Genomic DNA, 54712 nt, shown 5'->3' with positions numbered 1-54712 from the left:
CGTCCTGGTGCTGGACGAGCCGACCAACCACCTGGACGTCCGGCACCAGGTCGAACTCCTCGCCCTGCTCCGGGAACAGCGCCGCACCACCCTGGTCGCCCTGCACGACCTCAACGCCGCGGCCTCGGTCTGCGACCGGCTGCACGTGCTGCACCGCGGCGCCCTGGTGGCCTCCGGGGCGCCGCGCGAGGTGCTGACCTCGGAGCTGCTGGCGGAGGTCTTCGGGGTGCGGGCTGCGGTGGTCGAACACCCGCTCACCGGCGATCCGTTGATCGCCTTCGACCACCGCAGCCCGGCCGGCGTGGCTGCCGGCGCGGAGGCCGACGCTGAGGCCGCCGCCGTGGGGCGGTAGCCCGCCCGACGGCGGTCCTCTGCCCGGCCCTATGCCTGGGTCTCGGCGTGGTTTTCGCAGTGGCTTTCGCAGTGGCTTTCGTAGTGGCTCGGCCGGCCGTCGCGCAGCACCAGCCGGCCGAGTCTGCGCGCCTCCTCGCTGCGCAGCAACTCCCATTCGCCGTCCGGGCGGTGGAGCACCGAGGAGTGCCACGGCGTGGTCCAGACGTCGGCCGCCTCCAGCAGCCGGATGCCGAACTTGGGCACGCCGGCGGGCTGCGGGTGGATGGAGAGCCGTACGGCCCTCGGGTGCTGCTCGGCGATCAACTCGCCCCAGGCGCGGCTGCGCTGGATCACGCCGTACGCGCGGCGGCGGCACTCCCGCTGCAGGGCGGAGCGGGTGCCGGGGAAGCCGACGGTGTCCTCGGTGAGGAAGCGGGTGATCCCGCGGTAGAGCAGCAGGGTCTCCTCCTCGGTCAGCACCTGCTCGCGCAACTCCTCGACGGTGGGGGCGTACTGCTCGTGCACCCGGGCGCGCTTCTCGTCGTACGGGAGGTCGCCGAGGACGGCCCGCAGGTCGAAGGTGGCGAGGTGGTGGAGGCCCTCGCGGGCGATCATCGCGGTCAACTCGTCGGAGTAGGCGTCGATGTGGTCGTCCGGGACGTTGATCAGGTCGCCGAAGATGTGCCCGTCGGAGCAGATCAGGATCCGCGCCCCGGGCTCGTGGAGGCGGCCTATCTCGGCGCAGAGCCGGTCGAGGAAGGTGAGCGACAGCCGCTCGCCCTCGTCGGGCAGGTGGCCGAGCACCTTCGCCGGGTTGGGCGACTTGCACGGGAAGCCGGGCAGGGTGAACACGATCGGTTCACCGGCGGCGATGAACTCCGCCAACTGGGCGAGCTGGAGCGGGAAGTGCTCCGGCCGCGCGTCGAACTCCGGGTCGGAGGCGCGGCGGTGCGGCAGCAGCAGGCCGAGGATGCGGACGGCGAGCCGCTCGGCCGAGGGGCGGTCCTCGGTGCCGGTCCCCTCGCCGGTGCCGTCAGTGGTGGTGCCGGTAGCGGTGGCGGCGTGGGCCGGAGTGGTGACGGTGCCGACGGGCGGCATGGTGGGTCCTCCACGGAAGGTGGTGTCGTACGGGCTGCAGGCAGGCGGAGCCGGGCTGCCTCCCGGAGGGGCGGCGCCGCGGGCGCTTCCGGGGTCAGTGGCGCCGGTCGTAGGCGACCGGCAGCCGGTTGACCCCGCGTGCCAGGACGGCGGGGACCCAGACGAGGTCCGCCAGGCCGTCCCCGGGGGCCTCGGCCGGGCGCAGGCCGGGCAGGCGGGTGAGCAGGGTGCCGATGGCGATCCGGAGTTCGGCCCGGGCCAGTGCGGCGCCGGGGCAGTAGTGGATGCCGTGGCCGAAGGCGAGGTGGGCGTTCGGGGAGCGGTCGAGGTCGAGGCGGTCAGCCTCGGGGAACTGCTCCTCGTCGCGGTTGGCGGCGCAGAGCGAGACGATCACCGAGTCGCCGGCCGGAACGGTGGTGCCGAACAGGTCACTGTCCTCGGCGAAGAACCGCCAGGTGGTGAGCTCGAACGCGGCGTCGTGGCGCAGCAGTTCCTCCACCGCCCGGGAGAGCAGGCCGGGCTCGTCGATCCCGTCGCGCAGGCGGTCGAGCTGCTCGGGGTGGCGCAGCAGGGTGATCAGCATGGTGGTGATCTGGTTGGTGACCGGCTCCTGCCCGGCGACCAGCAGCTGGAACACCATCGAGTCGAGCTCCTCGCGGCTCAACTCGCCCGCGTCGTGGGCGGCGACGAGCCGGCCGAGCAGGTCCTCGGACTCCGACCAGCCGGGGGCCCGGCAGTCGGTGCGCTTGCGGGCGACGACGTCGGCGATGTACGTCTGCAGGCCGCGCAGCCGTGCCTCGTACGCCGGGCGGCCCGGGTCCTGCGGGCCGACGGGCTGGACCACCTTGCCCCAGTCGCGGTCGAACCGGGCCGCCAACTCGGGCGGCAGGCCGATGACTTCGGCGAGCACCCGGAAGGGGTAGTGGGCGGCGAAGCCGGCCACCAGGTCGGCGCCGCCGGTCTCGGGCAGCTCGTCCACCAGCGCGTCGGCGAGTTCTCTCAGCCGCGGACGCATGGACTCCACCCGGCGCGGGGCGAAGGCGTCCAGGACGAGCCGGCGCATCGAGGTGTGCTTGGGCGGGTCCTGGTGGAGCAGGTGGACCTGGAGCTGCGAGTGCTGCGGTTCGGGCATGATCGACGCGAGTCGGCGCCAATTGTCGTTGCCCAGCGTGTGGTTCTTGCCGAGGCGCGGGTCGTTGAGGGCCGCGTGGGCGGCCTGGTAGCCGGTGACCAGCCAGGCGTGGATGCCGCTCGGGAACTCCACCCGGTGCACCGGCCCGGCCTCGCGCATCCGCCGGTACAGCGGGTACGGGTCGCTCTTGTACGCCGGACCGTACAGCGGGACGGGGGAGGGGAGGCGGTCGTACCCGTACGGGCAGCGCGGGGTGTCGGTGGCGGCCGGGTCGGGCAGCGTGTCGGTCATCTGGGGTGGTCCTCCGGTGCGTGTGCGGGCGCGGTGTGGGTGTGACTGCGGGTGCGTGTGCGGGCGCGGTGTTGGTGCGGGCGGTCAGGTCCGGGGGCCGCGGTACAGGGCGAGCAGGGCGACGGCGGTCGCCGCGACCAGGGCGGCCAGGGCGATCCCGGCCCGGGTCCCGGTGGTGGCGCGGTCGCCGGCCAGCGCGGCGGCGGTGGCCAGGGCCGGGCCGAGGGCGAAGCCGAGACTGCGGGCGAGCTGGACGGCGGAACCGGCGGTGGCCAGCTTCCCGGGAGGGGAGGCGGTCATCACCAGGGCCTGGGTGGGGCCGCCGTTGAGGCCCATCCCGGCGCCGGCGAGGGCGAGCCGCGCGGCGATGTCCACGGCGGACCAGTCGGTGTCCAGCGGGACGAGCAGGGCCAGGCCGAGGGTGGTGACGGTAGCGCCGGTGAGTGCGGTCGGGCGGGCGCCCCAGCGGTCGGCCAGCCGCCCGCCGACCCGCCCGGCCAGCACCATGCCGAGCGGGAACGCCAGCATGGTCAGCGCGGTGGCCGTCGCGCTCTCGCCCCGGGGGCCGCGCAGGTGCTGGACGAGCAGGTACTGGCAGGCCGAGAAGCCGGCGGCGAGCGCCAGCACCGAGGCGTTGACCCCGGCGGTGCCGGCGGCCCGCAGCACCTCGGCCACCGGCCGCCCGCCGGGGCGGCGCAGCCACAGCAGCACCAGCGGGGCGGCGGGCAGCGCCAGCAGCAGCCACTGCGGCGCGTCGGGGGCCAGGGTGAGCCCCAGCAGGACGGCGGCCACGGCGCCGCCGATCAGCGTGGCGTCGCCGAGGGATCCCCGCTCGGGCACGCGCAGCCCGCCGCGCCGCGGGGCGTGCCGCCGCACGATCAGCACGGCGGCCAGGCAGACCGGCAGCTTGACCAGGAAGATCGCCCGCCAGCCGAGGTGGTCCAGCAGCAGGCCGCCGACGACCGGGCCGGTCACGGCGCCGAGCGGGCCGAGGGTGGCGGGCACGCTCATCGCCCGGCCGCGCAGCTCGGGCCGTACGGACGTCGCGGCGAGCACCGGCATCAGGACGAAGAGCACGGCCCCGAAGGCGCCCTGCAGCAGCCGGGCCGCGATCAGCCAGCCCGCCCAGGGGGCGGCGGCGGCCAGCACGCTGCAGCCGGCGAAGCAGCCGACCGCGAGCAGCAGGGCGGACCGGGTGCCGACCTGGTCCAGCCACCGCCCGGCGGGCAGGAGGAGGGCGACGAGGGGGAGTTGGTAGCCGAGGACGGCCCACTGGGCGACCCCGGGGGAGACGTGCAGGCCGCCCGCGATGTCGGTGAGCGCGAGGTTGACCACGTTCATGTCGAGCATCGCGACGAACGAGAGCAGGCCCGCGGCCACGACCAGGCTCCAGCGGTCGACCGCTTCCGGCTGACGGTCCGTCAGTGCCGCTTCGGCCGCAGGCTGTTGCGCTGCCATGGAGCCCCTCCGTTCCCGTGCTGCTGTACCGGACACCGCCTCGGCGGCGGCGTCCGGTACAGCAGTCGGAGGCGCGCGGGCTCCGGTTCCGAACACTTGGGGGATTTTTTCGGCCGCTCAGCAGGCGGTCGCGAGCTCCCCGGCCTCCGCCGCCCGCAGGCGCGCTATCAGCTCCTCCCGCGCCCGGGCGACGCGGGAGCGGACGGTGCCGACGGGGCAGCCGGCGACCTCGGCCGCCTCGGCGTAGCTCAGGCCGACCACCTGGGTCAGCACGAACGCCTCGCGCCGCTGGGCTGGCACCCGGTCGAGCAGGTCGTCGAGGGCGACACCGTCCTCGAACCCGGCCTCCGGTACGCGGCCCTGCCGCTCCGCCGCCTCCTGCCAGTCCGGCAGCGCCGCGCAGCGCGGCCGGGCGGCGGCCATCCGGTACCGGTCGATCACCGTGCGCCGGGCGATCGACAGCAGCCAGGTGCGGGCCGAGGAGCGTCCCGCGAACGCGGGCAGGCCGCGCAGTGCGCGCAGGAAGGTCTCCTGCGCCAGGTCGTCGGCGGACTGCACGTCGGTCAGGTGGGCGACGAAGCGCCAGACGTCCCGCTGGGTGGCCCGGACGAAGGCTTCGACGTCCGCTGCACGGCCCGAGCGGGCGGTCAGCGCGAGCGCGGTGAGCTGCTCGTCATCCACGGCGGCCTCCGACCCGGCCGGTCCCGCCGCGGTGGCTGTGCGAGACGATGGTCACATGAGATGCGCGCAGTTCCGGACCGCTCTGTCCGCCCGGCTCGACGGCGAACCCAGCGGTCTGCCGGACACCCGGCTGGACAAGCACGTCGCGCGCTGCACCGGCTGCCGGGAGTGGCTGGCCCGGGCGGAGCGGCTGAGCGGCCAGGTACGGGCGGCCGCCGCCGACGGGCCGTCGGCCGAGTGGTCGGCCCGACTGTTGACCGGGCTGTCGGCCCAGCCGTCGACCGGGCTGTCGACCGGGCTGGAGGGCCGCGGCCCGGAGGGCGGGCAGGAGGGCGGGTAGAAGGCCGGGCAGGAGGCCGGGCAGGAGGCCGGGCAGGAGGGCGGCCCGCAGGCCGCGCAGCGGTAGGACGATGGCGCCGGCCCGAGCCGGTGCGCCGTCGTGGTCAGGCATGGAAAGTCCCGAGGGGAAGGCGGGGGGACGTCACCGCGCAGGGCGGCGCCGTCGGCGTCCGTGGGCGGCCGCGCGGCTCGACGCACCTCCCGGGCAAACCGGGGAGGCGCGGCGGCGGACGCGGGCCCGCGCCCTGGCGGCACGGCGGCGCAACGCACGGCCGTACGGCAGGGCGACCTGCCCGTCGCGGGGGTTCCGGCGGCCGGTGGCGGCCGGGGAGGTGCGCGGCGGGCGCGTCAGCAGGCGAGGGCGAACGCCGGCGGTCCGCGCCGGACCACGGCATGCGTGAGCAGCACCGACCGGGGCGGCCGGGCCCGGCCGTCGGCGGGCCGCGGCGGGGTCGGGGCCCGGTAGCCGAAGGGGCGCGCGAAGAGCGCCAGGAGCGGGAGCAGCAGCGCCCCGGTGACGACGGTGCCGAGGGCGCCGAGCAGTTCGAAGAGCCGGACCAGCGCCGCGTCACCGCGCCAGAGCAGCAGGGCGCAGGCCAGCGCGGCCAGCACGTGGGCGGCGGCCATCCCCGGCGACATGCCGTGGGACATGCCATGCGACATGCCGCTCGACATGTCGTGAGCCATGCCCTGCGACATCCCGTCCGACATCCCGTCCGGCATCCCGTGCGACATGCCGGGCATCCCCGCCATCCCGGGCAGGCCCCCGTCCATGGCCATGCCGTCGGCGGAAGACGACATCCCCGCCGTGCCGTGGTGCATCCCGGTCATCGGGCGCAGGCCGGCGGCCGCCGGTGGGGCGTCCGGGTCGATGCCCGCCATCCGGGCCAGCTCGACCGGCGAGAGCCCGCCGGGCGCGCGGTCCGGGTTGCAGAGCAGCAGGGCCGTCCAGTCCGTGGTGGCGAGCCGGCCGAGGCCGCCGCCTCCCCGGGCGAGCGCCCCGGCCTGTTCGAACAGCAGGTGCAGCGCCGTCTGCGCCGCGACCATCCAGGTGGTGATCGCGCCGAGCCCGCGCCGCTTCCCGGCGAGCAGCCAGGTCAGTCCGAGGACCGCCCCGAACGCGCCGGCCAGCACCGTCGGCGAGACCCCGGGGCCGGCCATGGCGACGTGCGCCGTGGCGGCCAGCGCCACGCACAGCGCGGCGAAGACCACGGCGCGCAGCTGGCGGATCCGGTCGGTCATCACGATGGCACTCATCGTCGCATCCGCCCTGCCCGGCCCGTACCGCACCCTCCGGTATCGGCTGGTTCCGACCCGTGAGACCATGCCCGGCCGTTCGCCCGAAGGCCGGGCCGGCCGCTGCCTCCTCCGTGCGCCTCCCCGGGCGCCGCCCCGAACAGCTGCTCGTACGACCATCGGTGCGGCTTGACAAGCCGTCACCATCTGCTCACTGAATGTGGACACGCCGGTGCGTTCCGTACGTGCCGGGACGATGTCGTCCAGCAGCAGGTCCAATAGCAGGGAGGCCCGGCCTTGGAGACGCCGACGGAAACCACGCAGTCCCCGGTCGACTCCGCCGACCCCGCCGCCCCGGCAGGGCTCGCCGACCCGGTGGCGCCCGCCGACCTCGCCGACCCCGGCTTCTGGCGGCTGCCCGCCCCCGCCCGCGCCGCCGCCTTCGCCGAGCTGCGCCGCCGCCCCGGCCCGGTGTACTTCGGCGACCGCGCCACCGGAAGGGGCTTCCACGCCCTGGTCCGCCACGCCCACGTGGCCGAGGCCAGCCGAACCCCCGCCGTCTTCCTCAGCGGCCCCGGCGTCACCACCCCCGCCCCGGCCCGCTGGGTCCGGCTGGTCTTCGGCGACTCGATGGTGAACCTGGACGACCCCCGCCACGCCCAGCTGCGCCGGATCGTCTCGCGGGCCTTCACCCCGCGGCTGCTCGGCCGGGTCGAGGAGGACGTCCACCGGATCAGCGCCGCCCTGGTCGACCGGGTCGAGCGGGAGCGCCCGGAGGACTTCGTGGCCGCCGTCGCCGCCGAACTCCCGTTCCAGGTGATCTGCACCATGATGGGCATTCCCGAGCAGCCGCGCCGCGCCATCCTCGACCTGGTCAACCGCACGTCCGCGGACATCGGCGTGGCGCGCTCGCTGCGCGACCGGCTCCGGTCGCCCGGGCGCGGGCTGCGGGCGCTCGCCCGGATGCAGGGCATCGTGGCCGGGATCGGCCGGGAACGCCGCCGCCGGCCTGCGGAGGACCTGATCTCCGCGCTGGTCACCGCCGACGTCGACGGCCGTCGGCTCACCGGCCGCGAACTCGGCGCCTTCTTCACCCTGCTGCTGGTCGCCGGGGTCGAGACCACCCGCAACGCGCTCGCCCACGGCCTGCACCTGCTGACCGTCCACCCCGAGCAGCGCGCCCTGCTCCTCTCCGACCCGGACGGCCGGCTCGGCGGCGCGGTCGACGAGATCGTCCGCCACGCCACGCCGATCATCCAGTTCCACCGGACCCTCGCCGTCGACCACGAGCTCGGCGGCCCCGGCGGGCCGCTGCTGCGCGCGGGGGAGAAGGTCGCGCTGTTCTACGGTTCGGCCAACCGCGACGAGACGGTCTTCCCCGACCCGGACAACTTCGACATCACCCGCTCGTCCAACCCGCACCTCGGCTACGGCGGCGGAGGCCCGCACTACTGCCTCGGCGCGCACCTGGCGCGGCAGGAGATGACGGCGCTGTTCCGCGAGCTGTTCACCCGCCTGCCCGAGGCACGCTCGGTCGGCGAGCCGGAGCTCGTCCCGTCCAGCTTCGACCACCGGGTCCGCTCGCTGCGCTTCACCTTCTGAGCGCCCTGGGCCTCCTGAGTGCCGTGAGGCTCCTAGGGACGTGACCTACTCCGTGGGCTCCCACACCGCGTGGTCGTGCGCGAACAGCACCCGGCGCGGGCCGTACTCCGCGACCCGGTCGAGCCAGGCCCGGTAGCCGGGCAGCGGCGCCGCCACGCCCTCGCGTGCCGCCCGCCGGGCGAGCACCGCCTGCCCGTACTCGGAGGCGAAGTCGTACGCCTGACCGGCCAGCAGCACCGGGCCGCCGCTCGGACCGCTGCCCGGGCGGTCGACCAGCAGCGACTGGTGGCCCCCGGTGTGTCCGGGGGTCGGCAGCACCCGGACACCGGGCCAGACCTCCGTCTCGCCGTCGAGCTCGCGGTAGTGGGCGCCGGGGAAGTCGACCAGCGCGTCGATGGTGTAGCCGCCGCCCCGCGCGGTGGCCAGCTCGCCCGCCTGGACCAGGACGGGCGTGCCGGCGAACAGCGGGTTCCCGCCGCAGTGGTCGAAGTGCAGGTGGCAGTTGACCACCAGGTCGATGTCGGAGACGGAGACCCCGGCCGTGGCGAGTGCCTCCGGCAGCGGCCGGCGGACCGGCCGGTAGTGCGCCTCGGTCTCCGGCTCGCCGCCGCCGATGCCGGTGTCGAACAGCAGCAGCCCCTCCGGGCGCCGGACCAGGTACGCCAGCACCGGTTCCACGCGCGGCTCCGGGCCGCCCACCTCGGAGGCCGGCCGGACGAAGTACCCCAGGTCGAGCCGGCGGATCACGTGCATTCATCCCCCCGTGTCGTGGTGCGTCGCGCAGCCCCGTACGCGTGGCCTCAGCGGCCCCCCGGTTCGCACCCTACCCGCCGACCCGGCAGCCCCCGATCGGCCGTCACCCGCTCCATCGTCAGGACTGGCCGCCGCCCTGCGTGCCGTCCCCGCCGCCCTGCCCGTGCTGTGCCTCACCGGTGCTGGTGGCGGGCGTCACGGCGAGCGCCTGAGAAGGGGAGCACAATGCCGGGCATGACCGATCGTCCGCTGCCCGAAGGATCCGTCCGTCCCGTGAGCGCCGGGGGTGAACCCGCCGGGGGCGAACCCGCGACGGGTGTACCTGCCCGGGGTGAACCCGCCGACCGCGCCACCGCCGATGTCTGGGCGGCCCTCGGCGGGCCGGCCGACCTGCTGGAGCAGGTGAGCTTCCACGGCCCGCGCGACCTCCTGCCCTCCGGCCTGCCGGTGCGGCGCCTCGCCCGGGCCACCGTGGCCGTCTGCTCGCTCGCCGCCGCCGAGCTGGCCGCCCTGCGCACCGGTGGCCCCGTCCCCGCCGTCCGGGTGGACGAGGGCGCGGTCGCCACCGCCTTCGTCAGCGAGCGGCACCTGACGATCGACGGCCGTGCGCCCGTCAACTTCGCCCCGCACTCCGGCTTCTGGCGCACCGCCGACGGCTGGGTGCGCACCCACGCCAACTACCCGCACCACCGCACCCGGCTGCTCGCCGCCCTCGGCCTCGCCGCGGACGCCGGGCCCGAGCAGCTCGCCGAGACGCTCGGCATGCTGTCGGCCGAGCAGGTCCAGGAGCGCGCGTACGCGGCAGGGGCGCTCGCGGTGGCCGTCGCGCCGGTGCGTACGACCGTGCACCCCCTGGTGGAGCAGTGGGAGGTCGACGTCGTCGGCGGTGAGGCAGAGGGCTCCGCCGCCGATGCCGCCGATGCCGCCGATGCCGCCGCACGTCCGCTCGGTGCGGCCCCGGTGGACCGGCCCGCCGCCGGGGTCCGGGTCCTCGACCTCACCCGGGTCATCGCCGGCCCCGTCGCCACCCGCACCCTCGCCCTGCTCGGCGCCGACGTCCTGCGCATCGACTCGCCCAGGCTGCCCGAGGCCGAGGATTCCCACGCCGACACCGGCTTCGGCAAGCGCTCCACCCGCCTCGACCTCGCCGAGCCCGCCGACCGCGCCGTCTTCGAGGACCTGCTGGCCACCGCCGACGTCGTCGTCAGCGGCTACCGCCCCGGCGCCCTCGACGCCTACGGCCTCGCCCCCGACGCGCTGTTCGCCCGCCGCCCCGACCTGGTCGTGGCCCAGCTCTGCGCCTGGGGCTGGACCGGCCCGTGGGCCGGGCGACGCGGCTTCGACAGCCTGGTGCAGGCCGGCGTCGGCATCGCCGCCCACGAGACGGGCCCCGACGGCCGCCCCGGTGTCCTGCCCGCCCAGGCCCTCGACCACGGCACCGGCTACCTCGCCGCCGCCGCCGTCCTGCGCGCCCTCACCGACCAGCGCACCCGCCGCCCCGGCGGCCGCCACCTGCGCTTCTCCCTCGCCGGCACGGCCGCCTGGCTGCTGCACGGCATCGAACCGGAGAAGCCGGCCGAGGTCTCGTCCGAGGCCCACGAGCCGGTGCCCCACGAGCCGGTGCCCCACGAGCCGGTGCCCCACGACCCGTCGAGGTGGCTCGCCGGGACGGACTCCGCGTACGGGCGGCTGCGCCACGCCCTGCCGCCGGTCGGGTACGAGGGCGCGCCCGCCGACTGGTCGCGCCCGCCCGGGCGTTGGGGGACGGACGCGCCGGTCTGGCTCTGACCCCGGGCCGGGAGGGGGCGCGGGGACGGGAGGATGCCGACCCGACCTCGGTGCTGTCGGTGGGGTCCGGCATCATCGGGGCCATGACCACCGCACACGCCACCGACTACACCTGGTTCGAACAGCGCTACCCCGTCCTGGGTGAGGCCTACTGCCTCACCCAGGTCCAGGGGATCTCCGCCGAGGAGCTGCTGCGCCGCTTCGACGCCCTGCCCGGCCGCGAGGTCACCGGGCTGGTCGCGGTGGTCGAGGCCTGGGAGACCTTCGACGACGGTGAGGACGAGGAAGCCGAGGCCCTGCTCGGCGAGGACGACGACCGGCTGCTCGTCGCCGTCACCGAACTGGACGGCTGGGCCCTGGCGGTCGAGGCCTTCGGCTACCTCGGCAGCCTGCACGAGCTGATCCCCGGCCTCGCGGACGGCACCCGGCTGGTCTCGCACTACCGGGGCGCCATGGGCGAGGACCACTTCAACTGGTGGGAGCACAGCGACTGCCGGCTCCAGTTCGAGCCGCTCTTCGCCGACCAGCGACACGGTTCGGACGCCGAGGCCCCGGGCACCGTCGAGCTGATGGCGGCTTGCGGCTTCCAGCTCGACGGGGAGCGGTACGAGCTGCACACCGAGGCCGCGTTCGCACTGGCCGAGCGGCTGACCGAGGTCCGGCTCACCCCGGAGCGGCTGGAGGCCGCCACCTTCCGACTGGGCTACGCGCCGCGGCCGTGACGCCGGCGGCGGCCTCCGGCCGGAACCGCGGTCAGACCCCCGACGGGATCTGTTCGGCGCGACTTCGCACCTGGATCGCCGTCACGATCTCGACCAGGCCCAGGATCACCAGCCAGCAGCCGGCCAGTACGGTCAGCGCGGCGATCGACCCGACCGGCCAGACCAGGAGCAGCACACCGGCCAGCGTGTTGGCCACGCCCGCGAAGGCCTGCCAGCCGCGAGCCGGCATCAGGGGGTCGGAGATCGCGGCGGCGAGCTGGGTGATGCCGCGGAAGAGCCAGCCGATCCCGATCCAGAGCGCGAGCAGCACCAGCGACCGCACCGCGCTGCGGAAGCAGAGCAGCCCCAGCAGTACGCAGATCGCGCCGCTGATGAAGGCCAGCACCCGTAGCGCGGTGGTGGCGTGGGTGCCGAAGGCGGCGACCAGCTGCACGATGCCGATCACCAGCAGGTAGAGGCCGAACAGCACGCCCACCACCAGCAGCGTCTCCCGGGGCCAGACGAAGACCACGATCCCGAGGGCGAGCGAGGCGAGTCCGGCGACCAGCAGGATCTGCCAGGCGGCCTTGGCGAGCATGCCGAGCGGTCCCTGGACCGGGGAACCGTCGGGGGTGATGATCGGAGAGACCACGGTGGCGTACTCCTCGGGCTGTCGTGGGCGGGCTGTCGTCGGTGGGCTGTCGTGGGCGGGCTGTCGTGGGCGGTCAGGGAACGAGCCCCAGCCTCTCCGCGCCGTCGCCGGACCGCGTGCCGGATACCGCCGTTCGAGGGATTCGCCGCAGTCGCCGGAACGACATCCTCCGGACACTCGCCGTCGATATCATCCGGCGGTATGACTTCTGAAGGGTGGGGGACCCCTCCGGTCGAGCCGATCAGCCAGCACTACATCGTCTGCGGGGGCAACGCGCTGGCGCACCGACTGATCCTGGAACTCGTGGAGCACTACGAGGTCCCGGTCGTCGTCCTGGTCGCCGACCGGACCCGCGACCACGCGCCGCAGATCGAGCAACTCGCCGGTGTGGCGGCCGTCGTGGAGTACGCCAGCATCACCGACGAGGCCCTACGGGCGGTGTCCATCGGCACCGCCCGCGGCCTCGCCCTGGTCGAGGGCAGCGACCAGGAGAACATCCACGCCGCGCTCAGCGCCCAGAACCACAACCCCGACATCCGCATCGTCTTCCGGATGTTCAACCAGCGGCTCGGCGAGAACATCGAACGGCTGCTCAGGAACGGCGCCGCACTCTCCGGCTCCGCCACCGCCGCCCCGGCCTTCGCGGCCGCCGCGCTCGGGCGGCCGAACTCGGTCGAGGTCGACGGGCGTTACCTGCACATCGCCTTCGACGACGCGATCACCTCCGACCGGGTCTGTGTGGTCGCCGACCAGATCGACCGGCAGGACCTCAGCAAGATCCGGCTGCTGCCCGAGCAGCAGGGCGACTCGGCCGAATTCGTCCGGCTCGCCCGTGAGTTCGGCGACGACGGGCCGATCCGGCCCAGGGGCGCGCGGCGCGACTCCGAAGCCGCGGTCGAGCCCGAGCCCGAGCCCGAGCCCGAGCCCGAGCCCGAACCGGAACCGAAGCCGGAACCGGGCGGCACCGCCGCGCTGCAGGCGCTGCGGATCGAGCCGCGGGAGCCGATCGGCTGGCGGCGGCGGTTGCGTTGGCGGCTGCTCGACACCATGCGCTTCTTCACCAGCGCCCGGATGCGGATGGTGCTGCTCACCGCCCTCGCCGCCGTGCTGATGGCCTTCGGCGTGCTCTGGTACCTCAACCGGAACTTCGGCTGGACCGTCTACATCTCGCTGCTCGACCTCGCCGGGGCCGCCCAGCCGGACCAGCTCTCCGACATCGCCGCCGGGACGGGCACCGGCGGTCTCTGGCAGCGGGTCGCCCAGGTGGTGATCACCATCTGCGGGATCACCTTCGCGCCGGTCGCCACCGCCATCGCGGTCGAGGTACTGGCCTCGGGGCGGCGCGGGCAGCCGCGCAACCCCGGCGCGGGCACCCGGGACCACGTGATCGTCGTCGGGCTCGGCAACGTCGGCACCAGGGTCGCCACCCAACTGCACGACCTGGGCGTGCCGGTGGTCTGTATGGAGCGGGACCCGCAGGCGCGCGGCATCGCCGCCGTCCGGGCGCTCGGGATCCCGGTGGTGATGGGCGACGGCCCGTTCGAGGAGCAGCTGCGCCGGGCCCGGCTGAAGCACAGTCGGGCGCTGGTCGCGGTCAGCGGCGACGACGCCACCAACCTGGAGGCCGCGCTGGAGGCGCGGCACGGCAATCCCGAGGTCCGGGTGGTGGTGCGGTTGTTCGACGACGACTTCGCCGGGCACTTCTACAAGACGCTGGACAACGCGGCCTCGCGGTCGGTCTCCTACCTGGCCGCGCCCGCCTTCGCGGCGGCGCTGATGGGGCGGGAGGTGCGCGGGACGCTGTCGGTGTTCCGGCACGCGCTGCTGATCGCCGAGTTGCCGGTGGACGACGGCAGCGGGCTGATCGGCCTGAACCGGCACGACCTGGAGGACCCGGGCGGTGTCCGGGTCATCGCCGTCCGCTTCGCCCGCAGCGCGCAGTTGCAGTGGAACTTCCCCGACCGCACCCGGCGGCTCGCCCCGGGCGACCGGATCGTGGTCGCCGCCACCCGCAGCGGGCTGGCCCGGCTGAACACGGCGGCGGTGGAGGAGGAGTGAGCCGACGGGGCGAGGGTGGGAGCGGGGGGTGGGGCGGGTGACCGGTGACAAAAAACAGCTGACAGATTTCATCATCTGAAAGCTGTCAGCTGTCAGTTGTCATCCGTTGCCCGGTACGCGTTACTCCGGCGCTGGTGCCGGCGCCCGTTCGGGCCCGGCAGCGGTTCCCGTCAGCGGTTGGTGAAGGACGGCGGGCGCTTCTCGGCGAAGGCGGCCATGCCCTCCTTCTGGTCCGCCGTGGCGAAGGTCGCGTGGAAGAGGCGGCGCTCGAAGCGGACGCCCTCGGCCAGGGTGGTCTCGAAGGACCGGTTGACGCTCTCCTTGAGCGTGATCGCCGCCGGGGTGGACATCGCCGCGACGGTCTCGGCGGTGGCCAGGGCCTCCGCGAGCAGCTGGTCGGCGGGGACGATCCGGGAGACCAGGCCGGCCCGCTCGGCCTCCTCGGCGCCCATCATCCGGCCGGTCAGGCACAGCTCCATCGCCTTCGCCTTGCCGACCGCCCGGGTCAGCCGCTGCGAGCCGCCGATGCCGGGGATGACGCCGAGCTTGATCTCCGGCTGGCCGAACTTCGCGGTGTCCGCCGCCAGCAGGATGTCGCACATCATCGCCAGCTCGCAGCCGCCGCCCAGGGCGAACCCGGCGACCGCCGCCACCACCGGCTTGCGCAGCGCGCCGAACCGGTCCCACGGGCCCAGCCAGTCGTCCAGGTACACGTCCGGGAACCGGTTGCCCTGCATCTCCTTGATGTCGGCGCCGGCCGCGAAGGCCTTCTCCGAGCCGGTGACCACCAGACAGCCGATCTCCGGGTCCCGGTCGAAGGCGGTGGCGGCCGCGACCACCTCGTTCATCAGCTGGGTGTTCAGCGCGTTGAGCGCCTTGGGCCGGTTGAGCGTGATCAGCCCCACCCGGCCCTTGCGCTCGACCAGGATCGTCTCGTAGGTCTCGGTCTCGGTCATCGCCGTCGACTCCCATTCCGCTGCTCGGCGCCGCGCGGGCGCGCCCTGACCACCCAACGATCTACGACGCGCCCCGCCTCGCGCCAGTCTTGACATGCGAGACGCCGGTCACGAGGTCAGGCCGGGCCCGGCGCGTCGGCCAGCCCCAGCTCGTCGCCCTCGCGCGGAGCGAGGAAGCGGGCGACGTCCACCTCCGTCACCCCGGCGAGGGTGGCGGGCTCCCAGTGGGGGTCGCGGTCCTTGTCGATCACCTGGGCGCGGATGCCCTCGACCAGGTCATGGCCGTCCAGCGCGGCGCAGGAGACGCGGTACTCCTGGTCGAGCACGGCCTCCAGGGAGGGCAGCGTACGGGCCCGGCGCAGCGCGGCCAGGGTGGCCTTGACGGCGGTGGGGGAGTTCCCGAGGGTCAGCTCGGCCGCCTCCTTCGCCTCCGGGACACCGGAGTTCAGCAGGCGCTCCACGATCTCCTCGACGGTGTCGGCCGCGTAGCAGGCGTCGATCCAGGCGCGCTGCCCGGCCAGGGCGGCGGGCGGCGCGGGCTCGGCGTGCGCGGCGACGACGGCGCCGACGGTGTCGATGTCAGCGGTCGGGGTGGCGGCACGGGTGAGGGCGTCGAGCAGTTCCGGTATCCGCGCCGAGGGCACGTAGTGGTCCGCGAACCCGCACAGCAGCGCGTCGCCCGGGCCCATCGAGGCCGAGGTGAGGCCGAGGTGGAGGCCCAACTCGCCCGGGGCGTGGGCGAGCAGGCGGCTGCCGCCGACGTCCGGGACGAGGCCGATCCGGGTCTCCGGCATCGCGACGGTGGAGCGCTCGGTGACGATCCGGACCGCGCCGTGGGCGGACAGGCCGACGCCGCCGCCCATCGTGATGCCGTCCATCACCGCGACGTACGGCTTCGGGTAGCGGGCGATCAGCGCGTTCAGCCGGTACTCGTCGCGGAAGAACGCCCGGGTGCCGGCCCCGCCCGCCTTCGCGTCGTCGTGCATCGCGCGGATGTCGGCGCCCGCGCACAGGCCGCGCTCGCCCGCGCCGGTCAGCACGACGACACGCACCCGGTCGTCCGCGGCCCAGTCGTCCAGCGTCGTGCGCAGGGTGGTGATCATGCCGTGGGTCAGGGAGTTGAGCGCCCGCGGGCGGTTCAGCACGATCCGTCCGATGCCGCCGTCCAGGAACGCCTGGACCTCCGCCACCTCTGCGCTCATCGGGCCCGCTCCCGTCCCTCGGTGATGTCGACTCCTGCTGTGCACTTCCGCATCCCACCGTACCGGGGGCGGTGCGCAGTTGTGATCACCGGCCCGGCTCACGGCCAGGCGCGCAGGGCGAGTTCGGCGGTGCGGGGCAGGTCGGCGGCGGTGGCGCCGTCCCGGGCCTGCTGCGACATGCCCTGGATGACGGTGGCGAGGTAGCCGGCCAGCGCCTTCGGGTCCGCCTCGGGCGGCAGTTCGCCCTCCTCCACGGCCCGGCGCAGCCGCGCCTCGAAGACCCGCCGGTTCTCGTTGCGCAGCTCGCGCAGGTGGGCCCGGATCCCGGCGTCCTGCGCGGAGACGAAACGGACGACAGCTGACAGATGATGAAATCTGTCAGCTGTCGTCTGTCATCTGTCAGCTGTCCACGGCCAGCCCGGCCGACGCTACCCGTGCACCCGCCCGGTCACCTCGCCGAAGCCGACCACGGCCCCGTCCGGCCCGGGCGCGGTGGCGGTGATGGCGACCTCGTCGCCGTCCTCCAGGAAGGTCCGGGTCGTCCCGTCCGCGAGCTTCAGCGGCTCCTCGCCGTTCCAGGTCAGCTCGATCAGCGCGCCCCGGGTGTCCGGCTCCGGCCCGCTGACCGTCCCCGAGGCGAACAGGTCGCCGGTGCGCAGCGAGGCGCCGTTGACGGTCATGTGGGTCAGCTGCTGCTGCGCCGTCCAGTACATGGTGGCGAACGGCGGGCGGGACACCAGGTGCCCGTTCAGCCGGACCTCCATGGCCAGGTCCAGGCCCCACGGCTCGCCGCCCCGGTCGTCCAGGTACGGCAGCGGCTCGACGTCGCGCTCCGGCGGAGTGACCCGGGCGTGCTGCAGCGCGTCCAGCGGGACGATCCACGGCGAGATCGAGGTGGCGAAGGACTTGCCGAGGAACGGGCCGAGCGGCACGTACTCCCAGGCCTGGATGTCGCGCGCCGACCAGTCGTTGAGCAGGCAGACGCCGAACACGTGCTCGCGGAAGTCGTCCAGCACGACCGGCCGGCCCAGCTCGGACGGCGTGCCGACGACGAAGCCGACCTCGGCCTCGATGTCCAGCCGGCGGGTGGGTCCGAAGCCCGGCGTCGGGTCGGCGGGCGCCTTGCGCTGCCCGTACGGCCGCACCACCGGCGTGCCGGAGACCACGACCGTCCCGGCCCGCCCGTGGTAACCGATCGGCAGGTGCTTCCAGTTGGGCGTGAGCGGCTCCGAGCCCGGGCGGAAGATCCGGCCCAGGTTGGTGGCGTGGTGCTCGGAGGCGTAGAAGTCGACGTAGTCGGCGACCTCGAACGGGAGGTGCAGCTCGACCTCGTCCGCCGGCAGCAGCGCCGGCGACAGTGCCTCGCGGAAGGACTCGTCGGTGAGCCAGGTCGTCAGGTCCGCCCGCACCCGCGTCCAGACCGGACGCCCCGCCGCCATCAGCGGGTTGAGCGAGTCCGCGTCCAGCAGCGTGGACGGCGCGCCGGCCGCGCGGGCGGCCGCCCCGGCGTCCAGGACGAAGCCCCCGACGCGCACGCCGATCCGGCGCCGCCCGGGCTGGTCGGCGGCGGTGAAGACGCCGTACGGCAGGTTGTGCACGCCGAACGGCGAGTCCTGGGCGCTGGCGAGCCAGCTGCGGGGGCTTCCGGCGGTGGTCAACGGTCCTCCTGGTGCAGTGGACTGGGCGACGACAGCAGGCCGAGCGCGGCCAGGTCGCCCAGGGGTTCGGCGATGCTGCAGGTGCCGAACGCGGTGAACGAGTTGCGGATCACCGTAACCTGACGGTCCGTCAGTGCGAGCACCGCCTTGGCCAGCGTCTCGCCGTCGCGCTCCGCGAGCACCGCCGCGGCCGCGGCCGGGTCGGTCTCCTGCGCGGCCAGCAGGACGTTCAGGAAGCCGTGGTGCTCGAAGCCGGTCTCCCGGTCGGTGTGCCGGACGGCGTTGTGCAGCCCGGCGGTGCACTTGTACGGCAGTCCGCGCTGCGCGCAGCCGGTGAGGAAGGCGGCCAGCTCCTCCTCGTCCGGGAACGCCTCGGCGACCAGCCCGCCGGTGCGGAACTTCGCCCGGTACGCGCTGTCCACCAGGACGTCCAGGACGGCGTCCAGCCCGTCCCCACGCAGGAGTTCGCGCGGCAGCTCGACGGCGGCCGGGACGTCGGGCGGGAGCAGCCGGTCCAGTTCGGCGACCGCCTCGGCGGCGTCCCGGGTGGCCAGCTCGACGCCGGCCAGCTCGAACGGCGCGGCGGCGGCGAGCGCCTGGGCGAGTTCGGCACTGCCCCCCGGCAGTACGAGCCCGACCCTGAACGCCGCGTCGCCCGCCGTCGCCGTGCCGCCAGCGACCACCGCGGCCAACTCGCCCAGCCGGCCCACCCCGCACAGGAACGGGCCGACGGCTTCGGCGTACCAGGCCGCGCGGTGGGCGCGGTGCGCGGGCACCGCCTCGGCGACCGGCAGGTTCCCCGGCGGGAACACCGCCGCGTCGTCGAAGAGCCCGCGGAACAGTTCGGGGATCACGCCCCCGGCAACGGGGATCATGCCCCCGGCAGCGGGGGTCGCACCCCCGGTGGGCAGAGCGCTCATCGTCCGGGCCCCCGACCGGCCCAGGTCCAGGCGTAGTTGCCGTCCTCGCTCGCCCGGCCGCCCTCGCCGAGCTCCAGCGGGCGGAAGGTGTCCACCATGACGGCGAGTTCGTCGAAGAACTCCGCGCCGATGCTGCGCTCGTACGCGCCCGGCTGCGGCCCGTGGGTGTGCCCGCCGGGGTGCAGCGAGATCGAGCCCTGACCGATGCCCGAGCCCTTGCGGGCCGCGTAGTCGCCGCCGCAGTAGAACATGACCTCGTCGCTGTCCACGTTGGCGTGGTAGTACGGCACCGGGATCGACAGCGGGTGGTAGTCCACCTTGCGCGGGACGAAGTTGCAGATCACGAAGTTGTTGCCCTCGAAGACCTGGTGGGCCGGCGGCGGCTGGTGGATCCGCCCGGTGATCGGCTCGAAGTCCCGGATGTTGAAGGCGTACGGGTACAGGCAGCCGTCCCAGCCGACCACGTCGAAGGGGTGGTGCGGCACGGTGTAGCGGGTGCCCGAAACCCCGTGCGGGCCACGGTGCTTGACCAGCACGTCGACGTCGCCGGGAGCGTCGTCGACCAGCAGCGGGCCGACCGGTCCGCGGAAGTCCCGCTCGCAGTACGGCGCGTGCTCCAGCAGCTGCCCGTACTTGGACAGGTAGCGCTTGACCGGGGTGATGTGGCTGTTCGCCTCGATGCAGTACGCGCGCAGCGGCTCGTCGCCGGCCGGCACCCAGCGGTGGGTGGTGGCGCGCGGGATGATCACGTAGTCGCCCTGGCCGACCTCGATCGAGCCGAACACCGTCTCGACCGTGCCGGAGCCGGACTCCACGTACACGCACTCGTCGCCGAGCCCGTTGCGGTACAGCTCGCTCGGGGCCCCGGCGGCGACGTACGAGATCCGCACGTCGCCGTTGCCGAGGACCAGCCGGCGGCTATTCACGACGTCGGCGGACTTCCACTCCTGGCCCGCGAACAGCTCGTGCAGCTTGAGGTGGCGGGGCAGGAGCGGGTGGTTGGGCACGGTGGACTGGTCCGGCAGCTCCCAGGGCACCGCGTCGACCACGGCCGAGGGGATGCCCCGGTGGTAGAGCAGCGAGGAGTCCGAGGAGAACCCCTCCTCGCCCATCAACTCCTCGTAGTACAGCCCGCCTTCGGGGGTGCGGTGCTGGGTGTGCCGCTTGGGCGGGATGCTGCCCAGCTGCCGGTAGTACGCCATCTCCGTGGTCCTCCTCGACCGTTCGTCAGAGCTCTCCGACGATCACAGGTTGCCGCGTCGGTCCTGCTCGCGCTCGATCGACTCGAAGAGCGCCTTGAAGTTGCCCTTGCCGAAGCCGAGCGAACCGTGCCGCTCGATGAACTCGTAGAAGACGGTCGGGCGGTCGCCGATCGGCTTGGTGAAGATCTGCAGCAGGTAGCCGTCCTCGTCGCGGTCGACCAGGATGCCGCGCTTCTTCAGCTCCTCGATCGGGACGCGGACCTTGCCGATGCGCTCGCGCAGCTCCGGGTCGTCGTAGTACGCGTCGGGGGTGTTGAGGAACTCCACTCCGCGCGCCCGCAGCACGTCCACGGTGGTGAGGATGTCGTTGGTGGCGAGCGCCATGTGCTGGCAGCCGGGGCCGGTGTAGAACTCCAGGTACTCGTCGATCTGGGACTTCTTCTTGGCGATGGCCGGCTCGTTGAGCGGGAACTTCACCCGGTGGTTGCCGCTGGCGACGACCTTGGACATCAGCGCGGAGTACTCGGTGGCGATGTCGTCGCCGACGAACTCGGCCATGTTCACGAAGCCCATGACGCGGTTGTAGAACGACACCCACTCGTTCATGCGGCCCAGCTCGACGTTGCCGACGGCGTGGTCGAGGGCCTGGAACAGGCGCTTGGGCGAGCCCGCCGGGTGGGTCACCTTGCTCTCCGCGACGACGTAGCCCGGCAGGTAGGGGCCGTGGTAGCGGGAGCGGTCGATCAGGGTGTGGCGGGTCTCGCCGTAGGTGGCGATGGCCGCGCGGCGTACGGTGCCGTTCTCGTCCGAGACGTCGTTCGGCTCCTCCAGGATGGTGGCGCCGGACGCGCGGGCGTGCTCGATGCACTTGTCGACGTCCGGGACCTCCAGGGCGAGGTCGACGACGCCGTCGCCGTGGCGGCGGTGGTGGTCCAGCAGCGGGCTGCCCGGCTGGACACCGCCCTTGATCACGAAGCGGCAGGAGCCGGAGCGGAGCACGTACGCCTTGCGGTCGCGGCGGCCGGTCTCCGGGCCGGAGTAGGCGACCAGCTCCATGCCGAACACGACCTGGTAGAACTGGGCCGTCTGGGTGGCGTTGCCGACCACGAAGACGACCGCGTCCTGGGCCGTGACCGGGAACGGGTCGGCGGCGGCGTCGTGCTCGACCAGGCCGACGAGGCGGCGCAGCTGGTCGGCGTCAAGACCGGCCTCGCGCTCCTCGGGGGTCAACTCAAGGGCGTGGGACTGCGTGGTCATCGCTCGTTCCTCCACTTCGGGCCTCGGCTTTGAGGCTTCCGCTGGATCGCGACCGCACCGCGGATGGGTGGGCGGTGCGGTTGCGGAGAGCTTGCTCCTGTCGGGGTGGTTGGGCAACAGGTCGGTTTTTCACTGCTCAATGTGTACAAGCTGGCCAGGAATTCCCGCGTCGCGCTGCGCAAATTGCGCTTCCTGACGGCGGTGACGCGCGAACTCTGCGCAATCACGGTTCACGGGGTTCACGGGGTTCACGGGGTTCACCGGCTCCCGGACGCGGGCCCGGGCTCGGACGCGGGCCCGGGCTCGGGGAGGTGGCGCAGGAACCAGCGCCGGGCCAGCTCAGCGACCTCGTCGAGGGCTCCGGGTTCCTCGAACAGGTGGGTCGCGTGCGGCACCACCGCCAGTTCACGCTCGCAGCGCAGTCGGCGCCCGGCCTGCCGGTTGAGGTCGAGCACGGTGGTGTCCAGCGAGCCGACGACGAGCAGCGTCGGGGCGCTCACCCGGCCCAGTTCCTCGGGCCCGGCGAGGTCGGGACGGCCGCCCCGGGAGACCACGGCGCGCACGGCCGGGCCCAGCTCGGCGGCGGTGTGCAGCGCGGCGGCGGCGCCGGTGCTGGCGCCGAACAGGCCGAGCGGCAGGCCACGGGTCTCCGGCACGGCGGTGGCCTCAAGGGTGGTGCCGGTGCCCAGCTGCCGGGCGACGGCGGTCAGCCGGGAGGCCAGCAGCCCCACGTCGAACACGTTGCGTCGGTCCGATTCCTCGGCCTCGGTGAGCAGGTCGAACAGCAGCGTGGCCAGCCCGGCGCCGTTCAGGTGGTCGGCGACGTACCGGTTGCGCGGGCTGTGCCGGCTGCTGCCGCTGCCGTGCGCGAAGACCACGACGCCGCGCGCGTCGGCCGGGACGGTCAGCCGACCCGCGAGCCGGACCCCGGCGGCGGGCAGGACCAGCTCGCGGTCGACCGCGACGGCGGTCGGGGGTGGGTCGCCCCCGTCCCGGTCCCGCTCCCGGGCTTCGGCGAGCAGTCGCAGCACCTCCTCGTCCTCGGTCTGTGAGAAGTCGGCGTAGAACTCGCCGATCGCGAAGAACGGGGACGGCGTGTTCACGCAGACCAGCTCGTCGGCGACCTCGTCGAGGCGGTCGGTCCAGTCCCGGGGCGCCACCGGCACGGCCAGCACCACCCGGGCCGCGCCCCGCTCCCGGACGATCCGGCAGGCTGCCCGGGCGGTGGAACCGGTGGCGATGCCGTCGTCCACCACGATCACGACCCGGCCGCGCACGTCCGCGGGCGGGCGGTCGCCCCGGTAGCGGCGGGCCCGGCGCTCCAGCTCGGCGCGCTCGCGTCGCTCCACCTCGGCCAGCTGGTCGTCGGTGACCGAGGCGAGCCGGATGACCTGCTCGTTCAGCACCCGGACGCCGCCCTCGCCGATCGCGCCCATGCCCAACTCCGGCTGGTACGGCACGCCGAGCTTGCGGATGACGCAGATGTCCAGTGGAGCCCCCAGAGTCGCCGCCACCTCGGCGGCCACCGGCACCCCGCCCCTCGGCAGCGCCACGACCACGGTGTCGGCGCCGCTTAGGTGTCCGAGCCGGGCGGCCAGCCTCCGGCCCGCGTCGGTGCGGTCGGCGAAGGGGGTGAAGTGTGTTCCGGTGACGTGCATGACACGGCCTCCGGTTCCACCGTACGTCCTCGTGCGCGGGGTCGTTCGCCCGGCTGCCCGCGGTGGTACGGGCGGGCTCCCCGGGCGGGGCCGGGGCCGGGGCCGGAGGTGGTACGGGGCGCCGGGAGCCGGCCCGGGACGGAGCCGGGATCGCGCGTGGGGTCGGCTCGGGATCGGCTCGGGATCGGCCGGGACCAGGCCAGGATGCGACCAGGATCCGGACGGGACGGGCCCCCCGTGTGGACGGGACAACGGGCGGCGCACGGTTGGTCACAGAGGCGGACCGCAGGGCCCGCCGACGACCGGAAGGAGCGCCCGACATGCCGGGCACCGTCATCACCGACCTGCGCCGACGAGGCGCCGTCGACCCTGGTCGTCTGCTCGCCGGCCCGCTGCGCGGTGTCGGACTCCAGCGGCTCGAACCGGGCCACAGCACCGAGGTGGCCGCCGACGGCGTCGAACACGCGCTCTACGTCACCGCCGGCTCCGGCCTCGCCGAACTGCCCGAGAACACGGTCCGGCGGGACGCCTCATCGGACTCCGATTCGTACGACTCCGATTCGTACGACGCCGAGCCGCGCGACGCCGGCATCCCCCTCGTCGAGGGCACCGCCGTCGTCCTCCCGCTCGGCACCCGGACCGTCCTCACCGCCGGCACCGCCGGGATGGAGTACTTCCACGCCGTCCTGACCGTCCCCGCCGGCCGCCCCACCGCTTCGAGCGGAGATGAACCCGCATGATCGTCACCACCGACACCGGCGCCGCCATGGTCGTCCTCGGCCCGAACGGCGAACGCGTACGGATCCGCTCCCTGGCCCGGCGCGCGATGCTCACCAGCGCCTGCGAGGCCTTCGACCACCTGCGGCTGAGCCCGGGAGCCCACCACGTCCTCACCGGCCGGCCCGACGCCGAGACCGTCCTGCACGTGCTGCGCGGCGCCGCCGTCGTCGGCCGACTCTCCGACGAGCCGGACCACCTGGCCTCCGAAGGCGACCTGCTGCTGGCCCGCCGCGGCCGGACGTTGCACCTCGAAGCCGGGCCGCTCGGCGCCGAACTGCTCTGCCTCACCCTCGCCGTCCCCCGGCACAACGCCGGCACCCGGGCCGCCCTGGCCAGGCGCCGCGCCGCCCGTCGCGACCGGCCCTGACCCCTCCTGGTCCTAGTCCTGTTCCTGTTCCTGTTCCTGTTCCTGTTCCCGCTCCTGCCCATCCCGGACCGATCGTCCCCACCCGTCCGAGGAGGTCTCTCGTGATCGTCGTTCCTGCCGCCGTCCCCCGCACCGCGCCCGTCTTCCGGCGGCTGATCGACCCGGAGCAGCGGCCCACCGTCCGCGCCGGACTCACCGTCGAGACCCTGCCGCCCGGCGTCCGGGTCGAGCAACTCCCGTACGAATCGGCGGAGTCGGTGACCGTGGTGCTCTCCGGCCGGCTGTTCGCGGCCGGCCGGGTCCTCTCCCCGGGCGAGGCGCTGCACCACCGACCCGGCAGCACCTGCCGGCTCACCGCAGTCCGGGGTGCGCCGACCGCCGTGCTCACCGTCCGTCCTGTCCCGTCCCGAGCCGACATCCCGGCCCAGCGATCGGGCCCCGAGGCCGCCCGGCCCTGGCGGCAGGTCGAGGTGGGCACCGTGGGACTCGAACCGGGCGGCCTCTGCGGGCCGTTCGAGGACCGGGCGGCCGACGTCTTCCTACTGGTCCTCTCCGAGCCCGGCGTCTTCCTCGGCGAGCTCGGCGAAGTGTCGCTGTATCCGGGCGACTTGGTCTACGCCAGGGCCAAGGAGCGGTACGGCCTCCGGGCCGGATCGCACCAGCCGGTGACTGCCGTGCTGGGCCGGATCGGAGCGCCCGGCGCCGATCCGGGACCGGAATGGGACATCAAGCCCATGCACTCGGGGCGTGCCCGTCCGCAGAGTTGAGAGTGACCGATCGACCTCGATCGGTCGCCCGAAAGAATCAGGAGTATCTCCTCATGGCAACCAACACCACGACCACGGCGATCTGCGCGGCCGGCGTGCTGGCGGGCCTGATCGCGGCGGCGATTTCGCTGCGCAACGCCTGTTCTGCCTCCACTCCGGAGTCTCGTCGCCGTCTCGCACCGTCCCTGGTGGTGACACCGGACGGCGGTGGCGGCGTCGGCTGCAAGCTCGGCAACTGCGGAGTGCCGCCCGTGCCTCCCGAGCCGACAGCCTGACCCCGGCCCGTCGCCAGGCCGATTCGGCCGGGGTGGCAGCCGACGGCTGACAGATGACAAACAACGGCGAACAGATGACAGATTTCGAAATCTGTCATCTGTTCGCCGTCATCTGTTCGCTGTCGCCCGCACCCCGTCGCCCGCCGCCTCGCCCCCCCTCGCCGGTCTCACCGGTCCACCGCCGCCGAGCGCGGCAGAACCGCCAACACCAGGGTGCCCCCGTTCGGAGGCAGCGCGCGGACGGTGCAGTGCCCGCCGATCTCCGCCGCCCGGTCCGCCATGGAGCGCAGCCCCACCCCACCGCCGTCGGCCGGAGGATCGCCGTCCGCCCGGTACCCCACCCCGTCGTCCTGCACGGTCAGCGTCAGCGCCTCCTCGTCCACCCACAGCGTGATCCGCGCCGTCCGGGCCCGGGCGTGCCGCAGCACGTTGTTGAGCGCCTCCGCCGTGATGCGGTACGCCGCGACCTCCACCGCCGCCGGCAGCTCCGGCAGCGGCTCCGGCGACAGCACCGCCGTCACGGTCAGCCCCGTCCCGCCGAAGGTGTCCGCCAACTGCCGGACCGCCCGTGCCAGCCCGAACTCGCCGAGCGGCGCCGGTCCGAGCCGGTCGGTGATCCGGCGGACCTCCTTGATCGTCATCCGCAGGCCGTCCGATACCCCGCGCAGCGTGTCCGCCAGCCCGGCGGCCGCCGCCGTGGCCGCGTTGTCCACCTGCAGCCGGAGGCCGGCCAGCGCGGGCCCGAGCCCGTCGTGGATGTCCCGCCGCAGCCATCGCCGCTCCTCCTCCCGGGCGGAGACGATCTGCTCCCGGCTGGCCTGCAGGTCCTCCTGGAGCCGAAGCGAGGCGACGGCCGGCGAGGCCTGGTCGGCGAGCGAGCGCAGGATGTCGATGTCGCTGGCATCCAGCCGTTCCTCACCCGCCCGCAGTCCGACGGTCAACTCGCCGATCGGCAGGCCGTTGTGGACCAGCGCGAAGTCCTGGCGGCGCCCGTCCAGCCGTCCGGCGGTGGCCAGCATGCGTCGCCCCGCCCGGGTGGTGACGGCGAGGGTGACCCCGGGCAGCCGCAGTTCCTCGGCGACCGTCACGCACAGCGCCTCCGGCAGCCGCGCCGGGTCGACCACCTGCCGCACGCGCCCCGCGAACGTCCGCAGCACCTGGTACGGCTGGGCGCGCTCGCCGTAGTACAGCCGGTCCACCAGGGCGACGACCCGCCGCGCCGCCCGTGGCAGGGTCGCGCCGAGTGCGTACACCAGGGCGATCAGCAGCAGCGCCGCTCCGCCGCGCCCGGGCAGCAGCCAGGTGGAGAGCACCGCGGCGGCCACGACGAACAGCCCGGTGACCCCGGTGCCCAGCAGCAGCCCGACCAGCGCGCTGCGGGCCGCCCGGTCGAGCCGCCAGCCGTGGTCCCGGATGACCAGGAAGGCCACCGCGACCGCCCACACCAGCCCTGCGGCGGCGAACAGCGAGTAGCTGAGCCAGTAGTGTTCGGCGAAGTTCCGCGAATACACGTCCTGCATCCCGGCCCAGAGCAGGTACGCGCCGAGCATCGCCGCCACCCGCAGTCGGTGCCGACGGACCTCGCCCTCGCCGCCCGCCCGGCGGCGTGGCCGGAGCAGGCGGGTCAGCAGGACGACGGTCACGATCCCGATCAGGCATTCGCTGACCAGCAGGTCGTGGCCGCCCAGGGCGTCGGTGGCGACACCGAAGAAGTGCGCCGGAGGGTTGCCGGCCAGCGGGTTGGGCCGTCCGAACTGCTTGGGGCGGTCGAGCCGCTGGGACATCTCCGGGACCACGAACAGCGCGACGGCGCCGATGTACCACCACCAGCGCCGCGTCGTCAGCCGCCCGTCCGGCAGCCAGAGCGGGAGCACGTAGAAGATCGTCACGTTCACCGAGCTGCAGAGCGCGGCGAAGGCGGCCACGGCGCCCACGATGCCCGGGTCGGCGACCTCGACCGAGACGGGCGCGGCGGCCGCGTCCGGCAGGATCTCGGTCAGCGCGTAGACCAGCAGCACCCAGCCGAGGGGGCTGCCGGGGCGGTGGGCGTGCAGCAGCATGCCCGCCCCGGCTGTCGGGAGGGCGTAGATCAGGTTGCCGAGTTCGTCGCGGGGTTGGTGCACGCCCGGATCGCCGAGGTGGACCAGCACGTAGCAGATCCACACCGTCGCGGCGACGAGGCAGACCGCCGTGACGACTGCCGCGGCGGTCAGCTGCCGCTCGGCCGGCGTACGGCGCCGGGCGGAGGTCACCGTGGTCATGGCACCACCTCGCAGACGGGCTGGGCCGGTGGGGCGGACTCCGGTGGTGCGAACCCCCCGGCGGTACGGACTCGCGGTCGGCGGGAAGGCCGGCGGCGTGGACCAGGCCGGGTTCCAGTCAAGACGGCCCGGTGTCCCGGGCACCTGAGGCAGCGGTCTCGGATCCTGTCCCCGGCCGCCGGCCCCAGCGCCGAATCAACCCCGGGGAGCGGTGTCCCGCCCCGCCCGCCACGCGGACGACTTCCGAGCATGTCACGGAAAGTAGCCGGTTCGGCGCTGGTAGTGTCGGCCGGGTGGATGAAGAACGGCCGCAGGCGCCATCGGAGTCGGGCGACAACCAGCCCGTCCGTGTACTGATCGTCGACGATCACCCCCTCTTCCGGGAGGGGCTCAAGGCGGCGCTGGAGAGCGCCGAGGGCGTCCTCGTGGTTGCCGAGGCCGAGCGGGTCGCCGACGTGCCGGAGGCGGTCGACCGGCACCGGCCGAGGGTGGTGATCATGGACCTCTCGCTGCCCGACGGCTCCGGGCTGGAGGCCGTCCGCCGGCTCGCCACCCAGGAGGCGCCGCCGCCGGTGCTGATGCTGACCATGTCGGACGACGACGGCAACCTGCTCGCCGCCCTCCAGGCGGGCGCACGCGGCTACCTGGTCAAGGGCGCCGGGCGGGAGGAGGTGCTGCACGCCGTGCGCACGGTCGCGGCGGGCGGCGCGGTGTTCGGCGGCGAGGTGGCCGGGCGGATCACCGCCCTGCTGGCCGGGGCCAGGATGCGCGAGGCGGGGCAGCTGTTCCCCGACCTCACCGCCCGCGAGGCCGAGGTGCTGGACCTGGTCGCGCGCGGGCTGGACAACCGGCGGATCGCCCGGGAGCTGGTGGTCGCGGAGAAGACCGTCCGCAACCACATCACCCACATCTTCGAGAAGCTGCACGTCGCCACCCGCGCCGAGGCGGTCGCCCGGGCCCGCGACATGGGCCTCGGTGACGGCTGACGCGACGGTCGGGCGTCCCCCGGTGGATGTGAAACCGGGGGTGCCGGTCCGCCGACCGGCACCCCCGGGGTCCTTCCGCTACTGCCGCCGTCGTTACGGCTGCATCTCGTACGCGCCCGAGAGTGCCTCGACCCGGCCCCAGACCCGCTCGGCCCGCGCCGCGTCCGACACCGGGCGGCGCACGTTCGCCAGCGCCCAGGCGGCCTGCTCCTCGGTGGTGGAGGCCTTGCCGTGCAGCTCGGTGGCGTGCGCGGAGAAGTCGCGGACCAGGGCGTCGAAGACCTGGTCCAGCACGTCGCGGCCCTCGTCGGTGGCGTCCAGGCCGGTCAACTCGGCCTGCTCCAGCACCAGCTGGCCGTAGACGATCAGCGCGAACAGCTGGCCGATCTCCAGCAGGAAGTCCAGGTCCGCCTGCTGCTCCTTGCTCGGCGCGTGGCTGAGCAGCAACTCGCAGAAGCTGTCGGCCTGTTCGCGGAAGCGGGCGACGTTGGGCAGCTGCGCCTGGCGGTCGTAGGCGGTGCGCCAGTCGTGGAAGCGGATCGCGCCGAGGCCGCGGGCCGGGCCCTGGCGGAACAGGAAGGCGTCGTCGGCGGCGTCCAGCCGGCTGGGCACCGGGGCGTAATCGGCCGGGGCGAACAGGTAGTTGCCCATGAACTTGAGGATCAGCGCCAGGTTGACGTGGACGGTGCCCTCCAGCTTCGGCAGGCCGCGGATGTCCTTCGCGGCCTTGTCGAAGTAGGTGTCCGCCTCGAAGCCCTTGGCCGCGATGACGTCCCACATCAGGTCGATGACCTTCTCGCCCTCGGTGGTGACCTTCATCTTGGTCATCGGGTTGAACAGCAGGTACCGGCGGTCCTCGGGGGAGGCGGTGCGGAAGTAGTCCACGGCCCGGGCGCTGAACAGCTTCATCGCCACCAGGCGGACGTACGCGTCGGTCAACTCCCGCTTGACGTGCGGGAAGTCGGTGACCGGCTTGCCGTACAGCACCCGGTTGTGGGCGTGCGTGACGGCCTCGTACATCGCGTGCTCGCAGATGCCGATCGAGGCGGTGCAGAGGTTGAACTTGCCGACGTTGACGGTGTTCAGCGCGGCGTCGAAGGCGGCCTGCCCGGTGTGTAGCACGTCCTCGGCGCGCACCGGGTAGTCCTCCAGGCGGAACTCGCTGACGTACATCTGGGCGTTCACCACGTTCTTGACCAGGTGGTACGCCTCGTGGCGGCTGTCGGCGGCGAAGAAGACGTAGCCCTCGGGGCCCTCGACGTCCGAGCGGCGGCCGAACACCGAGACCAGGCCGGCCACGTTGCCGTTGCCGATGTAGTACTTGGAGCCGGTCGCGGTGAAGCCGCCCTCGCCGTCCGGGGTGAGGATCATGTCGGTGGAGTAGATGTCGGCGCCGTGGGTGCGCTCGGAGAGGCCGAAGGCCATGACGTGGCCCTCCGCGAGCAGCTTGGCGGCGCGGGCCCGGACGGCCTCGTTCCCGCTCTGCCAGACCGGGCCGAGGCCCAGGATGGTGACCTGCCAGGTGTACCAGTAACCGAGGCCGTAGAAGCCGAGGATCTCGTTCAGCTCGGCGATCCGCGCGGTGTCCCAGCGCTTGTCGGGGTCGGCCGCCGAGGGGGTCAGGAACTCCGCGAACAGGCCTTCCTTCGCGGCGAATTCGAGGAAGTCGGCGTACCAGCTGCGGTCGATGTAGGTGTCGATCAGCGCCTTCTTGCCGCGGGACTCGAACCAGTCCACGGTCGCGCGCAGCAGCCGGCGGGTCGGCTCGTCGAACTGTGCGGGGTCGTAGGTGCGCGGGTTGAAGAGCATCGAGGGCTCCTGGGAGTCGAGTGGGTGAGGGTGTCGAGGGTGTCGAGGGGGGCGCGACGGTGTGGGCCGTCAGGACGGCCGGTCTGCGGCGAGCCGGCGCAGGGTGGCGAGCACGTCGTCGAGCCAGGCGAGGGTCATCCGCTCGTACTCGATGCCGCCGCGCAGCACCACGTGCTGCAGCTCCTGGCACGTGTCGAGCGCGGTGAGGTCGGGGAAGTCCCGTTGCTCGCCGTGCAGATAGCGGGCGAGCAGGGCGGCGTGGCCGTCGCGGTGCCGCTCGACCTCGGAGATCAGTGCGGCCGGATCGTCGAAGGCGGCGGCCCGGATCTTGACCGCGAGCTCGTGCCGGACGGTCTCCGGTTCGACCGGTTCCCGCAGCCAGTCGGCCAGTGCGGACCGTCCGGCCGCGGCCGCCGAGTACACCTTCTTGTCCGGGCGCCCGTCCTGGGCGACCTCCTGGGCCGCGACCCAGCCGTCCGCCTCCATGCGCCGCAGCACCCGGTAGATCTGCTGGTGGGTGGCGGTCCAGAAGCGGCCGATGGAGCGGTCGAAGCGCCGGGCCAGTTCGTAGCCGGAGCCGGGCCGTTCCAGCAGCGAGACGAGGATCGCGTGCTCCAGTGCCATGCCCCGCATCCTGCTATGCAACGAGTTGCATAGGCAATGGCGCCCCGCGGTGTTGAGACGCAGGTCACCGGCGTGATCGGATGGTTATCGATCATTCCGGACTATCAGGTGCAAAACGTTAGAGAAGGGCCAGAATGGGTACGGGGCCAAGCGCCTTTGCGAGGCAAGCCCTTCACGGGTGCCTCGCGGGGCGAGTGCCTCCCACGTTCCGGACCACAGGAGGTGGTATCGGTGGCAACCCATATCCCGACGGGCATGGAGCACCATCCGGACATCGTCGAACTGCGCGAACACTACGAGCGGGTCACCTCGACCCCCCGCGCCCAGGGCATCGAAGCCCTGGCCGTACTGGCCGGCCTCTTCCTGGCGGCATCGCCATGGATCGTCGGCTTCACCGCGTTCAGCACCCTGACCGTGACCTGCCTGATCGTCGGTCTGGCCTACACGCTGCTGATGGCCGGCTACGGCACGGCCTACGAACGCACCCACGCGAGGGCCTGGGCGGCCACCGCGCTCGGAGCCTGGACGATCATCTCCCCCTGGGCCGTCTCCGGTTCCGTCGCGCACGGCAAGAACATCGTCACCTGCATCATCGTCGGTGCCGTGATGTTCCTGCTCGGCCTCGCGGCGATCTCGATGGCCACCATGACGTCGAACGGAGCGGCAATGCGGCGCGGCCGGGCCGGCCGTGCCAGGGGCTGATCTTCCCCGCAGCCCGTGTCCGGGGCGCGGAGGGCTCGACCGCCCACCGCGCCCCGGCGCACGTTCGGGGGCCGCACCGGCGCCTGTCCGGTGACCGGCCCGGGGACTGCCCCCCGGTCCGGGGACCGCCCGGGCGGTTACGGGCGCGTCATCCGCAGCACGTCCAGCGCCTCGTCCAACTGCGCCTCGGTGAGCCGGCCCTGCTCGACGTAGCCGCGCTCCAACACCACCTGACGGATCGTCTTGCGTTCGGCCAGCGACTGCTTGGCGACCTTCGCCGCCTCCTCGTACCCGATGTAGCGGTTCAGCGGGGTCACCACCGACGGCGAGGACTCCGCGTACTCCCGGGCCCGTTCGACGTTGGCGGTGATGCCGTCCACCGTCCGGTCGGCCAGCAGCCGGGCGCTGTTGGCGAGCAGCCGCACCGACTCCAGCACATTGCGGGCGATCACCGGGAGCATCACGTTCAGCTCGAAGTTGCCGCTCGCGCCGGCCAGCGTCACCGTCGCGTCGTTGCCGACCACCTGGGCCGCGACCATCAGCACCACCTCGGGCAGCACCGGATTCACCTTGCCCGGCATGATCGACGAACCCGGCTGCAGATCCGGCAGGTTGATCTCGCCGAGCCCGGTGCGCGGACCGGAGCCCATCCACCGCAGATCGTTCGCGATCTTCGTGAACCCGACCGCCACCGTCCGCAGTTGGCCGCTCAACTCGACCAGGGCGTCCCGCGCGCCCTGCGCCTCGAAGTGGTCCCGGGCCTCGGTCAGCGGCAGGTCGGTGGCGCGGGCCACCTCCGCGATGACCGCCGCCGGGAAACCGGGCGGGGTGTTGATGCCGGTGCCCACCGCCGTACCGCCGAGCGGGAGTTCGGCGACCCGGGGGAGCGTGGCCAGCAGCCGCTCCCGGCCGTGCCGCACCTGCGCCGCGTACCCGCCGAACTCCTGGCCGAGCGTGACGGGCGTGGCGTCCATCAGGTGCGTGCGGCCCGACTTGACCACCTCGGCGAACTCGACGGCCTTGCGCTCCAGCGCCTCCGCCAGGTGCTCCAGCGCCGGGATCAGGTCGTGGGTGACGGCGGCGGTGGCGGCGATGTGGATCGAGGACGGGAAGACGTCGTTGGACGACTGGCTGGCGTTGACGTGGTCGTTCGGGTGGACCGCGCGCCCGAGACGCTCCCCGGCCAGGGTGGCGATCACCTCGTTGGTGTTCATGTTGGACGAGGTGCCCGAGCCGGTCTGGAACACGTCCACCGGGAACTGGTCGTCCCAGCGCCCCTCCGCGACCTCCTCGGCCGCCGACACGATCGCCTCCGCCGTCTCCTCGTCCAGCACCCCGAGGCGGGCGTTCACCCGCGCCGCGGCGGCCTTCACCCGGGCCAGCGCGGCGATGTGCGCACGCTCCAGCCGCTGGCCCGACACCGGGAAGTTCTCCACCGCCCGCTGCGTCTGCGCCTGCCACTTCGCGGCGGCCGGCACCCGGACCTCGCCCATCGAGTCGTGCTCGATCCGGTACTCCTGCGACTGTTCCTGCTCGTCACCCATCGCGCGCTGCACCTCCTGTACGGGCCGGTTCGGCCCGGAACGGATCTCCGATCACCACAGCGGCGCGCGGGCCCCGGGTATTTCCGCCGTCGGGTGGTGTTACGGCCGGGCCGGCTCGGTGCGGCTCAGTTCGGCGCGGACGACCTCGCCCCGGGCGAAGCGGTCGCACTCGGCGCCGTGCAGCCGCATCTTGCGGTAGGCCACGGTGGCGCCCTCGCCGGTGACGGCCAGGGTGGCGATGGACTCGCTCCCGTCGGCCTCCGCGACCGGCGCGCCGACCAGGGCGAGGGCGCCGGTGGCGGCGCAGGCCTCGACCAGCGGCGCGAGCCGCGGGTCCGCCGGGTCGAGGGCGGGGGCGGCCAGGTCGTAGCCGGTCAACGACAGCTCGCGGAACACCACCAGACGGGCCCCGGCCTCCCGGACGGCCTCGGCATGCCGCTCGACGTTGACGGACACGGTGTCCGGGCAACCGGGCTCGGCGCAGATGGGCTGCGCGACGGCGACGGCGACCGTGACTGTGTCCGTGACGGCGACGGAGACGGAGACGGTCGGCGGGGCGGACGAGGGCATGGCGGGGCCTCCGGTCGGGTGAGGTCGGTGGTCAAGATCAACCTACGCGGGCGGCCGAGAACGCCCGCAACGGCCCGGCTTCCGAGGTCCCGGCCCCCCGGCGTCCCGACGTCCCGACGTCCCGGCTTCCGACGGCGGAAGTGGCGTCCATCCCACGCCGACGGCTTCCGGGGGCGCAATCCGGCCACGATCACTCGAAGGAGTGAGGCGACGGGCGGACCGCTTCAAACCGCCGTACGTGCTTCGTACGCTCCTCCCGGGCCGGGCGGACACCGGCCGTACCCGGAGCGCCGCGGTTCGGCCCGGGGTGACCAGCACGAGGGGCAGACGGACGGATGACCACAGGACGCGGTGTGGCCGGTACGGCCGGTAGGACCGGTACGGCTGGCGGGGCAGGTACGGCCGGAGGAGCCGCCGGGGCACCGCATCGGGGGAGCGGCCTCACCCGACGGCAACTGCTCGGCGCGTCGGCTGCCCTCGGCGGCGCGGCCTGGGTGCTGCGCGGCACCGTCGGCCCGGACAGCGCCGAGGCCTCCGCGCCCGCGCCGCCCGCCCTGCCCGCCGGCACCGAGCTCTACCAGCGGGTCTTCCAGAACTGGTCCGGCGAGATCCGCACCGACCAGCTGTGGACCTGTGCGCCCCGCACTCCCGAGGAGGTCCCGCTCCTCGCCGACTGGGCGCACGCCAACGGCTGGCGCCTGCGCGCCTCCGGCTACCGGCACACCTGGGCGCCGCTCACCGTCGCCGACCGGACCCCGGAGAACGCCCGGGTCCTGCTCGTGGACACCAGCCGCCACCTCACCGCCATCACCGCCGACTCGCCCACCACCGTCCGGGTCCAGACCGGCGCCACCATGGAGGCCCTGCTCGCACACCTCGCCGACCGGGGCCTCGGCCTGACCGCCTGCCCGGCCCCCGGCGAGATCACCGTCGGCGGCGTGCTCGCCATCGGCGGCCACGGCACCGCCGTCCCCGCCGCGGGGGAGGTACGGCCGGACGGGCACGGGTACGGCTCGGTCAGCAACCAGGTCGTCCGGCTCACCGCCGTCGTCCTCGACCCCGCCACCGGCCATTACGCGCTGCGCACCTTCGACCGCGCCGAGGCCGACAGCGCCGCCTTCCTGGTGCACCTGGGCCGGGCCTTCCTCACCGAGGTCGTCCTGCGGGCCGGCGCCGACCGGCCGCTGCGCTGCGTCAGCCGACTCGACATCCCGGCCGCCGAGCTGTTCGCCCGCCCGGGTTCGGGTTCGGGGTCTGCTTCGGGTCCGGGGTCAGAGGGTGGCGGCGGGCTGCTCGGCGGAGTGCTCGGCGGGCTGCTGGGCGGTGGCGGTGGCGGTGGCGGTCCGCGGACCTTCGCCGACTTCGTGGAGCGGGACGGCCGGGTCGAGGCGATCTGGTTCGCCTACACCGACCATCCCTGGCTCAAGACCTGGAGCGTCACCCCGACCAAGCCGCTCGGCTCCCTCACCGTCGACCACCCCTACAACTACCCCTTCTCGGATAGCGTTCCGGAGCCGGTGGCCCGGCTCGCCGGCGAGATCGTCGCCGGTGCTTGGGGATCGGCCCCGCTGTTCGGCCAACTCCAGTACCTGGTCGCGAAGGTGGGGCTCACCGGAGACCTCACGGACGTCCTCCTCTCCGGCGGGCTGCTCCGCAATCTGCTCAGCGGTGAGGCGCTCACCCACCTGCTCGCGGGCGGTCTGCGCTCCGACCTCTGGGGCCCCTCGCGCAGCCTGCTCCAGTACGTCCGCCCGACCACCCTGCGGGTCACCGCCAACGGCTACGCGATCCTCACCCGGCGCGCCGACCTGCAGTGCGTGGTCAGTGAATTCGCCGCCTACTACCAGGAGTTGCTCGCGGCCTACCAGGCCCGGGGCGAGTTCCCGGTGAACGGCGCGGTGGAGATCCGGGTCACCGGCCTGGACGACCCGGCCCACTCCGGCGTCGCCGGCGCCCGACCTCCGCTGCTGTCCGCGCTGCGCCCGCGCGCTGACCGTCCGGAGTGGGACACGGCGGTCTGGCTCGACGTCCTGGCTTTCCCCGGGACCCCGGGGCTGGAACGCTTCGCCCGGGACCTGGAGCAGTGGCTGCTGCGCACCTTCGACGGCACCCGGGCGGGCCTGCGCGTCGAATGGTCCAAGGGCTGGGCCTACACCGCCGACGCGGCCTGGGCCGACCCGGACCTGCTCGGCCGGGCCATCCCCGAGAGCCTGCGGGCCGGCGGTGGGCCCGGCTGGGACGAGGCGGTCGCCGTCCTGGACCGTCACGACCCGCACCGGGTGTTCGGAAACCCCTTCCTGGACGGGCTGTTGAGGTAGGGGTGACTGTCGGGGCGGCTTCGCTGAATTGACGGACCATCAGATGGCTGTCAGATGTGCTCCATGACGATCACCGCCAGGGTGTCCGGGGCGAGCGCCCGGAACACGTGCGGGGCGTCGCCCGGGTAGCTCACGTAGTCGCCCGGGCCCAGCTCGACCGGCGCCTCCGTCGGCCCGGCCAGCGCGCGCCCGGCGCCGATCATCACGTGCTCGACGGTGCCGGGCATGTGCGGGTCGGAGGCCCTGGTCTCGCCCGGCTGCGCCTCGATCCGGTAGATGTCGCGCCGGGCGTTGGGCGGGCAGGAGGACAGCACGGTGGCGGCGTAGTCGGCGCGCTCGGAGTGGGTCACCGGGCCCTCGCCGGCCCGGATCACCTTGACCACCGGGCGCGGCGGGTCGACCAGCCGGCTGAACGGCACGTTCAGTGCCACTCCGAGCGCCCAGAGCGTCTCCACGCTGGGGTTGCCCGCACCCGACTCCAGCTGGGAGAGCGTGGACTTGGCGATGCCGGCCCGCCGGGCCAGCTCGGCCATCGACAGCCCGCCGCGCTCGCGCTCGCGCCGGATGGAGGCGGCGATCTGGCCGATCAGCTCGGCTCCGGAGCCGCCGGTGGCCGCGGTCGGGGTGGTCTGGTCATCCATGCTCGCCACTCACGCTTTCCTCTGGCTCCTTCTTCGGCTTCTCGGGCTGTTCGGGCCTTCGGCTCTGATGCCGGCTGGTCGGTGCCGTTCATGCTGCCACGGCTGCCCCGGCCTGCGGGGGTGTCCGGACCGATCGCCGTTCGGTCTGTCGGTCTTCTCGTTCGCCTTGACGAACCTGCGCGGGCGAGTTCATTCTAGTGGACATGCGTTCGCTACTCCGAACACTGGAGCGCGCCACCCTGCGCGACATCGCTCTGGTCTGCCTGGCCGACGCCCTCGTCGGCGCCTCCTTCGGCGCGATCAGCGCCTCCGGTGGTCTGCCCCTCTGGGTGCCGATCGCGCTCTCCGTCCTCGTCTTCGCGGGCGGCTCCCAGTTCGCGGCGGTCGGCGTGGTGCTGTCCGGCGGCGGGGCACTCGCGGCCGTCGTCACCGGACTGGTGCTCAACGCCCGGCTGCTGCCCTTCGGCTTCACCGTCGCCGACGTCCTCGACGGCCCCTGGTGGCGGCGGCTGATCGGCGCCCAGCTGATCACCGACGAGACCGCCGCGTTCGCCCTCCAGCAGGGGGAGCCGCGGCGGCGCAAGGCGGCGTTCTGGCTCTGCGGGATCGCGCTGTACGTGGTCTGGAACGTCTCCGTGCTGCTCGGCGCCGTAGCGGGCGGGCTGATCGGCGACACGGACGCGCTCGGTCTGGACGCCGCCTTCCCCGCCGTGCTGCTCGCGCTCGTGCTGCCCTCGCTCGCCGACCGGCGCACCCGTACGGCGGCTCTGGTGGGTGCTGTGGTGGCGGTGGCCGTCACACCGCTCGTGCCGGCCGGGCTGCCGGTGCTGCTCGCCCTGGTCGGACTGCTGTTCGCCGGGCGTCCGGTGGTGGGGGCGGCGGAGGCGGCGTCAGACGAGGTGGAGCCGGTCGAGCCGGTGCGGGCAGAGGAGAAGGAGGCGGTCCGATGATGCCGCTGTATGCCGTGTTGCTGCTGGCGGTCGGGACGTACGCCTTCCGGCTGGCGGGGCCGCTGTTCGGCGGTCGGCTCGCCCTCTCGGAGCGGCTGCGGCACCTGCTCGCGGTCGCGGCCACGGTGCTGCTGGTCGCCCTGGTGGCGACCGGAGCGCTGACCCAGGGGCACGGCTTCGCAGGGTGGGCCCGTCCGGCCGGTGTGCTGGTCGCGGGGGTGCTCGCGCTGCGTCGGGCACCGTTCCCGGCGGTGGTCGTCGCGGGTGCGGCGACGACGGCGGTGCTCCGCCTCTGCGGGGTGGGCTGAGCGGCTGACAGACGACAGATGACAGGTGACAGATGACAGCGAACAGATTTCGAAATCTGTCAGCTGTTGTCTGTCATCTGTTCGCTGTCACCTGTCACCTGTCACCCGCTCAGCGCCTTGAAGAAGATCGTCGTCGGATGCGGAACCCCCGTCGGGTCCGTCGCGTAGTCCGGCACCGAGCCGACCCGGGTCCAGCCTGCCGCCTCGTACATCCGCTCCGCCGGGCTGTCCGTCTCGGTGTCCAGCACCAGCAGTCGCAGCCCCAGCACGCTCGCCCGCTCCTCCAACGTCGCCAGCAGCCGACCGGCCAGCCGGTGCCCGCGGTCCGCCGGATGCACCATCAGCTTGGCCACCTCGCCCCGGTGCCGGCCGTTCGCGGTCGCCGCCGGGCGCAGCTGCACCGTCCCGGCCAGCCGCCCGTCCACCCGCGCCCGGACCGTCCACAGCAGCAGCCGTCCGTCCGCGAGGTCCGGGCCGAGTGCCCGCCACCACGCGGTGGCCTCGCCGTGGTCCAGCGGCGCGAGGAAGCCCAGCGAGGCGCCGCCGTGGACGGTGTCCACCAGCAGCGCCGCCAGTTCCTCCGCCGCGCCGGGCAGCTCCTGCGCCGTCACCAGGCCGACGGCATACCGGCCCCCGTCCCCGTCCCCGTCCCCGTTGCCGCCCCCGCTCCCGTTCTCGTTCCCGCCCCCGGCCACGAAGCCGCCCATGTCGCTTTCCTCACTCGCTCGCACCCACCCGCCACCCGGCCGCGTGCGGAATACTCGCCGGTACTCCGCCGACTCCAACGACTCCGCCGAGACCGGTAGTCGATCCGGCAGTCGCGACCGGTACCCCGCCGAGACTACAAGGAGCTTCGATGACGAAGCCGACCCGGATCGACCCGTCCGACCTGCTCGCCGTCGGCGACCTCCTCTCCGACGAGGAGCGGCTGATCCGCGACACCGTCCGCCGGTTCACCGAGGAGCGGATCCGCCCGCACATCGGCGAGTGGTTCGAGCGCGGGGTCTTCCCGGCCCGCGAACTCGCCCCGGAGCTCGGCGCCCTCGGTGTGCTCGGCATGCACCTCGACGGCTACGGCTGCGCGGGCGCCGACGCGGTGGCGTACGGGGTGGCCTGTATGGAGCTGGAGGCGGCGGACTCCGGGCTGCGCAGCTTCGTCTCCGTCCAGGGCTCGCTCGCCATGCGCTCGATCCACGCCTTCGGCTCCGAGGAGCAGAAGCAGCGCTGGCTGCCCGGCATGGCGGCCGGCGAGCTGATCGGCTGCTTCGGCCTCACCGAGCCGGACTTCGGCTCGGACCCGGCCAACATGCGGACCCGCGCGGTCCGCAAGGGCGGCGAGGGCGGCGACTGGGTGCTGTCCGGCAGCAAGATGTGGATCACCAACGGCAGCATCGCCGACGTCGCGGTCGTCTGGGCGCAGACCGAGGAGGGCGTGCGCGGCTTCCTGGTCGAGCGCGGCACCCGCGGTCTGACCGCCACCGACGTGCACGGCAAGCTGTCCCTGCGGGCGTCCGTCACCAGCGAGCTGGCCTTCGACGAGGTGGTCCTGCCCGCCGACGCCGTGCTCCCCGGGGTGGTCGGCCTGCGCGGTCCGCTCTCCTCCCTCAACGAGGCCCGCTACGGCATCCTCTGGGGCACCGTCGGCGCCGCCCGTGACTGCTACACCGCCGCCCTGGACTACGCCAAGAGCCGGATCCAGTTCGACCGTCCGATCGCCGGCTTCCAGCTGACCCAGCAGAAGCTGGTCGAGATGATGCTGGAGGTCGAGAAGGCCTACCTGGTGGCGCTGCGGATCGGCCGTCTCAAGGAGGAGGGCGCGGCCCGTCCGCCGCACGTCAGCTTCGGCAAGCTCAACAACGTCCGCACCGCGCTGGAGATCGCCCGCAGCGCCCGGACCGTCCTCGGGGCCAACGGCATCACCACCGAGTACCCGGTGCTGCGGCACGCCAACAACCTGGAGTCGGTGCTCACCTACGAGGGCACCAGCGAGATCCACACCCTGGTCCTCGGCGAGGCCATCACCGGCGAGTCCGCGTACCGCTGACGGGCCGTCCACCCCTGGTGGGCAGGGAAAATCCGGTGGCCGGGCCGCTCGTGGCCCGGCTACCGTCCCGGCCATGACCAGTACGCCCGTCCGCACGCCCCCGACCACCACCCTCTGGCGCCCCACCGGCCCCGAGGAGCTGGCCCTGGTCGAGGCCGCCGACTGGCGTGCCTGGCCGCCCCGCCTGCCCGACCAGCCGATCTTCTACCCCGTCCTCAACGAGGACTACGCGATCCGGATCGCCCGGGACTGGAATGTGCCCGCCTCCGGCGTCGGCTACGTCACGCGCTTCAAGGTCGAGGCCGACTTCCTCGCCCGCTACCCGGTACGGCAGGCCGGCGGCCGGACGATCCTTGAGCTCTGGGTGCCCGCCGAGGAACTGGACGAGTTCAACCGGCACATCGTCGGCCGCATCGAGGTCGTCCGCGAGTTCCGGCCCTAGCCGTGGCCGTGGCCGTGGCCCGCCCGTCCTGCGGACGGGAGGCGCCGTCCGCCGCTGCCCGCCGCCGTCCGCCCGACACCCGCCGTCCGTCCGACACCCGCCGGACACCCGGCGTTCGGCGGTGCGATGCCGGGCGGTACGGCGGCCGGTGAAGCATGACGCGGTCGGCGGTGCCCTCGGAGGGTGCGGGCCGATCGTGCGCACGACCGAAAGGAACCACCGCCATGTCCGCTGCCCAGTGGCCCCGACCCCGCGTGCTCGTCGTCGGGATCGACGGCGTCCGCCACGACTACCTGGCGCAGGTGCCGATGCCGCGCCTGCAGGAGGTCGCCGAGGCCGGGTTCCTGGTGCCGGTGACCGTGGCGGACACGACGCCGACCATGTCCGGGCCCTGCTGGGCCACCATCGTGACCGGCGTCGAGCCCGCCAAGCACGGCGTCTGGGGCAATCACCTGGGCGGCAACCGGCTCGACGTGTTCCCCGACTTCGCCACCCGGCTCAACCGCGGCGACCGCCGCCGCACCTTCGTCGCGGCCGGCTGGGACCCGCTGATGATCAACGAGTCCGGCGGCCCGCTCTTCCGCGCCCCCGGCCGGCTCTCCTACATCGCCCCGGCCGAGGACACCCCCGAGGCCTGGGAGGCCGTGGACGAGGAGGTCACCCGGGAGGCCGTCCACGTCCTCGGCACCGCCGACCCCGAGGCCTCCTTCGTCTACCTCGGCGCCGTCGACGAGACCGCCCACTTCCTCGGCTGCGGCGACGAGTACCGCGCCGCCATGCGCACCGCCGACGAGCGCCTCGGCCGCCTCCTGGACGCCGTTCGCGGCCGGGCCGCGTACGCCGAGGAGCAGTGGACCGTCATCGTCGTCACCGACCACGGCCACGTCGACGCGGGCGGCCACGGCGGCCGTACGGTCGAGGAGCGGACGGCCTGGGTCGCCTGCGCCGGGCACGACATCCCGGCCGGGCCGCCCACCGGCGAGATCCGCCACCCGGACGTCGCCGCCCAGGTGTACGCCTCCCTGCTGCGCCCGATCGACCCGCACTGGACCCTCGACGGGCGCCCCTTCCCGGTCGCCCGCCCGGTGCCCGTGACGGTCTGACCCGCCCGGGCACGCGGGCCCCACGGCCGCCCGATGCCCCCCGGGTGCAGCAGGCCGGGCTGCGGCGGAGCCGGGCTTGAGCGACGCTCGATCGGGGCCCGAGCGGCGCCCGGGCAGCGTTCGCCCCCTCCGGTGTTCCGGTGTTCCGGTGCTCCGGGTGTCCGGGCCGGCGGAGTTCAGGGCTCTGCCGAAGGACATACGCCTGAAGGTGGAGACGGTACCCCGTGGGTTGGAGACAAGGTCGCGACCTGGTGGTGACGCTCCGCCGGGGCGGCACGAGCCACGATGGTTACACCGGACGGCGTACCGCGTCGCCCGGGCCGGCAGCGGGGACACCGACGGCCGCCGGCAGCGGACAAGGGGCAACGGCCACGGCCGGGCGCGCCGACCGGCCTCACCGGTCGGGCGCACCGGCCACGGACAGGGAGAGGGAAGCCGGGCATGAAGGGCATCGTGAGCAAGGTCGCGCTGGGAGTTGCGGGCACCGGCATGGCCGTCGCCGTGGCGGCCGTGGCAATCGGCCCGCGGGTGTCCGACTGGTACAGCGAGCGCCATCAGGAGCAGGCCGCGTACGAGACCGGCACCCAGGCCAAGGCCGACCGCCGCTCGATGCCGACCTGGCTCCCCGACAACGCCTCCGGCGTCAAGTACCTGATGTCCACCACGGGCGACGACCGCCTGCTGCGCGCCACCCTCCCGGAAGGGCGGCTGCCCGTCGGCTGCACCGCCGGGCTGCCGGGCAAGTCCGCGCACCCGGTGCCGGTGTCGCTCAAGGCCGGGTGGTTCCCGGAGAACGTCGTGGCCAAGGCCACCGGCACCTGCGGGCACTACAACGTGGCGCTGACCGGCAACCAGCTCTACGCGTGGCAGGACGGCGCGGCGGTGCAGGCGGCGCTGCGCGCCGGACAGGTCGCCCAGCGCTGAGCAGGCCGGCCGTGGCAATCGGCCACCCCGGCCGGGGCCCGGCCGTTCCGACTGCGGAGCGGCCGGGCCCCTGTCGTACCCGGGCTGCGGAGGTGACACGACGTACCCCCGCTGTCGGAACCGGGCCCGGCTGCGATAGGACGGAGCGCGAACGAAGCCCTCGTCACCCCGTCCGTTAGGAGCGCCATGCCCGGCCCGCCCGTCGGCCCCACCGACGACACGTCGACCGCTGCCGCCGCGACACCCGCCACCACAGCCACCGACACACCCGCCACCGACACACCCGCCACCGACACACCCGCCGTCGGCCAACCCGCCGCCGGCCACACCGGCACCGGCCTGGCCACGATCGCCGTTCTCGGCGGCCTCACCGCGCTCGGTCCGCTCACCACCGACCTCTACCTGCCGGGCCTGCCCGCGATCGCGGACGACCTTGCCGCCGAGCCGGCCGCCGTCCAACTCACCCTCACCTTCTCGATGTTCGGCGTCGCGGCCGGGCAACTGCTCTTCGGACCGCTCAGCGACCGCTTCGGGCGCCGCCCGCCACTGCTCGTGGGGCTCGTCGCCTACACCCTGTCCAGCGTGGTGTGCGTGCTCGCGCCGAACCTGTCGGTGCTGATCGCCGCCCGCTTCGTGCAGGGCGCGGCGGGCTCCGCGGGGCTGGTGATCGGGCGCGCCATCGCCCGGGACCGCTTCCAGGGCGTCGCCCTGCTGCGCTTCCTGGCCTCGATCGCCCTGATATCCGGCCTGGCGCCGATCCTCGCCCCGATCATCGGCGCGCAGCTGATGCGGTTCACCTCCTGGCGCGGCACCTTCGGCGCGCTGACGGCGCTCGGACTGCTGCTCACCCTCGTCGCGTTCGGCGTGCTGCGCGAGACACTGCCGCCGGAGACCCGGGACGGCGGCGGGCTGGGGGCGACCCTGCGGACGATGGGGCGGCTGCTGCGCAACCTGCCGTTCCTCGGGCTGGCGCTGACCAGCTCCCTCGCGTTCGGGGCGCTGTTCGGCTACATCAGCGGGTCGTCGACGGTGCTCCAGCACGTGTACCAGGTCTCGCCGCAGACCTACAGCCTGCTGTTCGGGCTGAACTCGGTGGCGATCGTGGTGATGACGCAGGTGAACGGGCGGCTGCTGGCGCCGCGCTTCACACCGCGGTCACTGATGCTGGGCGCGCTCGCGGTGGCGGTCGCCTCGGGAGTGGCGCTGGTGCTGCTGACGACGGTGTGGGACTTGGGGCTGGCAGGGTTCTGCGCGCCGCTGTTCGTGATGATGGGCAGCCTGGGGGTGCTCCTGCCGAACACGGCCGCACAGGCCCTCGGTCTGGTCGAACCTCAGGTGGCGGGTACGGCCTCGGCCCTGCTCGGGACGGGCAACTTCCTGGTCGGAGCGGTGGTGGCCCCGCTCAGCAGCCTCGGCGGGCAGCCGTCCGCGGTACTGCTGGCGCTGGTGGTCCTGGTCAGCGGGGTGCTGGCGACGGTGGCGTACCTGGCGCTGTGCCGGCCGAGGCGGTTGGCGGTGACCGACAGCTAACAGATGACAGCTGACAGATGTTGAAATCTGTCAGCTGTCATCTGTCATTCGTTACCTGTTACCTGCAACCTGTTACCTGCTATCTGTTACCCGCCGCATTGGTGCCCGTCACCGCCCCCGTCTCGCCCGCACTCAGGCGATCGAGAAGTCGTCCCCGTACACGTCGCCCTGGCCGTACCAGCCGTGCAGGTACACGGTGACGGTGCCCGAGGCGCCGGTGGTGAAGGGTACGGACAGCTTCGTCCAGCCGGAGGAGGTGGCCCAGGTGCTGGCGGTGGCGCCGCCGCTGACGCCGACGTACGCGTAGTTGCCCTGCACCCAGCCGCTCAGCGTGTAGCTGGTGTTGGGCTTCAGCGTGACGGTCTGCGAGCACTCGCCGGTCTGGCTCGCGGTGGCCGCGGCCTGCAGCGCGTGCGAGCCGGAGTGGGCCGGGGCGGAGACCACGGCGCCGCCGCTCTGGCAGGTCCACGGGGCCAGGCTGCCGGTCTCCAGGTCGCCGTTGACCAGGCCGGTCGTCGGGCCCGTCCCGGTGACGGTCAGCGTGAAGACGCCGGTGTGGCTGCCGGAGGCCGCCGTGCCGGTCACCGTGATCGGGTAACTCCCGGGCGCCACCGACGCGGTGGTGGTGATGTTGAGGGTGGCGCTGCTGCCGGCGGTGACGCTCCCGGGGGTGACGGTGGCGGTGACGCCGGCCGGGGCGCCGCTGACCGTGAGGTTGACGTTCTGCGCCGAGCCCGCCGTGACGGCCGTCCCGATGGTCGCCGAGGTGGACGAACCGGCCGTGACCGTACCGGAGTTCGGGCTGGCGCTGACCGCGAAGTCGTTGCCCACCGTCGAGCCGCTGGTGAACGGCGCGAAGACGTGGCTGAAGTCCCAGGTGTTCTGGTTGATCCCGGAACAGGCGTCGGCCCCGCCCTTGCCCGGGCAGCCGCCGTTGTCGCGCTGGAGCGCCCAGAAGGACAGCGTGTTGATGCCCTTGGACACCGCCCAGTTGTACACGGTGGTGGCGTTGGCCAGGGTGAAGGTCTCGGCTGCGCCGTAGTCGTCGATGCCGAGCATCTCGGTGATCCCGATCGAACCCCACAGCTGGGCGGGGGTCTTGGACGGGTAGAGCTTGGCGAGCTGGTTGTAGAGGCCCTGCGCGGAGGTCTGGGTGTCGGCCGCCATGTCGTGGGTGGCGCCGTCGTAGTAGTCGAAGGTCATCATGTTGACGACGTCGATCCGCGCGTTGTTGCCGACCGCGTTCCTCAGCACCGCGAGGCCGCTGTCGGCCAGCCCGCCGGTGGTGGTCGGCAGCGTGTAGGAGAACTGGATGGTCCGCCCCTTGGTGGCGGCCCAGTCCTGCACGAGCTTGATCGCCTTGTTGCGGCGGTCGATCCCGGCGGTGTTGGTCAGCGAGTTGTCCTCGACGTCGAGGTCGATCCGGCTGATGTCGTAGGTTGTGATGACGTTCTCGAAGGCGGCCGCGATCTGGTTGACGTCGGTGCAGCTGTCGGCCAGCTCGGTGCCGGTGTTGTCGGCGGTGTACCCGCCGAAGGAGGGGATCACGTCCCCGCCGTTGGCACGGATGGTGGCGATGTCGGCGCCGAAGGTCGAGGAGGCGACCGGCATGGAGGAGTCGCCGTTCCAGTACGGGGTGCACGAGCCCTTGGTGGCGGCCTGCAGGAACGCCATGGTCAGGTGCTTGGCGCCGGACTGCGCGGCCAGCGCGGCCGGGCTCTGGCCGGTCCAGGCCTCGAAGTAGGGGGCGAAGACCCGACTGGGGAGCGGGGTGGCGGCCTGGGCGGAGCTCGTCCCGGCGGCGACGAGGCCGGCCGAGGCGGCCAGCGTGGCGCAGGCCGTGAGTGCGGCCTGGATTGTTCTGCGAAGACGCATGGATTCTCCAACAGACGTGGTGGGGCAGGACGTTGGGGAGGTGCGAACGGGTCGGGCGCGGCGGCCGTGTGGGGTCGGCCGGGCGGTCCCTGACCCGGGAAGTCGGGATCGGACGGAGCGCGGTGGAGCGCGCGGCGGAGATCGGGGTGTGCGGGCGTGCGGGCGTGCGGGCGTGCGGAACCCCACCGACTCGCGTGGACGCGGGCGGCGGTGCGAGTGCGCGCGCCGTTGTACGGAGCGGGGGTGGAGCGGAACAGGGCAGGGCAGTGCCTCAGCCGCCGGTGGTCACACCCCCACAGTGCATCCCGGTCGGATCGACATGCCTATGTTTGGACTAGACCACTGGTCTGTCAAGAGACCTGACAGTTCGTCAACACACCGTCCGGGCGCGTGAGGGGGGCCGATTGGGCGCCGGGATGGGAGGGTCGCCCGGCAAAAAAAGAAGACCGTGGCCGCACCCCCGTTGGACGGGGTGCGGCCACGGCCGCCCGGCGCTCAGGACGCCGGGTGTTCAGGGTGGTGCGGTCTGGATCAGCGTGACGCCGGGCAGAGCGTGGTCCGCAGCGCGTCGTTGATCTTGGCGGCGGTGTCCGGTCCGAAGCCCTGCGGGTGGTCGGTCGAGGTGAAGCGCTGGTTGGCCAGCTCGACCAGCTTCCCCTTGTCCTTGGGGAACTGGTAGAGCGACTGGCACTGGTTGCGGGCCCGGTCCACGGCCTGGTCGGGCTTGCCGCCGACGATCGCCGGGTCGATCGCGTCCAGCGCGGCGACCAGCTTGGCGGTGAGGTCGGAGTCCGGCTTGGCGGGCAGTCCGGCGTCGGTGGGCGGGGCGGGCTTGGCAGGTGCGGGGGCTCCGGGGGCCGTGCCGTCGGGGGTGGGCGCGCCCGTGGCGCCGTCGGGCGTTGGGGCGGCCGTGTCGGGCGCGGGGGCCGACGGCGTCGCGGCGGCGTCGGAGGGGGCGGCGGTCGAGGCAGCGGTGGCGGCGGTGGCGGTGGGGGAGCCGGCCGCGGAGGTGGCCTTGCCCGAGCTCGATCCGGAGCTGGAGCAGGCAGCGAGGCTCACCGCGGCGAGTGCCGTGAGGGTGGCGGCGAGGAGTCGAGTGCGCATGGCGCCCACACTGTCATGTTCGCGGCGCAGAAGGGAAGGTCCCTCGGGAGAGCGGCCGGGCCCGTGCGGACAGGCCTCGGATGCGGCGAACGGCGGCCCGGGGAGATGCCTTCCCGGGCCGCCGCGCGCCGTGTGCCGACCGTCAGCCGTGACGCCCGTACGAGCCGGTCGTCAGCCCAGGCTGTTGGACTTCAGCCAGTCCTTGGCCACCGCCGACGGATCCTCCTTGTCCACCGCGACGCGCTTCATCAGCGCCGTCAGCCCCGCGGTGTCGAGCTTGGCCGACACCGCGTTGAGCGCCGCCGTCGCCGTGGCGTCCACGCCCGCCTTGTTGACCAGCGGGGTGACGTTCTGCGCGCCGAAGACGTTCTTCGGGTCGCTCAGCGGGACGAGCTTGTACTGGACGATCTTGGGGTCGGTGGTGAACACGTTGCCGACCTGGATGCTGCCGTCCTTGAGCGCGTTCGCGGTGGTGTCGGCGGTGGGCTTCCACTCCTTGAAGGTCAGCCCGTAGACGTCCTTGAACTGCGGCTCGCGCCGGGACTTGAACTCCGGCGGGCCGCCGATGGTGAACTCGCCGGCCTTGGCGGCCAGGTCGGAGATGCTCTTGAGGTTGTACTTGTCGGCGGTCTCCTGGGTGACGCTGAGCGAGTCCTTGTCCTCGGCGGGGGAGGAGTCGAGGATCCCCAGGGTGGCGGGCAGCGTCTTGGCGAGCGCCGCGTTCACGTCCTGCGTGGTGACGGCGGTGGTCTTCGGGTCCAGGTAGGCGAGCAGCGCGCCGTTGTACTCGGGCAGGACGGTCAGGTTGCCGCTCTGCAGCTGCCCGTAGAGCACCTCGCGGCTGCCGATGTTGAACTTCTCCTCGACCTTGACGCCCTTGGCCTTGAGCGCCTGCGAGTAGATCGAGCCGAGCAGCACGTTCTCCGGGAAGTTCGCGGAGCCGATGACCACCGTCGAGCCGGAGCCGCCGCCCGAGCCGCCCGAGCCGCCCGAGCCGCCGGAACCGCTGGATGACGCGGAGGCGGAGGCGCTCGAACCCCCGGCGAGCGGGTCGCCGCCGGAGGAGCCGCAGGCGGTGGCGCCGAGGGCGAGCACGGCGAGCGTGCCGAGGACGACCGCGCGCCGGCTTCGCTTCATTGTCGACATGGTGAGATATGTCCTTCCGAGGAGGATGGGAGAGGAGGTTCAGCGGGCCCGGCGCTGGGCGCGCATCCCGGGCGGGAGCGCGAACCGGGCGAGCAGGGCGAAGAACAGCTGGGCGGCGACGGCGAGCAGCACCACCAGCAGCGCACCGCCCACCGTCACGGCGTACTTGCGGGTCGCCAGCCCGTCGATGACGTAGCGGCCGAGCCCGCCCAGCCCGACGTAGGCGGCCACCGTGGCGGTCGCGATCACCTGGACGGTCGCGGTGCGGAAGCCCGCCAGCAGGGTCGGCGCGGCCGAGGGCAGGCAGACCTGCCGCAGCACCTGCGGGTGGGTCAGCCCGATGCCGCGCGCGGCGTCCCGGACGTCCGGGTCGGTGCCGCGCACCCCCTCGACGGCGGCCACCAGCAGTGGTGGCGCGGCGAGTGCGACCAGCGGGACCAGGACGGCGGTGTCGCCGACCCCGGCGAGCAGCACCGCCAAGGTCACCAGGCCGAGGGTGGGCAGGGCGCGGGCGGCGCCGGCGAACGCGGTCACCACGGTGACGCCGCGCCCGGTGTAGCCGATCAGCAGCCCGAGCGGGACGGCGAGCAGCGCCGCGTACAGCAGGGCCTCGCCGGAGAGCAGCAGGTGCTCGGAGACCCGGTGCAGGATCGAGTCCGGGCCGCTGCGGTGGTCCGGGGCGGTGAAGAAGTCGCTCAGCCAGTTCAGCCAGTTCACGAGCCCGCCCCCTTCTCCCGGACGGCCCACGGCGCGAGCAGCCGCCGGGCGGCCACCAGCACCAGGTCGACGGCCAGCGCGAGGACGGCGATCAGTGCGATGCCGGCCACGATCGGGGTCGGGAAGGTGCGTTGGAAGCCGTCGATGAACAGGTAGCCGAGCCCCCCGCGCCCCACCAGCGCGCCGACGCTGGCCAGCGAGATGCTGGACACCGCGGCGACCCGCAGGCCGGCGATCAGGTACGGGACGGCGGCGGGCAGTTCGACCGAGGTCAACCGGTGCCACGGCCCGTACCCCATCGCCGTGGCGGCCTGCCGGACGGACTCCGGGACGGCGCGCAGCCCGTCCACGGTGGTCGGCAGCAGGACGGCGAGGGCGTAGAAGGTGAGCGGGATCATGACGGTCGCCTGGGTGGCGAGCCCGGTGTACGGGATCAGCACCACGAACACGGCCAGCGAGGGCAGCGCGTAGACGATGTTGAAGACGGCGGACAGCGGCTGGTAGAGCCGGGGGAAGCGGGCGCAGGCCAGGCCGAGCGGGATCGCCAGCAGCAGTCCGATGAGCACGGGGACGAGGGCGATCACGGCGTGGTCGGCGAGCAGGTGGCCGAGGTAGCCGAGGTGGTCGCCAATCCAGTACCAGCGGACGATCGGTTCATCATCCACCGTCGGCCCCGTCCGCCTGGCTAGCCCGGTCCGGCTCGTCGGCGCTGTCTGCCTCGCCCGAGTCCGCTACGTCTGAGTCCGCTGCGCCGCCCGTCCGGTCGGCCTCGGGCCGCAGCGCGGCCAGGACGGCCTCGCGGCTCGCGGTGCCGGTGGCCCGGCCGTCGGCGTCCAGCGCGACCGCCACCCCGGAGGCGGAGAGGACGGCGGCGTCCAGCGCGGTGCGCAGGGTGTCGGTGTCCGGCCGGAAGCCGGCGGCGGCGTGCAGCTCGGCGGTGACGGCGTCGCGGTCGATCCAGCCGATCGGTCGGCGCTCGTCGTCCAGGGCCAACTCCCAGCCCCCGTACGTGAGTCCGTCGCTCACCGGGCGCAGCTCGACGGCCCGCGCGGGGCGCAGGCCGAGGCCGCGCAGGCCCCGGTCGCGGCCGAGGAAGGCGGCCACGCCGTCGTCGGCGGGGGTGGTGAGCAGCGTGTGCGGGTCGGCGAGCTGGGCGATCCGGCCGTGCTCGCGCAGTACCACCACCTGGTCGCCGAGTCGGACGGCCTCCTCGATGTCGTGGGTGACGAACAGCACCGTCTTGTGCAGCTCGGACTGCAGCCGCAGCAGTTCCTCCTGGAGCCCGGCACGCACCACCGGGTCGACGGCGCTGAACGGCTCGTCCATCAGCAGCACCGGCGGGTCGGCGGCCAGGGCGCGCGCCACGCCGACGCGCTGCTGCTGGCCGCCGGACAGCTGGAACGGGTACCGCTTGGCGGTCTCGGGCGCGAGCCCGACGAGTTCGAGCAGTTCGGCGGCCCGGGCGCGGGCCTTCTTGCGGTCCCAGCCGAGCAGGTAGGGGACGGTGGCGATGTTGTCGATCACCTTGCGGTGCGGAAAGAGTCCGGCCTGCTGGATGACGTAGCCGATGCCGCGCCGCAGCTTGGCGGGCTCCAGCTTCGCGACGTCCGTGCCGTCCAGCAGTACTCGGCCCGAGGTGGGCTCGACCATCCGGTTGACCATGCGCAGCAGGGTGGTCTTGCCGCAGCCGGACGGTCCGACCAGGACGGTTATCCGACCGGTCGGGACCTCAAGGTCCAGGCCCTCGACGGCGACGGTCCCGTCGGGGTGGCGCTTTCCGGCGCCCTCGAATCTGATCACGGGGTGTTTCCTCGTCAGGGCGCCCCGGGGAGGCGGCGCCTGTGTCGGTCGTTCGGTCGGGTCGTTCGGTGGCGGCGGTTTCAAGCGCCCGGGCGTACTTCCGCCCGCGTGGCTGCCCAGCTTTGGACCGGCGGAAACTCTGATCAGACTATGACCTGCATCATCTCCTGTCCCTGATTTACCGTCCGGCACGCGACTCAGCCCGGTGCTCAGCGGCTCAGTCCCGTGCTCAGCGGCTCAGTCCCGTGCTCGGCGGTGCGGCCCGGGTGCTCAGCCGCCCTGACGGGTCGGCAGTCCGGCGGCCGCCCAGCCGACGAACCCGCCGTCCAGGTCGGTCGCCCGGTGCAGGCCCAGCTCCCGGAGCGAGGCGGCGGCCAGGCTGGAGGCGTAGCCCTCGGAGCAGACCACGATCACCTCGATGTCGTAGCCCGAGGCTTCGGGGATCCGGTGGCTGCCCGTCGGGTCGAGCCGCCACTCCAGCACGTTGCGCTCGATGATCAGCGTGCCCGGGATCTCTCCCTCGGCCGCCCGCTGCGCCGCCGGGCGGATGTCCACCAGCAACGCGCCGTCCAGCTGGGCCTGGTACGCCTCGCGGGCGCGTGGGCGGTGGACGCCCTCGCGGGCCCGCTCCACCAGGTCGTCGATCGTCGTCACCACTGCTCCGGTCCTTCCTCCGAGGTGCGGACGAGCCCTTCGGCCCGTAGGTCGTAATGTGCCATCGAGTCCAGCGGCGGCGAGTAGGCGTGCAGGGTGACGGCGGGGCCGGAAGCGGTGTTCCGCACGTCGTGCACGTACTCGGGGCCGAAGGCCCGGGCGGTGCCGGCCTGGAGCCGGCGGATCAGCAGACCCTGCTCGGGGCCGCCGAGGGACAGCTCCTCCAACTCGCCGAGGGCGACGGCGAACGCGCCGCGCGAGCCGCCGTGGTCGTGGAAGCCGGTGGACTGCCCGGGCAGCCAGCTGATCAGCCACACCTCGTGATCGTCCTCGGCCACCAGCCGCCGGTACCAGCGCTCCTCGGTGGAGAGGCGGACGTGGTGGATCCACCGGTCGGGCTGCTCGGCCAGCTCGCGGATGATGCTCCGCAGGGTGCTGGGGGTGAGCGGGGCGCGCTCCTGCGCGGAAGGGACGGGCGTCGGGGTGTCGGTGACGGGGTCCAGGCTCGTGTTCGGGCTCATCAAGGCGTCCTCGGGTGCGGCGGGAACGTCGGCAGGGGTGCCCGGCGTCGGCGGCGGTGGACGGGCACGGGCCGACGGGGCGGCCCGTGCCCGCACGGGTGCGCCGGGGCTGGGGCGGGAGGTCAGAACTGCGGGTGCGCGGCGCGGGCCCTGGCAGGCGTCACAGGGTGGGAGCGGCGGGGGAGAGCAAGGTCAACAGGCACAGATGGAACTCGCCTGGCGTCGCAGATCGACGTGCAGGCGGCAGACCAGAGTGGTGCCGGAGTCCATGCGCCGGATCCTTCCCGAGCGAACCGGACGAAGTCAAGCCGGTTCGGCGGCCCGTCGGGGTCCGTCGACAATGAGTAAGGAGGACACGTACGGGGTAAATGAGCTTTTCATCCCACCCGGGCCCGTCCGCGTGTCCGCGTAACAAGATCGCCCCAGACGCGTTACCGCCAACGTATTGTCAGGCCACCGAGGCCCGGCCTACGGTCTACAAATCGCCTTCTACGCACGTAGACCCCGGCGGATCCCCGAGCGGATCCGCTGGTGAGACCCGCCCCGTCAACCCTCAGACCGCAGGCCCGACCGCACGGCCGGGCCGCGGAGTTGCGGAGGTTCCCATGTCGCAGATCGTCCGTGCCGCGCTCGTCCAGACCCGCTGGACCGGCGACCAGGAGAGCATGATCGCGCTCCACGAGCGGTACGCCCGCGAGGCCGCCGCCCAGGGAGCGAAGATCATCGGCTTCCAGGAGGTCTTCAACTCCCCGTACTTCTGTCAGGTCCAGGAGCCCGAGCACTACCGCTGGGCCGAGGCCGTCCCCGACGGCCCGACCGTACGCCGGATGCAGGACCTCGCCCGCGAACTCGGGCTGGTCGTCGTCGTCCCGGTCTACGAGGAGGAGCAGCCCGGCGTCTACTACAACACCGCCGCCGTCATCGACGCCGACGGCAGCTACCTCGGCAAGTACCGCAAGCACCACATCCCGCAGGTCAAGGGCTTCTGGGAGAAGTACTACTTCAAGCCCGGCAACCTCGGCTGGCCCGTCTTCGACACCGCCGTCGGCAAGGTCGGCGTCTACATCTGCTACGACCGCCACTTCCCCGAGGGCTGGCGCGCCCTGGGCCTGGCCGGCGCGCAGATCGTCTACAACCCCTCCGCCACCAGCCGCGGCCTGTCCGCCTACCTCTGGCAGCTCGAACAGCCCGCCGCCGCCGTCGCCAACGAGTACTTCGTCGCCGCCATCAACCGGGTCGGCACCGAGGAGTACGGCGACAACGACTTCTACGGCACCTCCTACTTCGTGGACCCGCGCGGCCAGTTCGTCGGCGACGTCGCCTCCGACAAGGAGGAGGAACTCGTCGTCCGGGACCTCGACCTCGGCCTGATCGAACAGGTCCGCCAGCAGTGGGCGTTCTACCGCGACCGCCGGCCCGACGCCTACGGACCGCTCGCCGAGGCCTGAGGAGCAGCGCGATGACCACCCGCGACCCGCAGCAGCGCACGATCGTCCGCGGCGGCCTCGTCATCACGGCCACCGAGGAACTCCACGCCGACGTCCTGATCGAGGGCGAGCGCATCGCCGCCCTCGCCGCCACCGGCAGCTCCGCCGCCCAGGCCTGGACCGCCGACACCGTCATCGACGCCACCGGCCACTACGTCATCCCGGGCGGCGTCGACGCCCACACCCACATGGAGCTGCCGTTCGGCGGCACCGCGGCCTCCGACACCTTCGAGACCGGCACCCGGGCCGCCGCCTGGGGCGGCACCACCACCATCGTCGACTTCGCCGTCCAGCCCGTCGGCGGCTCGCTGCGCGAGGGCCTGGACGCCTGGCACGCCAAGGCGGACGGCAACTGCGCCGTCGACTACGCCTTCCACACCATCGTCTCCGACGTCAACGACGGCGTCCTCAAGGAGATGGACGCGCTCGTCGACTCCGGCGAGTCCACCTCCTTCAAGCTCTTCATGGCCTACCCCGGCGTCTTCTACAGCGACGACGGCCGCATCCTGCGCGCCATGCAGCGCGGCGCCGCCAACGGCGGGCTGATCATGATGCACGCCGAGAACGGCATCGCCATCGACGTCCTGGTCGAACAGGCGCTCGCCGCGGGGAGGACCGCCCCCCGCTACCACGGCGAGGTCCGCCGCGAACTGCTGGAGGCCGAGGCCACCCACCGGGCGATCAAGCTCGCCCAGGTGGCGGGCAGCCCGCTCTACGTCGTGCACGTCTCCGCCGCCGCGGCCCTCGCCGAACTCGCGCAGGCCCGCGACGCCGGGCTCAACGTCTTCGGCGAGACCTGCCCGCAGTACCTCTTCCTCTCCACCGACAACCTCGCCGAGGAGGGCGCCGACGGCTTCGAGGGCGCCAAGTACGTGTGCAGCACGCCGCTGCGGCCGCGCGAGCACCAGGAGGCGCTCTGGCGCGGGCTGCGCACCAACGACCTCCAGGTGGTCTCCACCGACCACTGCCCGTTCTGCTTCACCGGGCAGAAGGAGCTCGGGCGCGGCGACTTCTCGAAGATCCCCAACGGCCTTCCGGGCGTGGAGAACCGGATGGACCTGCTCCACCAGGCCGTCGTGGACGGGCACATCAGCCGGCGGCGCTGGATCGAGATCGCCTGCACCACGCCCGCCCGGATGTTCGGGCTGCACCCGCGCAAGGGCACCCTCGCTCCGGGCGCCGACGCCGACCTCGTCGTCTACGACCCCACCGCGGTGCAGACCGTCTCCGCCGCGACCCACCACATGAACGTGGACTACTCCGCGTACGAGGGCCGCCGACTCACCGGCCGGGCCCGGACGGTGCTCTCCCGCGGCACCGTGGTGCTCGACGACGGCACCTGGCACGGCCGGGCCGGCCACGGCACCTTCCTGCGCCGCGACACCTGCCAGTACCTGACCTGAACCTTCCCCCCTCCTCCCCCTCCCGCCCGGGGCCTGTCTCTTATACACATCTCCGAGCCCACGAGACAGGCAGAAATCTCGTATG

General features: G+C 73.4%; 53 protein-coding genes (1 of these 53 cut by a window edge). 22 read left to right on the top strand and 31 right to left on the bottom strand.

The features are described from left to right. Positions 1–352 carry the 3' end of an ABC transporter ATP-binding protein gene (locus OP86_RS07645; RefSeq protein WP_030254589.1) on the top strand. 473 nt of this gene lie to the left of the window's left edge, so only the last 352 of its 825 coding nucleotides appear in the window; its start codon lies off the left edge, out of view; it ends in the stop codon at positions 350–352. 29 nt (positions 353–381) lie between these two features. Here OP86_RS07645 and OP86_RS07640 read toward each other — a convergent pair whose 3' ends face one another. The 4 genes from OP86_RS07640 to OP86_RS07625 form a co-directional block, all read right to left on the bottom strand. Then, on the bottom strand, positions 382–1431 hold the full coding sequence (locus OP86_RS07640; protein WP_078588336.1) for an L-tyrosine/L-tryptophan isonitrile synthase family protein: 1050 nt from the start codon (positions 1429–1431) through the stop codon (positions 382–384). 94 nt (positions 1432–1525) lie between these two features. After that, a complete protein-coding gene (locus OP86_RS07635; protein ID WP_030057855.1) occupies positions 1526–2854 on the bottom strand; it encodes a cytochrome P450 family protein in 1329 nt (442 codons plus the stop codon). 84 nt (positions 2855–2938) lie between these two features. After that, a complete protein-coding gene (locus tag OP86_RS32820) occupies positions 2939–4312 on the bottom strand; it encodes an MFS transporter (RefSeq protein WP_030254582.1) in 1374 nt (457 codons plus the stop codon). Between the two features lie 117 nt (positions 4313–4429). After that, positions 4430–4993 (bottom strand): sigma-70 family RNA polymerase sigma factor, encoded by a 564-nt coding sequence (locus OP86_RS07625; RefSeq protein ID WP_033331267.1) that lies wholly within the window; start codon positions 4991–4993, stop codon positions 4430–4432. 55 nt (positions 4994–5048) lie between these two features. Between OP86_RS07625 and OP86_RS33410 the strand changes: the two genes are divergently transcribed. Further along, the gene (locus tag OP86_RS33410; protein ID WP_051829813.1) at positions 5049–5333 is read left to right on the top strand and encodes a zf-HC2 domain-containing protein; all 285 of its coding nucleotides are present in this window, start codon (positions 5049–5051) and stop codon (positions 5331–5333) included. Positions 5334–5680: 347 nt separating this feature from the next. Here the strand turns inward: OP86_RS33410 and OP86_RS33405 are convergent, their stop codons facing one another. After that, positions 5681–6589 carry a hypothetical protein gene (locus OP86_RS33405; RefSeq protein WP_157849686.1) on the bottom strand — a complete coding sequence of 303 codons (909 nt, stop codon included), beginning with the start codon at positions 6587–6589 and terminating at the stop codon, positions 5681–5683. Between the two features lie 354 nt (positions 6590–6943). Here OP86_RS33405 and OP86_RS07610 point away from each other — a divergent pair, with 354 nt between their 5' ends. Continuing rightward, a complete protein-coding gene (locus tag OP86_RS07610; protein ID WP_030254575.1) occupies positions 6944–8170 on the top strand; it encodes a cytochrome P450 in 1227 nt (408 codons plus the stop codon). A 45-nt stretch (positions 8171–8215) separates the two neighbouring features. Here the strand turns inward: OP86_RS07610 and OP86_RS07605 are convergent, their stop codons facing one another. Continuing rightward, complete coding sequence (locus OP86_RS07605) at positions 8216–8923, bottom strand: N-acyl homoserine lactonase family protein (protein ID WP_030254571.1); 708 nt, start codon at positions 8921–8923, stop codon at positions 8216–8218. A 234-nt stretch (positions 8924–9157) separates the two neighbouring features. Between OP86_RS07605 and OP86_RS07600 the strand changes: the two genes are divergently transcribed. After that, the gene (locus OP86_RS07600) at positions 9158–10711 is read left to right on the top strand and encodes a CoA transferase (RefSeq protein WP_078588368.1); all 1554 of its coding nucleotides are present in this window, start codon (positions 9158–9160) and stop codon (positions 10709–10711) included. A gap of 83 nt (positions 10712–10794) precedes the next feature. Beyond that, positions 10795–11433: a DUF6461 domain-containing protein gene (locus tag OP86_RS07595; RefSeq protein WP_063832321.1), complete on the top strand. Its 639-nt coding sequence runs from the start codon at positions 10795–10797 to the stop codon at positions 11431–11433. Between the two features lie 31 nt (positions 11434–11464). Here the strand turns inward: OP86_RS07595 and OP86_RS07590 are convergent, their stop codons facing one another. Then, on the bottom strand, positions 11465–12010 hold the full coding sequence (locus tag OP86_RS07590; RefSeq protein WP_078588367.1) for an HdeD family acid-resistance protein: 546 nt from the start codon (positions 12008–12010) through the stop codon (positions 11465–11467). A 255-nt stretch (positions 12011–12265) separates the two neighbouring features. Between OP86_RS07590 and OP86_RS07585 the strand changes: the two genes are divergently transcribed. Continuing rightward, a complete protein-coding gene (locus tag OP86_RS07585; RefSeq protein WP_030254565.1) occupies positions 12266–14122 on the top strand; it encodes an NAD-binding protein in 1857 nt (618 codons plus the stop codon). Between the two features lie 170 nt (positions 14123–14292). Here OP86_RS07585 and OP86_RS07580 read toward each other — a convergent pair whose 3' ends face one another. The 8 genes from OP86_RS07580 to OP86_RS07545 form a co-directional block, all read right to left on the bottom strand. Continuing rightward, positions 14293–15078 (bottom strand): enoyl-CoA hydratase, encoded by a 786-nt coding sequence (locus OP86_RS07580; RefSeq protein WP_030254561.1) that lies wholly within the window; start codon positions 15076–15078, stop codon positions 14293–14295. Positions 15079–15194: 116 nt separating this feature from the next. Continuing rightward, positions 15195–16280, bottom strand: a complete 1086-nt coding sequence (locus OP86_RS07575) for an enoyl-CoA hydratase/isomerase family protein (RefSeq protein WP_030057843.1) — start codon at positions 16278–16280, stop codon at positions 15195–15197. A 98-nt stretch (positions 16281–16378) separates the two neighbouring features. Further along, on the bottom strand, positions 16379–16582 hold the full coding sequence (locus OP86_RS36480; RefSeq protein WP_418952577.1) for a hypothetical protein: 204 nt from the start codon (positions 16580–16582) through the stop codon (positions 16379–16381). Positions 16583–16708: 126 nt separating this feature from the next. Beyond that, positions 16709–17938, bottom strand: a complete 1230-nt coding sequence (gene fahA / locus OP86_RS07565; RefSeq protein WP_030057841.1) for a fumarylacetoacetase — start codon at positions 17936–17938, stop codon at positions 16709–16711. Beyond that, complete coding sequence (locus tag OP86_RS07560; RefSeq protein WP_199815134.1) at positions 17935–18858, bottom strand: hypothetical protein; 924 nt, start codon at positions 18856–18858, stop codon at positions 17935–17937. Before OP86_RS07560 ends, fahA begins: the two co-directional genes overlap by 4 nt. Further along, complete coding sequence (locus OP86_RS07555) at positions 18855–20060, bottom strand: homogentisate 1,2-dioxygenase (RefSeq protein ID WP_030057839.1); 1206 nt, start codon at positions 20058–20060, stop codon at positions 18855–18857. Before OP86_RS07555 ends, OP86_RS07560 begins: the two co-directional genes overlap by 4 nt. 42 nt (positions 20061–20102) lie before the next feature. Further along, a complete protein-coding gene (hppD, locus tag OP86_RS07550; RefSeq protein ID WP_030057838.1) occupies positions 20103–21317 on the bottom strand; it encodes a 4-hydroxyphenylpyruvate dioxygenase in 1215 nt (404 codons plus the stop codon). Between the two features lie 257 nt (positions 21318–21574). Further along, a complete protein-coding gene (locus OP86_RS07545) occupies positions 21575–22975 on the bottom strand; it encodes a phosphoribosyltransferase family protein (protein ID WP_033331262.1) in 1401 nt (466 codons plus the stop codon). Positions 22976–23295: 320 nt separating this feature from the next. Between OP86_RS07545 and OP86_RS07540 the strand changes: the two genes are divergently transcribed. The 4 genes from OP86_RS07540 (at position 23296) to OP86_RS36475 (ending at position 25164) form a co-directional block, all read left to right on the top strand. Next, positions 23296–23715: a hypothetical protein gene (locus OP86_RS07540; protein WP_030057837.1), complete on the top strand. Its 420-nt coding sequence runs from the start codon at positions 23296–23298 to the stop codon at positions 23713–23715. After that, positions 23712–24122: a pirin family protein gene (locus OP86_RS33400; protein WP_051829808.1), complete on the top strand. Its 411-nt coding sequence runs from the start codon at positions 23712–23714 to the stop codon at positions 24120–24122. Before OP86_RS07540 ends, OP86_RS33400 begins: the two co-directional genes overlap by 4 nt. 101 nt (positions 24123–24223) lie before the next feature. Beyond that, entirely contained in the window at positions 24224–24889 is a 666-nt protein-coding gene (locus tag OP86_RS07530) for a hypothetical protein (protein WP_030057835.1), read from the top strand. Between the two features lie 53 nt (positions 24890–24942). Further along, positions 24943–25164: a hypothetical protein gene (locus OP86_RS36475; protein ID WP_157849684.1), complete on the top strand. Its 222-nt coding sequence runs from the start codon at positions 24943–24945 to the stop codon at positions 25162–25164. 167 nt (positions 25165–25331) lie between these two features. On the opposite strand, the gene OP86_RS33395 is transcribed toward OP86_RS36475, so the two are convergent. After that, the gene (locus tag OP86_RS33395) at positions 25332–27425 is read right to left on the bottom strand and encodes a sensor histidine kinase (protein WP_051829807.1); all 2094 of its coding nucleotides are present in this window, start codon (positions 27423–27425) and stop codon (positions 25332–25334) included. Positions 27426–27718: 293 nt separating this feature from the next. Here OP86_RS33395 and OP86_RS07520 point away from each other — a divergent pair, with 293 nt between their 5' ends. Further along, positions 27719–28411 (top strand): response regulator, encoded by a 693-nt coding sequence (locus OP86_RS07520; RefSeq protein ID WP_051829806.1) that lies wholly within the window; start codon positions 27719–27721, stop codon positions 28409–28411. Positions 28412–28504: 93 nt separating this feature from the next. On the opposite strand, the gene OP86_RS07515 is transcribed toward OP86_RS07520, so the two are convergent. Next, positions 28505–30220 (bottom strand): acyl-CoA dehydrogenase family protein, encoded by a 1716-nt coding sequence (locus OP86_RS07515; protein WP_030058182.1) that lies wholly within the window; start codon positions 30218–30220, stop codon positions 28505–28507. 69 nt (positions 30221–30289) lie between these two features. Next, positions 30290–30844, bottom strand: a complete 555-nt coding sequence (locus OP86_RS07510) for a PadR family transcriptional regulator (protein ID WP_030058183.1) — start codon at positions 30842–30844, stop codon at positions 30290–30292. 255 nt (positions 30845–31099) lie between these two features. Between OP86_RS07510 and OP86_RS07505 the strand changes: the two genes are divergently transcribed. Next, complete coding sequence (locus OP86_RS07505; protein WP_030058184.1) at positions 31100–31546, top strand: SPW repeat protein; 447 nt, start codon at positions 31100–31102, stop codon at positions 31544–31546. A 137-nt stretch (positions 31547–31683) separates the two neighbouring features. Here the strand turns inward: OP86_RS07505 and OP86_RS07500 are convergent, their stop codons facing one another. Further along, a complete protein-coding gene (locus tag OP86_RS07500; protein ID WP_030058185.1) occupies positions 31684–33090 on the bottom strand; it encodes a class II fumarate hydratase in 1407 nt (468 codons plus the stop codon). 99 nt (positions 33091–33189) lie between these two features. After that, on the bottom strand, positions 33190–33660 hold the full coding sequence (locus OP86_RS35670) for a nitrilase-related carbon-nitrogen hydrolase (RefSeq protein ID WP_051829805.1): 471 nt from the start codon (positions 33658–33660) through the stop codon (positions 33190–33192). A gap of 335 nt (positions 33661–33995) precedes the next feature. Between OP86_RS35670 and OP86_RS07490 the strand changes: the two genes are divergently transcribed. Next, a complete protein-coding gene (locus OP86_RS07490) occupies positions 33996–35978 on the top strand; it encodes a cholesterol oxidase substrate-binding domain-containing protein (protein ID WP_078588332.1) in 1983 nt (660 codons plus the stop codon). 50 nt (positions 35979–36028) lie between these two features. Here the strand turns inward: OP86_RS07490 and OP86_RS07485 are convergent, their stop codons facing one another. Further along, the gene (locus OP86_RS07485) at positions 36029–36619 is read right to left on the bottom strand and encodes a helix-turn-helix domain-containing protein (protein WP_078588331.1); all 591 of its coding nucleotides are present in this window, start codon (positions 36617–36619) and stop codon (positions 36029–36031) included. A gap of 203 nt (positions 36620–36822) precedes the next feature. Here OP86_RS07485 and OP86_RS32810 point away from each other — a divergent pair, with 203 nt between their 5' ends. Continuing rightward, positions 36823–37569, top strand: a complete 747-nt coding sequence (locus OP86_RS32810; RefSeq protein ID WP_030254542.1) for an AzlC family ABC transporter permease — start codon at positions 36823–36825, stop codon at positions 37567–37569. Further along, positions 37569–37877 carry an AzlD domain-containing protein gene (locus OP86_RS07475; protein WP_418952576.1) on the top strand — a complete coding sequence of 103 codons (309 nt, stop codon included), beginning with the start codon at positions 37569–37571 and terminating at the stop codon, positions 37875–37877. The genes OP86_RS32810 and OP86_RS07475 overlap by 1 nt, the downstream gene beginning before the upstream one ends. Positions 37878–37978: 101 nt before the next feature. Here the strand turns inward: OP86_RS07475 and OP86_RS07470 are convergent, their stop codons facing one another. Continuing rightward, on the bottom strand, positions 37979–38584 hold the full coding sequence (locus tag OP86_RS07470; RefSeq protein WP_078588330.1) for a GNAT family N-acetyltransferase: 606 nt from the start codon (positions 38582–38584) through the stop codon (positions 37979–37981). A 149-nt stretch (positions 38585–38733) separates the two neighbouring features. Between OP86_RS07470 and OP86_RS07465 the strand changes: the two genes are divergently transcribed. The 5 genes from OP86_RS07465 (at position 38734) to OP86_RS07445 (ending at position 43920) form a co-directional block, all read left to right on the top strand. Beyond that, complete coding sequence (locus OP86_RS07465) at positions 38734–39921, top strand: acyl-CoA dehydrogenase family protein (protein WP_030058192.1); 1188 nt, start codon at positions 38734–38736, stop codon at positions 39919–39921. A 73-nt stretch (positions 39922–39994) separates the two neighbouring features. Continuing rightward, a complete protein-coding gene (locus OP86_RS07460; protein ID WP_030254539.1) occupies positions 39995–40363 on the top strand; it encodes a hypothetical protein in 369 nt (122 codons plus the stop codon). A 224-nt stretch (positions 40364–40587) separates the two neighbouring features. Beyond that, positions 40588–41466, top strand: a complete 879-nt coding sequence (locus tag OP86_RS07455) for an alkaline phosphatase family protein (protein WP_030254536.1) — start codon at positions 40588–40590, stop codon at positions 41464–41466. Between the two features lie 441 nt (positions 41467–41907). After that, the gene (locus OP86_RS07450) at positions 41908–42390 is read left to right on the top strand and encodes a hypothetical protein (RefSeq protein WP_030058196.1); all 483 of its coding nucleotides are present in this window, start codon (positions 41908–41910) and stop codon (positions 42388–42390) included. A 186-nt stretch (positions 42391–42576) separates the two neighbouring features. Continuing rightward, entirely contained in the window at positions 42577–43920 is a 1344-nt protein-coding gene (locus OP86_RS07445) for a multidrug effflux MFS transporter (RefSeq protein WP_051829804.1), read from the top strand. A gap of 132 nt (positions 43921–44052) precedes the next feature. Here OP86_RS07445 and OP86_RS07440 read toward each other — a convergent pair whose 3' ends face one another. The 9 genes from OP86_RS07440 to OP86_RS39125 form a co-directional block, all read right to left on the bottom strand. Next, on the bottom strand, positions 44053–45795 hold the full coding sequence (locus tag OP86_RS07440; RefSeq protein WP_033331258.1) for a glycosyl hydrolase family 18 protein: 1743 nt from the start codon (positions 45793–45795) through the stop codon (positions 44053–44055). Positions 45796–46326: 531 nt separating this feature from the next. Beyond that, a complete protein-coding gene (locus OP86_RS34615; protein WP_051829803.1) occupies positions 46327–46899 on the bottom strand; it encodes a hypothetical protein in 573 nt (190 codons plus the stop codon). Positions 46900–47070: 171 nt separating this feature from the next. After that, positions 47071–48036 carry an ABC transporter substrate-binding protein gene (locus OP86_RS07430; protein WP_030254528.1) on the bottom strand — a complete coding sequence of 322 codons (966 nt, stop codon included), beginning with the start codon at positions 48034–48036 and terminating at the stop codon, positions 47071–47073. Positions 48037–48084: 48 nt separating this feature from the next. Beyond that, the gene (locus OP86_RS07425) at positions 48085–48762 is read right to left on the bottom strand and encodes an ABC transporter permease (RefSeq protein WP_030058201.1); all 678 of its coding nucleotides are present in this window, start codon (positions 48760–48762) and stop codon (positions 48085–48087) included. Continuing rightward, on the bottom strand, positions 48759–49427 hold the full coding sequence (locus tag OP86_RS07420) for an ABC transporter permease (protein ID WP_030058202.1): 669 nt from the start codon (positions 49425–49427) through the stop codon (positions 48759–48761). Before OP86_RS07420 ends, OP86_RS07425 begins: the two co-directional genes overlap by 4 nt. Beyond that, positions 49420–50562 carry an ABC transporter ATP-binding protein gene (locus tag OP86_RS07415; RefSeq protein ID WP_051829802.1) on the bottom strand — a complete coding sequence of 381 codons (1143 nt, stop codon included), beginning with the start codon at positions 50560–50562 and terminating at the stop codon, positions 49420–49422. The genes OP86_RS07420 and OP86_RS07415 overlap by 8 nt, the downstream gene beginning before the upstream one ends. Positions 50563–50832: 270 nt before the next feature. After that, positions 50833–51219 (bottom strand): rhodanese-like domain-containing protein, encoded by a 387-nt coding sequence (locus OP86_RS07410; RefSeq protein WP_030058204.1) that lies wholly within the window; start codon positions 51217–51219, stop codon positions 50833–50835. Then, positions 51213–51737, bottom strand: coding sequence for a cysteine dioxygenase (locus tag OP86_RS07405; protein WP_030058205.1), 525 nt, complete (start codon positions 51735–51737; stop codon positions 51213–51215). Before OP86_RS07405 ends, OP86_RS07410 begins: the two co-directional genes overlap by 7 nt. A 192-nt stretch (positions 51738–51929) precedes the next feature. Further along, a complete protein-coding gene (locus tag OP86_RS39125; RefSeq protein WP_101948289.1) occupies positions 51930–52007 on the bottom strand; it encodes a putative leader peptide in 78 nt (25 codons plus the stop codon). Positions 52008–52342: 335 nt separating this feature from the next. On the opposite strand from OP86_RS39125, the gene OP86_RS07400 reads away from it, so the two are divergent. Then, a complete protein-coding gene (locus OP86_RS07400; protein ID WP_030058206.1) occupies positions 52343–53185 on the top strand; it encodes a nitrilase-related carbon-nitrogen hydrolase in 843 nt (280 codons plus the stop codon). Positions 53186–53196: 11 nt separating this feature from the next. After that, positions 53197–54627 carry a dihydropyrimidinase gene (hydA, locus tag OP86_RS07395; RefSeq protein ID WP_030058207.1) on the top strand — a complete coding sequence of 477 codons (1431 nt, stop codon included), beginning with the start codon at positions 53197–53199 and terminating at the stop codon, positions 54625–54627. The last annotated feature ends 85 nt before the right edge of the window (positions 54628–54712 follow it).

This window comes from Streptomyces novaecaesareae, assembly GCF_000716875.1.
GTDB lineage: Bacteria > Actinomycetota > Actinomycetes > Streptomycetales > Streptomycetaceae > Kitasatospora > Kitasatospora novaecaesareae.
Note: the sequence above shows the minus strand (reverse complement) of the source record. Positions and strands in the feature narration are given on the sequence as shown.

Excerpts from the sequence above, each read along its gene's own strand:
- OP86_RS07545 (WP_033331262.1), bottom strand. The coding sequence starts at position 22,975 with ATGCACGTCACCGGAACACACTTCACCCCCTTCGCCGACCGCACCGAC.
- OP86_RS07590 (WP_078588367.1), bottom strand. The coding sequence starts at position 12,010 with ATGCTCGCCAAGGCCGCCTGGCAGATCCTGCTGGTCGCCGGACTCGCC.
- OP86_RS07585 (WP_030254565.1), top strand. The coding sequence starts at position 12,266 with ATGACTTCTGAAGGGTGGGGGACCCCTCCGGTCGAGCCGATCAGCCAG.
- OP86_RS07605 (WP_030254571.1), bottom strand. The coding sequence starts at position 8,923 with ATGCACGTGATCCGCCGGCTCGACCTGGGGTACTTCGTCCGGCCGGCC.
- OP86_RS33395 (WP_051829807.1), bottom strand. The coding sequence starts at position 27,425 with ATGACCACGGTGACCTCCGCCCGGCGCCGTACGCCGGCCGAGCGGCAG.
- OP86_RS07490 (WP_078588332.1), top strand. The coding sequence starts at position 33,996 with ATGACCACAGGACGCGGTGTGGCCGGTACGGCCGGTAGGACCGGTACG.
- OP86_RS07515 (WP_030058182.1), bottom strand. The coding sequence starts at position 30,220 with ATGCTCTTCAACCCGCGCACCTACGACCCCGCACAGTTCGACGAGCCG.
- OP86_RS07465 (WP_030058192.1), top strand. The coding sequence starts at position 38,734 with ATGACGAAGCCGACCCGGATCGACCCGTCCGACCTGCTCGCCGTCGGC.
- OP86_RS07510 (WP_030058183.1), bottom strand. The coding sequence starts at position 30,844 with ATGGCACTGGAGCACGCGATCCTCGTCTCGCTGCTGGAACGGCCCGGC.
- OP86_RS33400 (WP_051829808.1), top strand. The coding sequence starts at position 23,712 with ATGATCGTCACCACCGACACCGGCGCCGCCATGGTCGTCCTCGGCCCG.
- OP86_RS07505 (WP_030058184.1), top strand. The coding sequence starts at position 31,100 with ATGGAGCACCATCCGGACATCGTCGAACTGCGCGAACACTACGAGCGG.
- OP86_RS07595 (WP_063832321.1), top strand. The coding sequence starts at position 10,795 with ATGACCACCGCACACGCCACCGACTACACCTGGTTCGAACAGCGCTAC.
- OP86_RS32810 (WP_030254542.1), top strand. The coding sequence starts at position 36,823 with ATGCGTTCGCTACTCCGAACACTGGAGCGCGCCACCCTGCGCGACATC.
- hppD (WP_030057838.1), bottom strand. The coding sequence starts at position 21,317 with ATGACCACGCAGTCCCACGCCCTTGAGTTGACCCCCGAGGAGCGCGAG.
- OP86_RS07575 (WP_030057843.1), bottom strand. The coding sequence starts at position 16,280 with ATGAGCGCAGAGGTGGCGGAGGTCCAGGCGTTCCTGGACGGCGGCATC.
- OP86_RS33410 (WP_051829813.1), top strand. The coding sequence starts at position 5,049 with ATGAGATGCGCGCAGTTCCGGACCGCTCTGTCCGCCCGGCTCGACGGC.
- OP86_RS35670 (WP_051829805.1), bottom strand. The coding sequence starts at position 33,660 with ATGCCCTCGTCCGCCCCGCCGACCGTCTCCGTCTCCGTCGCCGTCACG.
- OP86_RS07470 (WP_078588330.1), bottom strand. The coding sequence starts at position 38,584 with ATGGGCGGCTTCGTGGCCGGGGGCGGGAACGAGAACGGGAGCGGGGGC.
- OP86_RS07500 (WP_030058185.1), bottom strand. The coding sequence starts at position 33,090 with ATGGGTGACGAGCAGGAACAGTCGCAGGAGTACCGGATCGAGCACGAC.
- OP86_RS07580 (WP_030254561.1), bottom strand. The coding sequence starts at position 15,078 with ATGACCGAGACCGAGACCTACGAGACGATCCTGGTCGAGCGCAAGGGC.
- OP86_RS07430 (WP_030254528.1), bottom strand. The coding sequence starts at position 48,036 with ATGAAGCGAAGCCGGCGCGCGGTCGTCCTCGGCACGCTCGCCGTGCTC.
- OP86_RS07540 (WP_030057837.1), top strand. The coding sequence starts at position 23,296 with ATGCCGGGCACCGTCATCACCGACCTGCGCCGACGAGGCGCCGTCGAC.
- OP86_RS07600 (WP_078588368.1), top strand. The coding sequence starts at position 9,158 with ATGACCGATCGTCCGCTGCCCGAAGGATCCGTCCGTCCCGTGAGCGCC.
- OP86_RS07450 (WP_030058196.1), top strand. The coding sequence starts at position 41,908 with ATGAAGGGCATCGTGAGCAAGGTCGCGCTGGGAGTTGCGGGCACCGGC.
- OP86_RS07440 (WP_033331258.1), bottom strand. The coding sequence starts at position 45,795 with ATGCGTCTTCGCAGAACAATCCAGGCCGCACTCACGGCCTGCGCCACG.
- OP86_RS33405 (WP_157849686.1), bottom strand. The coding sequence starts at position 6,589 with ATGAGTGCCATCGTGATGACCGACCGGATCCGCCAGCTGCGCGCCGTG.
- hydA (WP_030058207.1), top strand. The coding sequence starts at position 53,197 with ATGACCACCCGCGACCCGCAGCAGCGCACGATCGTCCGCGGCGGCCTC.
- OP86_RS07555 (WP_030057839.1), bottom strand. The coding sequence starts at position 20,060 with ATGGCGTACTACCGGCAGCTGGGCAGCATCCCGCCCAAGCGGCACACC.
- OP86_RS34615 (WP_051829803.1), bottom strand. The coding sequence starts at position 46,899 with ATGCGCACTCGACTCCTCGCCGCCACCCTCACGGCACTCGCCGCGGTG.
- OP86_RS07485 (WP_078588331.1), bottom strand. The coding sequence starts at position 36,619 with ATGGATGACCAGACCACCCCGACCGCGGCCACCGGCGGCTCCGGAGCC.
- OP86_RS07455 (WP_030254536.1), top strand. The coding sequence starts at position 40,588 with ATGTCCGCTGCCCAGTGGCCCCGACCCCGCGTGCTCGTCGTCGGGATC.
- OP86_RS07445 (WP_051829804.1), top strand. The coding sequence starts at position 42,577 with ATGCCCGGCCCGCCCGTCGGCCCCACCGACGACACGTCGACCGCTGCC.
- OP86_RS32820 (WP_030254582.1), bottom strand. The coding sequence starts at position 4,312 with ATGGCAGCGCAACAGCCTGCGGCCGAAGCGGCACTGACGGACCGTCAG.
- OP86_RS36475 (WP_157849684.1), top strand. The coding sequence starts at position 24,943 with ATGGCAACCAACACCACGACCACGGCGATCTGCGCGGCCGGCGTGCTG.
- OP86_RS07635 (WP_030057855.1), bottom strand. The coding sequence starts at position 2,854 with ATGACCGACACGCTGCCCGACCCGGCCGCCACCGACACCCCGCGCTGC.
- OP86_RS07560 (WP_199815134.1), bottom strand. The coding sequence starts at position 18,858 with ATGAGCGCTCTGCCCACCGGGGGTGCGACCCCCGCTGCCGGGGGCATG.
- OP86_RS07400 (WP_030058206.1), top strand. The coding sequence starts at position 52,343 with ATGTCGCAGATCGTCCGTGCCGCGCTCGTCCAGACCCGCTGGACCGGC.
- OP86_RS07460 (WP_030254539.1), top strand. The coding sequence starts at position 39,995 with ATGACCAGTACGCCCGTCCGCACGCCCCCGACCACCACCCTCTGGCGC.
- OP86_RS07475 (WP_418952576.1), top strand. The coding sequence starts at position 37,569 with ATGCCGCTGTATGCCGTGTTGCTGCTGGCGGTCGGGACGTACGCCTTC.
- OP86_RS39125 (WP_101948289.1), bottom strand. The coding sequence starts at position 52,007 with ATGGACTCCGGCACCACTCTGGTCTGCCGCCTGCACGTCGATCTGCGA.
- OP86_RS07405 (WP_030058205.1), bottom strand. The coding sequence starts at position 51,737 with ATGAGCCCGAACACGAGCCTGGACCCCGTCACCGACACCCCGACGCCC.
- OP86_RS07640 (WP_078588336.1), bottom strand. The coding sequence starts at position 1,431 with ATGCCGCCCGTCGGCACCGTCACCACTCCGGCCCACGCCGCCACCGCT.